Origin of the sequence: Sutcliffiella horikoshii, from assembly GCF_020524325.1 — a bacterium.
Lineage (GTDB): Bacteria > Bacillota > Bacilli > Bacillales > Bacillaceae_I > Sutcliffiella_A > Sutcliffiella_A horikoshii_D.
The window spans coordinates 173,015-230,685 of the sequence record NZ_JAIVKY010000007.1; the positions used below are offsets into that span (position 1 = coordinate 173,015).

At 45.0% G+C, this 57,671-nt stretch carries 55 protein-coding genes (2 of these 55 running past the window's edge); 47 read left to right on the forward strand and 8 right to left on the reverse strand.

Going from position 1 to position 57,671, the window contains the following annotated elements:
* On the reverse strand, positions 1 to 448 hold the 5' portion of the coding sequence (locus LC091_RS09805) for an RsfA family transcriptional regulator (RefSeq protein WP_226681843.1). 320 nt of this gene lie to the left of the window's left edge; the window shows 448 of its 768 coding nt (coding positions 1-448); its start codon is at positions 446 to 448; its stop codon lies off the left edge, out of view.
* A gap of 233 nt (positions 449 to 681) precedes the next feature.
* On the opposite strand from LC091_RS09805, the gene LC091_RS09810 reads away from it, so the two are divergent.
* The 4 genes from LC091_RS09810 (at position 682) to LC091_RS09825 (ending at position 4,480) form a co-directional block, all read left to right on the forward strand.
* Positions 682 to 906: a DUF1450 domain-containing protein gene (locus LC091_RS09810; protein WP_010197511.1), complete on the forward strand. Its 225-nt coding sequence runs from the start codon at positions 682 to 684 to the stop codon at positions 904 to 906.
* A 333-nt stretch (positions 907 to 1,239) separates the two neighbouring features.
* Positions 1,240 to 2,538 (forward strand): HD domain-containing protein, encoded by a 1,299-nt coding sequence (locus LC091_RS09815; RefSeq protein WP_226681844.1) that lies wholly within the window; start codon positions 1,240 to 1,242, stop codon positions 2,536 to 2,538.
* Between the two features lie 30 nt (positions 2,539 to 2,568).
* Entirely contained in the window at positions 2,569 to 3,075 is a 507-nt protein-coding gene (locus tag LC091_RS09820) for a YwgA family protein (protein ID WP_226681845.1), read from the forward strand.
* A gap of 124 nt (positions 3,076 to 3,199) precedes the next feature.
* On the forward strand, positions 3,200 to 4,480 hold the full coding sequence (locus LC091_RS09825) for a DUF2254 domain-containing protein (RefSeq protein ID WP_226681846.1): 1,281 nt from the start codon (positions 3,200 to 3,202) through the stop codon (positions 4,478 to 4,480).
* Between the two features lie 43 nt (positions 4,481 to 4,523).
* On the opposite strand, the gene LC091_RS09830 is transcribed toward LC091_RS09825, so the two are convergent.
* Complete coding sequence (locus LC091_RS09830) at positions 4,524 to 4,709, reverse strand: 2-hydroxymuconate tautomerase (protein ID WP_010197504.1); 186 nt, start codon at positions 4,707 to 4,709, stop codon at positions 4,524 to 4,526.
* A gap of 123 nt (positions 4,710 to 4,832) precedes the next feature.
* Between LC091_RS09830 and LC091_RS09835 the strand changes: the two genes are divergently transcribed.
* Positions 4,833 to 5,348 carry a YwhD family protein gene (locus tag LC091_RS09835; RefSeq protein ID WP_226681847.1) on the forward strand — a complete coding sequence of 172 codons (516 nt, stop codon included), beginning with the start codon at positions 4,833 to 4,835 and terminating at the stop codon, positions 5,346 to 5,348.
* A 345-nt stretch (positions 5,349 to 5,693) separates the two neighbouring features.
* Here LC091_RS09835 and LC091_RS09840 read toward each other — a convergent pair whose 3' ends face one another.
* Complete coding sequence (locus tag LC091_RS09840; RefSeq protein ID WP_226681848.1) at positions 5,694 to 7,763, reverse strand: transglycosylase domain-containing protein; 2,070 nt, start codon at positions 7,761 to 7,763, stop codon at positions 5,694 to 5,696.
* Between the two features lie 334 nt (positions 7,764 to 8,097).
* Here LC091_RS09840 and speE point away from each other — a divergent pair, with 334 nt between their 5' ends.
* From speE to LC091_RS09865, 5 genes are all read left to right on the forward strand, one after another.
* The gene (speE, locus tag LC091_RS09845; protein ID WP_223493724.1) at positions 8,098 to 8,925 is read left to right on the forward strand and encodes a spermidine synthase; all 828 of its coding nucleotides are present in this window, start codon (positions 8,098 to 8,100) and stop codon (positions 8,923 to 8,925) included.
* A 374-nt stretch (positions 8,926 to 9,299) separates the two neighbouring features.
* Positions 9,300 to 10,172 carry an agmatinase gene (gene speB / locus LC091_RS09850; protein WP_226681849.1) on the forward strand — a complete coding sequence of 291 codons (873 nt, stop codon included), beginning with the start codon at positions 9,300 to 9,302 and terminating at the stop codon, positions 10,170 to 10,172.
* 486 nt (positions 10,173 to 10,658) lie between these two features.
* Complete coding sequence (locus LC091_RS09855) at positions 10,659 to 11,114, forward strand: DUF1934 domain-containing protein (protein ID WP_187442490.1); 456 nt, start codon at positions 10,659 to 10,661, stop codon at positions 11,112 to 11,114.
* Entirely contained in the window at positions 11,111 to 12,778 is a 1,668-nt protein-coding gene (gene argS / locus LC091_RS09860) for an arginine--tRNA ligase (RefSeq protein ID WP_226681850.1), read from the forward strand. The genes LC091_RS09855 and argS overlap by 4 nt, the downstream gene beginning before the upstream one ends.
* A gap of 93 nt (positions 12,779 to 12,871) precedes the next feature.
* Positions 12,872 to 13,048 carry a XapX domain-containing protein gene (locus tag LC091_RS09865; RefSeq protein ID WP_148987182.1) on the forward strand — a complete coding sequence of 59 codons (177 nt, stop codon included), beginning with the start codon at positions 12,872 to 12,874 and terminating at the stop codon, positions 13,046 to 13,048.
* A 98-nt stretch (positions 13,049 to 13,146) separates the two neighbouring features.
* On the opposite strand, the gene uvsE is transcribed toward LC091_RS09865, so the two are convergent.
* Both uvsE and cls read right to left on the reverse strand, forming a co-directional pair.
* On the reverse strand, positions 13,147 to 14,100 hold the full coding sequence (gene uvsE, locus LC091_RS09870) for a UV DNA damage repair endonuclease UvsE (protein ID WP_226681851.1): 954 nt from the start codon (positions 14,098 to 14,100) through the stop codon (positions 13,147 to 13,149).
* 49 nt (positions 14,101 to 14,149) lie between these two features.
* A complete protein-coding gene (cls, locus tag LC091_RS09875; protein WP_226681852.1) occupies positions 14,150 to 15,355 on the reverse strand; it encodes a cardiolipin synthase in 1,206 nt (401 codons plus the stop codon).
* Positions 15,356 to 15,622: 267 nt separating this feature from the next.
* Here cls and LC091_RS09880 point away from each other — a divergent pair, with 267 nt between their 5' ends.
* The 9 genes from LC091_RS09880 (at position 15,623) to LC091_RS09920 (ending at position 29,617) form a co-directional block, all read left to right on the forward strand.
* Positions 15,623 to 17,740: a heterodisulfide reductase-related iron-sulfur binding cluster gene (locus tag LC091_RS09880; RefSeq protein WP_226681853.1), complete on the forward strand. Its 2,118-nt coding sequence runs from the start codon at positions 15,623 to 15,625 to the stop codon at positions 17,738 to 17,740.
* 312 nt (positions 17,741 to 18,052) lie between these two features.
* Positions 18,053 to 19,231, forward strand: a complete 1,179-nt coding sequence (locus LC091_RS09885) for an acetyl-CoA C-acetyltransferase (protein WP_226681854.1) — start codon at positions 18,053 to 18,055, stop codon at positions 19,229 to 19,231.
* 31 nt (positions 19,232 to 19,262) lie between these two features.
* Positions 19,263 to 20,117, forward strand: a complete 855-nt coding sequence (locus LC091_RS09890) for a 3-hydroxybutyryl-CoA dehydrogenase (protein WP_226681855.1) — start codon at positions 19,263 to 19,265, stop codon at positions 20,115 to 20,117.
* Positions 20,118 to 20,168: 51 nt separating this feature from the next.
* Positions 20,169 to 21,305, forward strand: a complete 1,137-nt coding sequence (locus tag LC091_RS09895; protein ID WP_226681856.1) for an acyl-CoA dehydrogenase — start codon at positions 20,169 to 20,171, stop codon at positions 21,303 to 21,305.
* 414 nt (positions 21,306 to 21,719) lie between these two features.
* Positions 21,720 to 22,859: an acyl-CoA dehydrogenase gene (locus LC091_RS09900; protein WP_226681857.1), complete on the forward strand. Its 1,140-nt coding sequence runs from the start codon at positions 21,720 to 21,722 to the stop codon at positions 22,857 to 22,859.
* Positions 22,860 to 22,878: 19 nt separating this feature from the next.
* On the forward strand, positions 22,879 to 23,535 hold the full coding sequence (locus LC091_RS09905; RefSeq protein WP_226682387.1) for a TetR/AcrR family transcriptional regulator: 657 nt from the start codon (positions 22,879 to 22,881) through the stop codon (positions 23,533 to 23,535).
* Positions 23,513 to 26,776 (forward strand): fused isobutyryl-CoA mutase/GTPase IcmF, encoded by a 3,264-nt coding sequence (gene icmF / locus LC091_RS09910; RefSeq protein ID WP_226681858.1) that lies wholly within the window; start codon positions 23,513 to 23,515, stop codon positions 26,774 to 26,776. The genes LC091_RS09905 and icmF overlap by 23 nt, the downstream gene beginning before the upstream one ends.
* Before the next feature lie 263 nt (positions 26,777 to 27,039).
* Positions 27,040 to 27,609, forward strand: coding sequence for a DNA-directed RNA polymerase subunit delta (gene rpoE, locus LC091_RS09915; protein WP_319003663.1), 570 nt, complete (start codon positions 27,040 to 27,042; stop codon positions 27,607 to 27,609).
* A gap of 394 nt (positions 27,610 to 28,003) precedes the next feature.
* A complete protein-coding gene (locus tag LC091_RS09920) occupies positions 28,004 to 29,617 on the forward strand; it encodes a CTP synthase (RefSeq protein WP_226681859.1) in 1,614 nt (537 codons plus the stop codon).
* 56 nt (positions 29,618 to 29,673) lie between these two features.
* Here the strand turns inward: LC091_RS09920 and LC091_RS09925 are convergent, their stop codons facing one another.
* Both LC091_RS09925 and LC091_RS09930 read right to left on the reverse strand, forming a co-directional pair.
* A complete protein-coding gene (locus LC091_RS09925; protein WP_226681860.1) occupies positions 29,674 to 29,946 on the reverse strand; it encodes a toxin-antitoxin system YwqK family antitoxin in 273 nt (90 codons plus the stop codon).
* A 267-nt stretch (positions 29,947 to 30,213) separates the two neighbouring features.
* Positions 30,214 to 30,765 (reverse strand): DUF2529 domain-containing protein, encoded by a 552-nt coding sequence (locus LC091_RS09930; RefSeq protein ID WP_226681861.1) that lies wholly within the window; start codon positions 30,763 to 30,765, stop codon positions 30,214 to 30,216.
* 350 nt (positions 30,766 to 31,115) lie between these two features.
* Between LC091_RS09930 and LC091_RS09935 the strand changes: the two genes are divergently transcribed.
* From LC091_RS09935 to prmC, 11 genes are all read left to right on the forward strand, one after another.
* A complete protein-coding gene (locus LC091_RS09935; protein ID WP_010197444.1) occupies positions 31,116 to 31,490 on the forward strand; it encodes a response regulator in 375 nt (124 codons plus the stop codon).
* A gap of 330 nt (positions 31,491 to 31,820) precedes the next feature.
* Positions 31,821 to 32,678 (forward strand): class II fructose-bisphosphate aldolase, encoded by an 858-nt coding sequence (locus tag LC091_RS09940; RefSeq protein WP_064099593.1) that lies wholly within the window; start codon positions 31,821 to 31,823, stop codon positions 32,676 to 32,678.
* A gap of 296 nt (positions 32,679 to 32,974) precedes the next feature.
* The gene (fsa, locus tag LC091_RS09945; protein ID WP_226681862.1) at positions 32,975 to 33,619 is read left to right on the forward strand and encodes a fructose-6-phosphate aldolase; all 645 of its coding nucleotides are present in this window, start codon (positions 32,975 to 32,977) and stop codon (positions 33,617 to 33,619) included.
* Between the two features lie 400 nt (positions 33,620 to 34,019).
* Positions 34,020 to 35,312, forward strand: a complete 1,293-nt coding sequence (locus LC091_RS09950; RefSeq protein ID WP_226681863.1) for a UDP-N-acetylglucosamine 1-carboxyvinyltransferase — start codon at positions 34,020 to 34,022, stop codon at positions 35,310 to 35,312.
* A 188-nt stretch (positions 35,313 to 35,500) separates the two neighbouring features.
* Positions 35,501 to 36,469: a class II fructose-bisphosphatase gene (gene glpX, locus LC091_RS09955; RefSeq protein WP_226681864.1), complete on the forward strand. Its 969-nt coding sequence runs from the start codon at positions 35,501 to 35,503 to the stop codon at positions 36,467 to 36,469.
* A gap of 657 nt (positions 36,470 to 37,126) precedes the next feature.
* Entirely contained in the window at positions 37,127 to 38,398 is a 1,272-nt protein-coding gene (gene rho, locus LC091_RS09960) for a transcription termination factor Rho (protein ID WP_226681865.1), read from the forward strand.
* Positions 38,399 to 38,849: 451 nt separating this feature from the next.
* Complete coding sequence (locus tag LC091_RS09965) at positions 38,850 to 39,095, forward strand: type B 50S ribosomal protein L31 (protein ID WP_010200435.1); 246 nt, start codon at positions 38,850 to 38,852, stop codon at positions 39,093 to 39,095.
* Between the two features lie 138 nt (positions 39,096 to 39,233).
* Positions 39,234 to 39,839 carry a thymidine kinase gene (locus LC091_RS09970; protein ID WP_226681866.1) on the forward strand — a complete coding sequence of 202 codons (606 nt, stop codon included), beginning with the start codon at positions 39,234 to 39,236 and terminating at the stop codon, positions 39,837 to 39,839.
* Between the two features lie 68 nt (positions 39,840 to 39,907).
* Positions 39,908 to 40,345 carry a hypothetical protein gene (locus LC091_RS09975; RefSeq protein WP_226681867.1) on the forward strand — a complete coding sequence of 146 codons (438 nt, stop codon included), beginning with the start codon at positions 39,908 to 39,910 and terminating at the stop codon, positions 40,343 to 40,345.
* 166 nt (positions 40,346 to 40,511) lie between these two features.
* Positions 40,512 to 41,582 carry a peptide chain release factor 1 gene (prfA, locus tag LC091_RS09980; protein WP_404819677.1) on the forward strand — a complete coding sequence of 357 codons (1,071 nt, stop codon included), beginning with the start codon at positions 40,512 to 40,514 and terminating at the stop codon, positions 41,580 to 41,582.
* An 8-nt stretch (positions 41,583 to 41,590) separates the two neighbouring features.
* Positions 41,591 to 42,460, forward strand: a complete 870-nt coding sequence (gene prmC / locus LC091_RS09985; RefSeq protein WP_226682389.1) for a peptide chain release factor N(5)-glutamine methyltransferase — start codon at positions 41,591 to 41,593, stop codon at positions 42,458 to 42,460.
* Positions 42,461 to 42,554: 94 nt separating this feature from the next.
* Here the strand turns inward: prmC and LC091_RS09990 are convergent, their stop codons facing one another.
* Complete coding sequence (locus tag LC091_RS09990; protein ID WP_226681869.1) at positions 42,555 to 42,866, reverse strand: hypothetical protein; 312 nt, start codon at positions 42,864 to 42,866, stop codon at positions 42,555 to 42,557.
* Between the two features lie 361 nt (positions 42,867 to 43,227).
* On the opposite strand from LC091_RS09990, the gene spoIIR reads away from it, so the two are divergent.
* From spoIIR to LC091_RS10075, 17 genes are all read left to right on the forward strand, one after another.
* Positions 43,228 to 43,932 carry a stage II sporulation protein R gene (gene spoIIR / locus LC091_RS09995; RefSeq protein ID WP_226681870.1) on the forward strand — a complete coding sequence of 235 codons (705 nt, stop codon included), beginning with the start codon at positions 43,228 to 43,230 and terminating at the stop codon, positions 43,930 to 43,932.
* Positions 43,933 to 43,997: 65 nt separating this feature from the next.
* Positions 43,998 to 44,453 (forward strand): GNAT family N-acetyltransferase, encoded by a 456-nt coding sequence (locus tag LC091_RS10000; protein WP_226681871.1) that lies wholly within the window; start codon positions 43,998 to 44,000, stop codon positions 44,451 to 44,453.
* A gap of 257 nt (positions 44,454 to 44,710) precedes the next feature.
* Entirely contained in the window at positions 44,711 to 45,766 is a 1,056-nt protein-coding gene (locus tag LC091_RS10005) for an L-threonylcarbamoyladenylate synthase (protein WP_226681872.1), read from the forward strand.
* A gap of 97 nt (positions 45,767 to 45,863) precedes the next feature.
* Positions 45,864 to 46,418, forward strand: a complete 555-nt coding sequence (locus LC091_RS10010; RefSeq protein ID WP_226681873.1) for a manganese efflux pump MntP — start codon at positions 45,864 to 45,866, stop codon at positions 46,416 to 46,418.
* A gap of 176 nt (positions 46,419 to 46,594) precedes the next feature.
* On the forward strand, positions 46,595 to 47,023 hold the full coding sequence (locus tag LC091_RS10015) for a low molecular weight protein arginine phosphatase (protein ID WP_226681874.1): 429 nt from the start codon (positions 46,595 to 46,597) through the stop codon (positions 47,021 to 47,023).
* A 66-nt stretch (positions 47,024 to 47,089) separates the two neighbouring features.
* The gene (locus LC091_RS10020) at positions 47,090 to 48,379 is read left to right on the forward strand and encodes a methyl-accepting chemotaxis protein (protein ID WP_226681875.1); all 1,290 of its coding nucleotides are present in this window, start codon (positions 47,090 to 47,092) and stop codon (positions 48,377 to 48,379) included.
* A gap of 159 nt (positions 48,380 to 48,538) precedes the next feature.
* Complete coding sequence (rpiB, locus tag LC091_RS10025) at positions 48,539 to 48,976, forward strand: ribose 5-phosphate isomerase B (protein WP_226681876.1); 438 nt, start codon at positions 48,539 to 48,541, stop codon at positions 48,974 to 48,976.
* Positions 48,977 to 49,009: 33 nt separating this feature from the next.
* Positions 49,010 to 49,573, forward strand: coding sequence for a TIGR01440 family protein (locus tag LC091_RS10030; protein ID WP_226681877.1), 564 nt, complete (start codon positions 49,010 to 49,012; stop codon positions 49,571 to 49,573).
* Positions 49,574 to 49,818: 245 nt separating this feature from the next.
* A complete protein-coding gene (locus LC091_RS10035; protein ID WP_226681878.1) occupies positions 49,819 to 51,060 on the forward strand; it encodes a serine hydroxymethyltransferase in 1,242 nt (413 codons plus the stop codon).
* A 161-nt stretch (positions 51,061 to 51,221) separates the two neighbouring features.
* Entirely contained in the window at positions 51,222 to 51,851 is a 630-nt protein-coding gene (gene upp / locus LC091_RS10040) for a uracil phosphoribosyltransferase (RefSeq protein WP_226681879.1), read from the forward strand.
* 237 nt (positions 51,852 to 52,088) lie between these two features.
* Positions 52,089 to 54,401, forward strand: coding sequence for a S8 family serine peptidase (locus tag LC091_RS10045; RefSeq protein ID WP_226681880.1), 2,313 nt, complete (start codon positions 52,089 to 52,091; stop codon positions 54,399 to 54,401).
* Positions 54,402 to 54,860: 459 nt separating this feature from the next.
* Complete coding sequence (locus tag LC091_RS10050; protein ID WP_226681881.1) at positions 54,861 to 55,082, forward strand: AtpZ/AtpI family protein; 222 nt, start codon at positions 54,861 to 54,863, stop codon at positions 55,080 to 55,082.
* Positions 55,083 to 55,084: 2 nt separating this feature from the next.
* Positions 55,085 to 55,471 carry an ATP synthase subunit I gene (locus LC091_RS10055; RefSeq protein WP_226681882.1) on the forward strand — a complete coding sequence of 129 codons (387 nt, stop codon included), beginning with the start codon at positions 55,085 to 55,087 and terminating at the stop codon, positions 55,469 to 55,471.
* Positions 55,472 to 55,473: 2 nt separating this feature from the next.
* On the forward strand, positions 55,474 to 56,226 hold the full coding sequence (atpB, locus tag LC091_RS10060; RefSeq protein ID WP_060664616.1) for a F0F1 ATP synthase subunit A: 753 nt from the start codon (positions 55,474 to 55,476) through the stop codon (positions 56,224 to 56,226).
* A 58-nt stretch (positions 56,227 to 56,284) separates the two neighbouring features.
* Positions 56,285 to 56,497: a F0F1 ATP synthase subunit C gene (gene atpE / locus LC091_RS10065; protein ID WP_088019733.1), complete on the forward strand. Its 213-nt coding sequence runs from the start codon at positions 56,285 to 56,287 to the stop codon at positions 56,495 to 56,497.
* A gap of 134 nt (positions 56,498 to 56,631) precedes the next feature.
* Positions 56,632 to 57,177 (forward strand): F0F1 ATP synthase subunit B, encoded by a 546-nt coding sequence (atpF, locus tag LC091_RS10070; RefSeq protein WP_187441956.1) that lies wholly within the window; start codon positions 56,632 to 56,634, stop codon positions 57,175 to 57,177.
* On the forward strand, positions 57,174 to 57,671 hold the 5' portion of the coding sequence (locus tag LC091_RS10075; RefSeq protein ID WP_226681883.1) for a F0F1 ATP synthase subunit delta. It continues 45 nt past the right edge of the window; only the first 498 of its 543 coding nucleotides appear in the window; it begins with the start codon at positions 57,174 to 57,176; the stop codon falls past the right edge of the window. Before atpF ends, LC091_RS10075 begins: the two co-directional genes overlap by 4 nt.

Consider the following 57,671-nt stretch of genomic DNA (forward strand, 5'->3'; position numbering starts at 1 on the left):
CCATTCCCATGCTGCCACTTCCATAGCCTGCAAAAGATGGTTGTGCTTTCAGTTCGGCAGCTCTTCTTTCCACTCTTGTTTGTGGAGCGGTAAAAGATTGCTTTTCTTCCAGAGCTTCCATTGGTCTTTCCTCCATCTGCTCCAACACAAACGGCAACTCTTCATTCACCACAGTCTCAGGCGGCGTGTACAATAGCTTCTTCGTAGGCTGCCCTAGTGCACGCTGACGTTGTTTTCGTTGCTTTTTCGCAAGCTGTAGCGCCTTTTCATAGTCATGTCTCACGACCGCGTTCCAGCGGAATCCACATGCAGCAGACGTACGGTTCAGCTTGTCGCCGACCTCTTCAAATGCATTCAACTGGGTGCTTCCTTCACGGACATGGCGCAGAACGGTTTCTGCTAGCAATAAATCATTCTCTTCGGACCAAGCATCTTGACGATCTTTCATATATAATCCAACTCCCTTATTTAATCATCGTTCTGTCTATATTTTTGACGGAGAAAAAAATATTTATACATATTCATAGAAAAAATTACTAGATTGTTATCTGTCAGTATTTCGCCCAGAATCTCCTAGAAATGAACTTGCATTGTCCATGGATTCCCTGTAAAATACCTTTTAGTTAACGAACGATAAAGTGACTCCAATCACTTTTTTATAAGAAAGGGCTGTGTAAAACCATGGCAAATGAGTTTCGCATTTGTGATGACTGCGACGCAACCAACGTGAAAACTCTCATTCCGAAACTAAAAAAAGTGGACGAGGGAGCATGTGTGGAAGTGGGCTGTCAATCCTATTGCGGGCCGGGAAGAAAGAAGTCGTTTGCATTCGTAAACAACCGTCCTGTCTCCGCCCCAACAGAAGATGAACTAATTGAAAAAATAGAGAAAAAGCTAAAGAAATAAAAATCGCCTCTGTATCCTGCATAGGTGATTTTTTATTCGCTTTTCTAGAAAAAAAGACTAATTGGCAACGAAGTAGGGTAAACCCTTAAGGGAGTTGAGTTTCCCCTGGTTGTCGAAGTGCAGGGTGTTCGACTCCGGAGGGAGATAGCGATAGACTTGAGACCCCACAGGCGAAGCCGAGGAGGCTCAAGCACCGCCCCTCGGAAAGCGAACACCCGGAACGAAGACTACCAGGAGTTATATTATTCACCCAATATCCATCCTTTTCTTGTAAAATATTTGCGATATAATAGAGTTAGATAATATTATGCCGAAAATAAAGAGGTCAACGAAATGAGTTATGCAACCGAAAAACTGAGTGAAGAAAAGGTATTTAAGGATCCTGTACACCGTTACGTCCATGTGCGCGACAGGGTTGTTTGGGATTTAATTGGGACTAGGGAATTTCAGCGTTTGCGCCGAATTCGCCAGCTAGGTACCACCTATTTGACGTTCCATGGAGCGGAGCATAGCCGACTTAACCATTCATTGGGAGTATACGAGATTGTCCGACGCATCATTGATGACGGATTTGATGGAAGACAAGACTGGAATCCGGATGATCGCTTGTTATGCCTTTGTGCTGCCTTGCTGCACGATTTGGGACATGGTCCATTTTCGCATTCCTTTGAAAAGGTGTTCCACTTAGATCATGAAGATTTTACCCAAGCCATCATTCTAGGCGACACAGAAGTTAACGCGGTGCTACGAAAAGTCCATAAGAATTTTCCAAAAGATGTAGCCGAAGTCATCGCGAAAACATATAAAAATAAATTAGTGGTTAGCATGATTTCTAGTCAGATAGATGCTGACAGAATGGACTACTTGCAGCGTGACGCTTATTTTACCGGAGTCAGTTACGGGCATTTCGATATGGAGCGAATCCTGCGCGTCATGCGCCCTCGAGAAGATCAGGTTGTCATTAAATCGAGCGGGATGCATGCGGTGGAAGATTATATTATGAGCCGCTACCAAATGTATTGGCAGGTTTATTTTCACCCTGTAACGAGAAGTGCAGAAGTTATTTTGACGAAGATTTTGCACCGTGCAAAACAATTACACCAAGAATATTACACATTTAAATATCATCCTGTTCATTTTTACTCACTATTTGAGGAAGAAATTTCAGTTGAGGATTACATAAAGCTTGATGAAGCAGTGATTATGTATTACTTCCAATCCTGGCAGGAAGAAGAAGATTCGATATTAAGTGACTTATGTCGACGATTTATGAACAGGAATTTGTTTAAATACGTCGAATTTAATCCTAATAAGCAAATGATGGACTTGATGGAATTGACAAGTCTCTTTAAGAAAGCGGGCATCGACCCTGCATACTATCTAGTGGTGGACTCCTCGTCCGACCTGCCGTACGACTTTTACCGTCCGGGAGAAGAAGAGGAGCGCCTTCCGATTCACCTGCTTATGCCAAACGGGGATGTGCGTGAGCTTTCAAGGGAATCTGAAATTGTGGATGCCATTTCCGGCAAAAGAAGAACCGATCACAAGCTTTATTTTCCACAAGACATGCTAGAAGATTTATCGACGAAAAAATCGGCAAAGAAAAAAATCAGAGAGATACTAGGGATATAGGCAACGGATAAGGTTAGGAGATGAAAGGGTTTGTTGACAGATCACGCAAAATTAATGAAGGTGTTTGCATCTGCAGGTGAAGTCATCGGGAGAAAGAAGCTGCAGAAAATGGTGTATATTGCGAAAAAGCTAAATTACCCATTTTACGAAAAGTACAATTTTCATTTTTACGGACCATATTCCGAAGAAGTGACATTGAGAGTGGAAGAACTCTGCAATCTCGGCTTTTTAAGCGAGCTAAAAGAGAACAAAGGGGGCTACTCCCAATATCGGTATACTCTGACGGAAAACGGGGAAGAATTCTTGACGCACTACGACTTGGAAATGCCGCACCTGAACGAGTGCATGACCAAGATGAACGAACAGAGCTCCCGCTTTTTAGAGCTTGTTTCCACGGTGCTGTTCTTTGAGAACCTGCCAAAAGAAGAGGTCCAGGAAAAAGTCTTTACACTGAAAAGCAAGCAGCGCTATACAGAGGAAGAAGTGAACGAAGCCTACGACTATATCGGAAGCCTTCGTGCATGCATCAAACAATAAATCATAGAAGCCCAAGAGGATGGTTGGATCCTTTTGGGTTTTTTGCTTTCTGAAGGCTTACCTCCACCCAAAAACGGGAATGCTACCTTATAAAAAGCCGATAAAAAAGAGGAGCAACATACATATGGAAAAGTGGACCTTACGAGCAAGAAAGGAAATCTGGTTTGTGCCGAGCCTATACGCATTGGCAAGTATTATACTTACAGCGATTGTCATTTCAATAGATACCGTTTTTGCCGATTCTGTACAAAACAATCTTCCCAAGATATTTTTCACAAACGTGGACTTAAGCACCACCATCCTAAGTTCCATTGCGACCGCCATTCTCACCATGACCACCATTTCCTTTTCCACCATCATGGTCGTCTTGACCACCTATTCCAGCCAGTTTTCTCCTAGGACGCTTCAAGATTTTATGACAGAAAAGACAACGCTGCGAGTGCTTGGTGTGTTTGTCGGGTCCTTTATTTATACGGTGTTGTCCTTACTGTTCATGAAAGATTGGCTAGATGAACAGCGGGTGTTAGCCTCAGGTGTTGGTGTCATTCTCGCGGTGATTTGTGTAGGATATTTTGTCTTTTTCATTCACCATGTAGCACGCTCCATTCAGGTCAGCAAACTTATTGAACGTCTCATGAAAGAGGGCCTTGCTACGGTAAAAAAGAAAAAGCTACTCTATAAAGCGGAAAAAATTCTTTTCGAAAAAATGGATATTCCCTTATCAACTCAGGATAAAGTGGAACTTACTCCAAAGGCAACAGGCTATGTTCAAGTAATTGATGCAGAAGGGTTGGCAGCCAAGGCGAAAGAACATGGCTTTCATATTGTTTTTAATAAACGCATCGGTGACTTTGTAACCGAACGAAGCGTGATAGCCATCGTTTATTTTACAAAAGAAAAACCAGAAGACGTGGACCTAACCGCATTTATTGAAGTGGGGGAGGAACGTACGCCGCTGCAAGACGGGGAGTTTGCTTTGCAAAAACTCGCGGAAGTCGCCCTGCGTGCAATATCTCCGGGCATCAACGATCCCAATACTGCCAACAACTGTATTCGGTACATGAGCAGGTTGTTGATGGAATTCGGAGAAGTCGATTCGGACGCTATTACCTACCTAGATGAAGAGAAAGAGAAGCGGGTAACAATTCCGCAACGGACATTTGAGGAGATATTATACACAGGATTCTTTCAGATTCGAATTTATGGGGAACGGGATATTTCGGTTGTACTAACAATATTGGAGTGTTTGTTGCTCATCGCCGAGGGTAGTAATCAGGAAATCAAGGACAAGATCAACGATATGTGGGAGTTTTTGGTGGACAGCATCAAGGAAGAATACTTTGAGCCCCTTGATATAAAAATGGTGGAAGAAAAGAAGAGGAAGTTAAGCGAATTACTAAATTAAATAGGGATTCGGCAGCCTGTCCTTTCCGAATCCCTCTGAACAATTATTGATCGCTTAATCGCTTACCGCCAACTGCATAGTGGCCTTTTGTCATCTCTTCAATAAACACAACGATTTTCTCTTCCGGGGCACCTGTTGTTTCGCTGACAGCAGCTGTCACTTTTTCCACCAATGCTTTTTTCTGTTCTTCATTTCGACCTTCAAGCATTTTCACGGTTACATAAGGCATTTTTCATTCGCTCCTTTGATTGTTTTTAACTCTCCCGTAAATTATTGTATAATGAAAAGAAAAGCGCAAGCGGCAGGATCGGATTTGCCGCCGCAGCTAGACAAATGGCAAGGGGGCTAGAAAATGGATCAGGAAAAAAAGAAGAAACCAATTGGCTTTAATATTATAAAAAATGACCCGACAGACGGGCACGGTGGGTTCGGAATCGGGGCGCTCAGCCTTGATAATGTGTCACCTGTATTTGTTGATGTGGAGGGTGGAGAAGCGTTCGTTGATATCGGCGCGATGCATGCCCGCAGTACGGTAGAGCGTGGGATTAAGTTTCTTCCCAACAAAGAAGATGTACCGAACGGAAAACCTTTCTGGCTTGTGTGGGTAACAATTGACCGCAAACAGGAAGGTCCGTACTATGCCGGAGTGACAGCATGTGAAATGACGGTAGACAGAGAAATTCGCCGCGGATACAAGTCCTTGCCGGAGCATGTTAATAAAATGGATAAATCCATGAAACGCCATATCATGGTGGAGCACATGGATGACCGTTCTAAAGCTATTTTGCAAAACTATCTCGAGGCTCACGACAGCGGAATGTGGGAACGAGCAACTGATGATCTCAAAAAACAATTAGCAACAAACTAGTTTGTCAAGAGGTTATCAAAAATAAAGATGTGACATTTTTTTGAATGTTCGACTCTACCCACTTGAGTTATTACGACAAAAAAAGTAAAATTAAACTCACATGTGTAGAACACATGGAAAGCTAGGACACCTAAAACCCCCGGGAGACATCCCGGGGGTTTTAACTTTTTTAGGATACTATTATAATAATCTCACTAAACTCCCTTATGATTTCCGTTCCAGGTGTTCGCTTTCCTAGGGGCGGTGCTTGAGCCTCCTCACTTCGTTGAGGGGTCTCAAGCTACCGCTATCTCCCTCAGGAGTCTCACACCTTGCACTACAATCATAAGGGGGAATTTTATAACACTACATCCAAGGAACAAATCGTTTCCACCATTTTTTGTTTTCTTCTTTTGGCTTGTCTTCAGGAATTGTTTCTTCCTCTTTTACATCCTCTAAATGCGCCATGCAGTATTCAGTTGGTTCAGTTCCTTTTATATAATAGCTTAGTCTGGAAACCGGACAGTCGCTTGTGGCAAGAAGTCCGCTCTCCGGATTGACCTGCACACCGACAACTCCTTCCGTTGGCGCAAATGCCATCACCGATTTATTATCAAGCGCGCGCTCCATAAATCCTGCCCATAAATTTTTTGCATAATGCTTCTCCGCCCAGAGCGTAATCGATTGATCGCGGTCATAGCCTGTCCAGACAGCACTCACTAGCTGCGGAGTGTAACCAATCATCCAACTGTCCGTTTCGGTGGATCCTGACTTTCCGGCATAAGGCCTTGTCAGTTTGTCGAGAATCGCATTTCCTGTTACGGCCATATAGCCGTTCAACGCCGGATCAAACATTCCCGTCATCATATGATTTAGGATAAATGTTACATCAGGATCCAACAGTTGCTTTGTTTCTTTTTCCCGCTCAAAGAGGATTTCTCCCTTGTAATTCACTACTTTCTCAATAAAAACAGGCTTCACTTCTTTACCGCCATTTGCAAATACACTGTAGGCATTGGCCATGTCAATCACTCGAACAGGGGACGTACCAAGTGCAAGAGAAGGGACATCTTTAATTTGTGAATGAATGCCAAGTTTTTTTGCCTGTTTGGTCAATTCTTCTTCACCAAGCAGCAGATGTGTTTTTACCGCATATACATTATCGGATAATGGCAGGGCTTGCATCATCGTCAACACATCATTTGCATAGTAGTTGTTAAAGTTGTGCGGCGTGTAGGTGGAACGCCCGTTATCCACTTGGAAGGTCGTCACTTCACTCCGGAAACCGGTGGACGGCGTGAATCCCTGCTCAAGCGCACGGTAATACAACAGTGGCTTGAAGGTTGAACCTGGCTGCCTTTCTGCCTGCGTCACCCGGTTATACGGGCTCTCTTCGTAATCTCTTCCACCGACAAGCGCGAGCACTCTTCCTGTTTTCGGTTCCATTGAGACGAAGCCGACCTGCATTTCAGAGGCTGGGTCGAACGTTTTCTCTACTTCCTCTTCCGCAATTGCCTGGAGAGTAGGGTCCAAAGTGGTATAAATGTGAAGTCCGCCCATTTCTAATTCTTTTTGCAGACCCAAAACATTTCTAATCTCCGCACGGACAGCATCTTGGAAATATGGCGCCATGAACTCTTTCGGAAGATGCTCACGGTTCCCGTAAGTCAGCGGTTGTGCAAGCGCGTCTTCCACTTCTTTTTTCGTAAGGGAGCCGTTTTCCACCATTGAATAAAGCACAATCTCTTGCCTTTGGCGTGCCCGGTCACTATCTGCATACGGCGAGAAGACGCTAGGACCTTTGGGAATGCCCGCAAGCATGCTGGCTTCCGCTAATGTCAGGTCTTTCGCAGGCTTGTTAAAATAATAATAGGACGCCGACTCAATTCCATAAGCGCCATGACCATAATAAATTGTATTTAAATAGCCTTCGAGAATCTCTTCCTTGGAGTAATTCGCCTCAATCCTGATAGTATATAAGGCTTCATCCCACTTTCGCTTCCACGTCTTATCGTGAACTAGAAAAAGATTACGCGCGTACTGCTGGGAAATGGTACTTGCTCCTTGCACTTTTGCCCGGGCCTTGATGTCGGCAAGGATGGCACCGCCGATTCGCTTCGGATCAAACCCGTGATGAGTGAAAAAACGCCTATCCTCCACCGCCACCGTCGCATCAATTAAATAAGGGGAGATGTCCTCGAGCCCGACCCAGTACCGCTTCTCACCACTATGAGCTTCTCCAATAATCGCTCCGTCCTTGCTGTAAATAATTGACGACTGCGTGACAGAAAGGGGAGGAGCACCCTTGGACTTTGCATAAATCCAAACTCCGCCAACTAAAAGAAAGAAAGAGATTGATAGGATGATTCCAATAAAAAACATCGCACGAATATATTTAATAACCTGCTGAAACCGGTCGTTTGTAATTAATTCCACTTGTATCGTTCCCCCTTTCACCTTGCTACAAAAGTTCCTATATATAAAAACAGTTTTTACTCCTAGTATGAAATTCTTTGAACCTTTTTAAACATTTGCAGAAAAATAAATTTTTTACTTGAATTTTTGCTAGATTCATCTATACTTTTTTCTTGGTGATTAGAAAAGTGAAAGTGGTTGTTCGTTGGCCACTGAAACAAGAAATCCCGAGAAATCAATGTTTCATTTTTCATCGATAGGGAACGATAAAAACGAGCATTTAACGATAGAAACTAACGCTTATGGTCGCAAGATAGATAGAACAATTTATTTTTGGAAGGGAATGTTGTACAAAATGGAATTATGGTACACAGAATATCAAACAAAAAACTTCGGAATCACAGCGAAAATCAAACGCACTTTACATACAGAGCAGACGGAATTCCAAAAGCTAGATATGGTAGAAACAGAAGAGTTCGGCAACATGCTTATTTTGGACGGAATGGTTATGACAACACAAAAGGACGAGTTCGTATATCACGAAATGGTGGCACACGTGCCATTGTTCACACACCCGAACCCTGAAAATGTGTTGGTAGTAGGCGGAGGAGACGGCGGGGTTATCCGCGAAGTCCTGAAGCACCCAAGCGTGAAAAAAGCGACACTTGTTGAAATCGACGGAAAAGTAATCGAGTACTCTAAAAAGTACCTTCCTGAAATTGCAGGAGAACTTGAAAACGAACGTGTAGAAGTGAAAGTCGGCGACGGCTTCATGCACATTGCAGAAAGCGAAAACGTATATGATGTCATCATGGTAGACTCCACGGAGCCTGTTGGACCAGCTGTAAACCTGTTCACTAAAGGTTTCTACGCAGGAATTTCCAAAGCATTAAAAGAAGACGGCGTATTCGTAGCGCAAACGGACAACCCATGGTTCACACCAGAGTTAATCACAAATGTACAACGCGACGTACGTGAAATCTTCCCGATTACACGCCTTTACATTGCAAACATCCCAACATACCCAAGCGGCATGTGGACATTCACAATCGGATCCAAAAAACATGACCCACTGGAAGTAAGCGAAGACCGCTTCCACGAAATCGACACAAAATACTACACAAAAGAACTGCACAAAGCAGCATTCGCCCTACCTAAATTCGTAGCAGATTTAGTGAAGTAATAAGGTAGAGTGATAAAGGGGTGAAGAGGGGTCTGACCCTCAGCCCGATACAGCGTTGAAGTTATAAAGAACTAAAGAGGGGTCTGACCCTCAGCGCGTTAAAGCGCTAAGGGTCAGACCCCTTTAAAAAAATGAATGACATTACGAGGGACGAAAATGAGATACTTCATATTTTTATCTGTCTCTCCTGTTGATTGAAGTGCAGGGTGTGAGACTCCTACGGGAGGAAGGGACAGGGGAGACCCCCAAGCGTTGTGAGGAGGCTCCCGGACCGCCCGTGGAAAGCGAACACCCGGAACGGAAATCGACAGGAAGTTGATTAGTACACATCATTTTCATGAAACCATTCCCTCACTCCAAGGAGGAAACCACCCATGCGTTTTGATGAAGCATATTCAGGCAACGTATTTATTAAAAGCCACCCAAGCTTTGAAGATAGCCAAGCAGTAATTTACGGCATGCCGATGGACTGGACAGTGAGCTACCGACCGGGATCCCGTTTTGGCCCATCCCGTATTCGTGAAGTATCCATCGGACTAGAAGAGTACAGCCCGTACCTAGACCGCGAACTGGAAGAAGTAAAATACTTTGATGCAGGCGACATCCCATTGCCTTTCGGTAACCCGCAAAAAAGCATCGAAATGATTGAAGAATACATCGACGGTCTTTTAGAAAAAGACAAGTTCCCACTTGGAATGGGAGGGGAGCACCTTGTATCATGGCCTGTCATCAAGGCAATGTACAAAAAGTATCCGGACCTTGCCATCATCCACATGGACGCACACACAGACCTGCGTGACGACTACGAAGGGGAGCCGCTTTCCCACTCCACACCTATCAAGAAAGCAGCAAACCTTATCGGCCCTACGAATGTATACTCATTCGGAATCCGTTCCGGCATGAAGGAAGAGTTCCAATGGGCGAAGGAAGTCGGCATGCACATCTCTAAATTCGAGGTGCTTGAACCGCTAAAAGAAATCCTTCCGACACTTGCTGGCCGTCCTGTATACGTAACCATCGACATCGACGTTCTTGACCCTGCACATGCACCAGGTACAGGTACAGTGGATTGCGGCGGCATCACATCCCGTGAATTGCTAGCATCCATTCATGCGATTGCTGGTTCCGATGTAAACGTGGTTGGAGCGGATTTGGTTGAGGTTGCGCCAATCTATGACACATCCGAACAGACTACCAACACCGCGAGCAAGCTGATCCGTGAAATGATTTTAGGTTGGGTAAAATAAACGTTTGAAATTCAGCTCTGTTTTCTAAGTGCTTGCTGCTTAAGGGACAGGGCTTTTTTTATAAAAAAGGATTCTATATGCCCGAAGGCTAAGGAAACTCGTGTGAAAGGTCGAATAGAACGCTTCTATATGCCCGAAGGCTAAAGAAACTCGTGTGAAAGGTCAAATAGAACGCTTCTATATGCCCGAAGGCCAAGGAAACTCGTGTGAAAGGTCGAATAGAACGCTTCTATATGCCCGAAAGCCAAGGATACCCATGCAAACTGTCTAATAGACCGACTCTATTCACCCGAACCCTAACCAACATCAATCCAAATGTCCAACAGAACTCCCAATCGCCACCAAACCACCTCAAAAACCACCAATTTCTCCTAACCTCCCGACATCCTCTATTGAACTCCACACCCTACTTGTTTTATACTATGAAGGTTATAGAAAAATCGACGCGAACCAATAAGCGTTAAAGATAAAAGGATGTGGGGCCAGATGGCAGACAATCAAAATCACTTAAAGATGCCGATAAAGGTGACGTTCCAGTCGGAAATAATTAATGCGGATAATGACAGAGAGTTTGTTGTGTTTGGAGCAGATGGTCAATACTACATAAAAGGTGAATCAGAATACATCGTCTTCTCAGAGGAATTAGAAGGCAAGGAGAAGGTCGATTGTTTTTATAAAATTACGGACAAAGAAGTGCGTCTGAAGCGTTCAGGTGACATCAATATGCTGCAATCTTTCCGTGCCGGTGAAACGACAGATGGTAGCTACCAGGGCGGTGGAGCAAGGTTTCAGTTTGAAACGGAAACCGAAAAAGTGGTCATGATGAAGGATCCAGATAAGAAACGAGGCTGTTTGCAGCTTGACTATAAATTGAAGGTTCAAGATCAAATAACCGGTCAATACTTGATAACAATCAACTACGAGGAGGAACAGGCAAGATGAATATAGTAGAACAAGTACAAGAACGCCTGAAGGAAGAGATTAAAGCTTCCGTTCTTAAAGCAGGCTTGGCGACAGAGGAGCAAATTCCAGCTGTTGTCTTAGAAACACCAAAGGACAAAGCAAACGGGGACTATTCTACAAACATGGCGATGCAGCTAGCACGTGTAGCGAAAAAAGCACCTCGCATGATTGCAGAAGAAATCGTGAAAAATTTTGATCAGTCGAAAGCATCCATCGAAAAGATCGATATCGCTGGTCCTGGATTCATTAACTTTTACATGGACAATGCGTACCTGACAGACTTAATCCCGACAATTCTAAAAGCAGGGTCGGATTACGGACGTTCGAACGTTGGTAAAGGTGAAAAAATTAATGTCGAGTTTGTTTCCGCAAACCCTACAGGTGACCTTCACTTAGGACATGCTCGTGGTGCGGCAGTGGGGGATTCCCTATGTAACGTGCTAGATAAGACAGGCTATGAGGTAACACGTGAATACTACATCAATGATGCAGGTAACCAAATCAACAACTTGGCACTTTCCGTTGAGGCACGCTATTTCCAAGCGCTTGGCCAAGACAAAGAAATGCCAGAAGACGGGTACCATGGCAAAGACATCATCGGAATTGGACAAGCAATCGCAGATGAGTTCGGCGACCGTTTCGTCAACGAATCAGAAGAAGACCGCCGCAGCTTTTTCCGTGAATACGGTTTAAAATACGAAATGAAAAAATTACAACAAGATCTAGAAGAGTTCCGTGTCCGCTTTGACGTTTGGTACTCCGAGACTTCCCTGTACAACAACGGAAAAATCGACGAGGCGTTGTCAACCCTTCGTGAACAGGGCCACATTTACGAAGAAGAGGGAGCAACTTGGTTCCGCTCCACAGAATTTGGCGATGACAAAAACCGTGTACTCATCAAAAATGACGGCTCTTACACATATCTGACACCAGATATCGCGTACCACCAAGACAAACTGAAACGCGGTCATGACAAGCTGATCAACATCTGGGGAGCAGACCACCACGGTTATATCCCTCGTATGAAAGCTGCCATTGAAGCGCTTGGTTACGGAGACGCACTAGAAGTGGAAATCATCCAACTTGTCCACCTTTTCCAAAACGGCGAAAAGATGAAAATGAGCAAGCGTACAGGTAAAGCAGTGACGATGCGCGACTTGATGGAAGAAGTGGGCTTGGATGCCGTACGTTACTTCTTCGCTATGCGTTCAGGTGATACGCATCTAGATTTCGATATGGATCTGGCAGTATCCCAGTCCAACGAAAACCCGGTGTTCTATGCACAATACGCACACGCTCGTATTTGCAGCATGCTTCGCCAAGGAGAAGAGCAAGGCCTTAGCCTAGAAGGAAACTTCGCGCTTGAGCACATCTCCTCTGAGAAAGAAATCGACCTTTTGAAAGTGCTTGGAGAATATCCACTTGCGGTAGCGGAAGCGGCAGAAAAACGCATTCCACACCGTATCACGAACTACACATTTGAACTGGCATCTGCGCTGCACAGTTTCTACAATGCGGAAAAAGTGCTAGATGCAGAAAACCATGAAAAATCTAGAGCACGTCTTGGATTGATGAAAGCTGTTCAAATAACGTTGCAAGATGCTTTGAAACTAATCGGAGTTTCAGCGCCAGAGAAAATGTAATACGAAAAAGCTCTCTACTAGAATTAAGAGTAGAGAGCTTTCTTTTGGCTAAAATAAACAACATAAGATAAAACAACAAGGGAGTTTTCCACGATGAAAGAAAGCTTATTAGCACTAGCAACAGGCATGGTTGTAGGGTTCCTCTTCGCCCTGTTTCGCCTGCCAATCCCAGCACCACCCGTATTCTCCGGCATCGTAGGAATCGTCGGGATCTACCTCGGCTACCGCCTATTTACCTGGATCGCACCCATCTTCCAATCAAGCAACTAACATGTCACCAACGACAATTTAAAATCACAAAAGAGGGGTCTGATCCTTCACCGCTTTAGAGCGGTGAGGGTCAGACCCCTCTTTACTTCTTTATCTCTTCACCACTCCACCGCACCGCCGCTAATCCGTTTCACACCTCGAATTTTCGCGATATCCTCACACAGTTGCAGTGCCGCTTCGTCTTTCCGTTTCGCTTCAACCATAAAGTCAACATCTTGTCCAAGTCCAACGACCGCTTTTAAAAACTCCATTATAAACTGCAGGTCCACAAAGTCCGCATGGTGGCGCAATTTCTTTTCCGAAATAGGGGAGGAGATATGTATCTTTGGGATGATTCCGATATCCTTCCATGTCGCATACACCCGTGGTAGTAACTCTTCCCAGGACACAGAACTTGGATTGGCAAACTCATGATGGTAATCAAACGCAAGAGGAATCCCGAGTTCCTCGCACAACACCAATGTTTCCTCTGTTGTGTATGTCTTATCATCATTCTCCAATGTCATCCTGGCTCGGACCTCATCCGGCAAATGCTTCAAATTCTCACGGAACCGCTCCACGGCAAGCTCCTTGTTCCCATAAGCACCACCAACATGAATGTTGATCGTTCCCTGATCCTCAAGCCCCATCGCCTTCAACATGTCATAATGGTAAACCATATCAATTACCGCATTCTCTGTAATATGCGCTTTATCACTCGTAAATAAAGTAAACTGATTAGGATGAAAGCTCGAACGCATGCCATACCGTTTTACCAAATCGCCAATCTCCTTAAACTCATCACCAAACTCCTTAACAAAGTCCCACTTTACATCAGGATGGGTGGCAAGCGGAACGATAGAGGAGGAGAAGCGGAATACTTTGATTTCGTGAGCGATGCAAAAGTAAATCGTCCGGAGCGTGTTCAGTAAATTCTCACGAGTCACAGAGAGTAATTTTTCTCGTCCTTCCTCAGCAGTCATCTTCTTATATCGTGTATAGGTCAGGGCCCTGGCAGGGGAGGCCTCCCAGAGTGTCCAAGATTGCGATACAAATCCAAAGCGAATTCTCATACAAACAGACTCCTTTTCAAAGCTTTCCAGCAGTCTCTACATTCATGATTTACAACAATGGCGCAATGACCTTGGAAAGCTTTTCTTTTCCCTTGTCGAATAACGTTCGGTTTCGGATAAACTCAAGCGTCAACTTTTCCGAATTATGAATGTCCTTGTGAATTTCCTGAACCGTCTTGTGCACAAATTCCTTATCAAAAATTAAACAATTAATCTCGTTGTTCAAGAAGAGGCTGCGCTTATCAAAATTGGCGGTTCCGACATCACAAGTGTGATCATCAATTACCATGACTTTTGCATGATAAAAACCTAGATAGAATCGATAAACTTCTGCACCTGCTTGAATGATTGTTGCAAAGTATGGGAAAGCAGCATCCATCACAAGCGCATGATCGGCCTTCGCTGGGACAAGCACGGTAACCTTCACACCTCGATTTAAAGCGGAAAGCAGTTCATCTAGCAAAGGCTCACTCGGAATAAAATAAGGAGTGCAAATGATGATGGACTTCTCTGCTTTTTGAATCAGCTTTAAAAATGTATCCGTCAAATGTCCACCATTCGTAGGTACCAGCTTGTGCGTGATAGGGCCTTTCACCAACTCCGGATAATACATTTCGCCCCACTCACCAGGTGGAAAATCACCGGCTTGCTCCCAGTTCTGAATAAACTGTGACTGAAGGTCCTGCACGCCTTCACCTTCAAGCTTGAGATGATAATCCCGCCAAACGCCAAACTCCGGATCTTGTCCTAAATATTCTTTTCCAATATTAAATCCTCCAACATAGCCTATTTTCCCGTCAATCACGGTGATTTTTCGGTGATTTCGCTGATTAATGCTGAAAAAAAAGAAGGGGAATGCAGGCTTATGATAAACTTCCACTTTAATGCCGTGCTGCTCGAGTTCTTTGATGGTCTCTTTTTTTACATCAAAGGATCCAAAGTAATCAAGAAGGAGACGAACTTCTAATCCCTGATCTGCCTTATCCTTTAATATGTTTAGAAATTCCTTGCTCGCATGATCGTCACGTACCATGTAAAAGAGGGAGTGAATGTGGCTGGTGGCGTGGCGCATATCGTGAAACAAATCTTTGTAAAGCAAGTTTCCGTCCGCATAAAGCTGAATATCACTCTGCCTTTTCGGGAACTTCAACCTTTTGCATTCTTTTAAATGCTTTTTTCTTCCAAAGTGTAAATCCACTGCCAACCAAGCAAAAATAAGTCCAATCGCCCCAATAATGTATAATGCAATTTCCATCCTTTTCCCTCCCGAAAACGCGTCCATTTAGTTTTTACGTATCTAATCGTTCTTATCCTATAACTAATTACCCATACCCTCTTTTATATAAAAATAAAGCATATATTTATAACTAAATATGTTGACTGAATGCTCATTCAGTTATAAGATATAGTTAAATTACTAAAGTTCTGAAAATTATATTCTTTCCAAACATTGAGGCTCTTTCGTTAGAAAAAACACGTAAACGGCCGACAGGAAAAAGGGGACACGAAAGGAGTGGGAGATGTGAGTAACGGTTTGTTAATTGCCAATTGGATTTTAACGATAATTGTAACCGCTTACGCATTATCGCTATTTGTTTACTTGATCAGAACAAGAATTCAGTTCATTAAACTAGGGAAAAAAGTTGAATTCGACAACAAAGTGAAAGAACGATTAGACAAAGTTTGGGTCAATGTTTTTGGCCAGAAAAAATTATTGAAGGATAAGAAAAGTGGAATAATCCACGTCATGTTCTTCTATGGATTTCTTATGGTTCAGCTTGGGGCGCTGGACTTAATTATCAAAGGGCTTGCACCAAACGCGCATTTGCCGCTTGGACCATTATATCCAGCCTTTACGTTTTTCCAAGAGCTAGTAACACTAATGATTTTAGTTGCGGTTGTTTGGGCTTTCTACCGCCGCTATGTAGAGAAGTTAGTTCGTTTAAAAAGAGGCTTCAAATCTGGTCTTGTTCTATTATTCATCGGCGGATTGATGCTTTCTGTATTATTTTCAAACGGGATGGGGCTTATCTGGCATGATCATGATTTAACATGGAGCGAGCCGGTGGCATCACTATTCGCACTCATGTTCAGTTGGATCAATGAAACGGCAGCCATCGCATTATTTTATGTCGGCTGGTGGATTCACCTCTTATTCTTATTAACATTCTTGGTGTACGTACCGCAATCCAAACACGCGCATTTAATTGCTGGACCTGCGAATGTATTTTTCCATCGTACAACCAACCCAGGAAAGCTTGAAAAAATTGATTTTGAAGACGAGACGCAAGAAACATTCGGTGTCGGGAAAGTGGAAGACTTCACCCAATACCAATTAATCGATATGTACGCCTGTGTCGAGTGTGGACGCTGTACCAACATGTGTCCGGCAACTGGAACAGGAAAAATGCTTTCACCGATGGATTTGATCATTAAAATCCGTGACCACTTAACAGACAAGGGAGCGGCCATCACGTCCAAATCCCCTTGGGTACCGACGTACGCGTTCAATAACACCCATGGAAATCAGCTTGCCATGATGGGGGCTGCCGGAAAAGGTGCACAAGAAAGCGCGGCAACGATTGAATATAGCCCGAGCCTGATCGGCGATGTCATTACAGAAGAAGAGATTTGGGCATGTACAACCTGTCGTAACTGTGAGGACCAATGTCCGGTAATGAACGAGCATGTGGATAAAATTATCGACCTTCGCCGTTACCTAGTTCTTACAGAAGGAAAAATGGATGCCGATGCGCAACGTGCAATGACCAACATCGAGCGCCAAGGAAATCCTTGGGGTCTTAACCGTAAAGAGCGCGAAAACTGGCGCGATGCAGCACCAGAAGTTAGCATTCCAACGGTAAAAGAAATGAAGAAGGCAGGAGAAGAGTTTGAGTATCTGTTCTGGGTAGGATCCATGGGATCTTTCGATAATCGCTCCCAGAAAATCGCCATCTCTTTTGCAAAATTAATGAACGAAGCTGGCGTGAAATTCGCGATTCTTGGCAACAAGGAGAAAAACTCTGGAGATACGCCGCGCCGTTTAGGAAACGAATTTCTTTTCCAAGAGCTTGCAACAAGCAATATTGCGGAATTCGAGAAAAACGAAGTCAAGAAAATCGTCACCATCGACCCGCATGCTTATAATATTTTCAAAAACGAGTACCCTGATTTCGGCTTAGAAGCGGAAGTCTATCACCATACAGAAGTATTGGCAGAGCTTGTGAAAGAAGGCAAACTGACTCCAGTACACGAGGTAAAAGAGACGATCACGTATCACGATTCTTGCTACCTCGGAAGATACAACGAAGTTTACGAGCCGCCTCGTGACATCCTAAAAGCCATTCCAGGCGTCAAAGTGGTCGAAATGAACCGCAGCCGCGAAACAGGAATGTGCTGTGGAGCCGGCGGAGGACTCATGTGGATGGAAGAAGACACAGGCACACGCGTCAACGTCGCCCGTACTGAACAAGCACTAGAAGTCGCACCAAGCGTCATCAGCTCCGGCTGTCCTTACTGCCTGACGATGCTATCTGACGGCACGAAAGCGAAGGAAGTAGAAGAAAACGTCGGCACCTATGACGTAGCAGAACTCTTAGAACGCTCCGTTATCGGCGAAAAACAAGAATTAGTATCTTAATAGAATAATAGAATCACGTCTCAAGGTGTACGTAGTTTACTGCGTGCACCATATGCTTTTCACCAAAACTGAGCGACCGTTCAGTTTTTAAAACACAACAATTGTAAGCGGTAACAAAGCATTTAGAGATTCTCCCCTTATTGATTGGAGTGAAGGGGGTGAGACTCCTACGGGAGGAAGGGACAGGGAAGACCCCGCAATGAAGTGAGGAGGCTTCCGGACCGCCCGTGGAAAGCGAACCCCCGAAACGGAAATCAATACGGGAGTTAACCCAACAATATATTTTTTTCACATAAAAAGGAGGAAATACAAATGGGAAAAACAGTAATCGTTAGTGGAGTCCGCACACCAATCGGCCGTTTCGCAGGAGGCCTAAGTACACTATCCGCCTCAGACCTTGGAGCAGTAGCCATCAAAGAAGCACTAAATCGAGCAAACCTATCAGGCGACCAAGTAGGAGAAGTCATCATGGGTACAGTCCTACAAGGCGGCCAAGGTCAACTTCCATCCCGCCAAGCCTCCCAAAAAGCAGGCCTGCCATGGGAAGTACGCACCGAAACCATTAACAAAGTATGCGCATCCGGCATGCGCAGCGTCACACTCGGCGACATCCTCATCCGCTCCGGTGAAGAAGAAGTCATCGTAGCAGGCGGAATGGAATCCATGAGCAACGCACCATACATGCTGCCAAAGGCAAGATGGGGCCTTCGCATGGGAGACAGCACCGTGCAAGACTTGATGGTCCATGACGGCCTAACTTGTACGTTTACAGGTGTGCACATGGGCACTTACGGAAACAGTGTCGCAAAAGAAATGGAAATCACCCGTGAAGACCAAGATGCATGGGCATTCAGAAGTCACCAACGCGCGATCGAAGCAACAGAAAAAGGTACATTTGATGCAGAAATCGTCCCAGTTTCCGTTCCGCAGCGAAAAGGCGACCCGATTATCGTGAGCAAGGATGAGTCACCACGAAAAGATACGTCTCTTGAGAAACTTGCGAGCTTGCGACCGGCATTTGACCATGACGGGACTATCACGGCAGGGAACGCACCAGGCGTGAATGACGGAGCAAGTGCGCTTGTGTTGATGAGTGAAGACCGTGCAGAAAAAGAAGGGAAAGAAGTGCTGGCAACCATCCTTGGGCACGCATCCATCGCAGTGGAAGCAAAGGATTTCCCGAAAACTCCAGGACTTGTCATCACAGAACTTTTACAGAAAACAGGCACAAAGCTTGAAGAAATTGATCTTTTTGAAATAAATGAAGCATTCGCTGCAGTTGCGCTGGCATCGGCAAACCTTGCTGGACTTGATTTGGAAAAAGTGAATGTAAACGGCGGGGCAGTTGCGTTAGGACATCCAATCGGGGCAAGTGGCGCACGTATCATCGTATCGTTAATTCATGAGTTGAAGCGCCGCGGCGGCGGGCTTGGCATTGCTTCTATCTGCTCAGGTGGCGGACAGGGCGATGCAATTTTGATCCAAGTATAAGTGACAGAAACTTTTTAGGAGGTATCAGAACATGACAATTCAAAAAGTAATGGTGATCGGCGCAGGACAAATGGGTTCAGGTATCGCGCAGGTTTGTGCAATGGCAGGCTATGACGTATATATGAACGACTTGAAACAAGAATTTTTAGATCGCGGGCTTATGGGTATTACGAAAAACTTGAGCAGATCCGTGGAAAAAGGCCGCATGACAGAGGACAAGAAATCTGCTGTACTGGGTCGCTTGCAAACGACCACAACACTTGAAGACGCTAAACACGTCGACATCGTCATTGAAGCGGCAGTGGAAAACATGGACATCAAAAAGAAAATATTCGCAGAGCTTGATCAACACGCTCCGGCTCACACCATTTTAGCGACCAATACATCTTCGCTTCCTATTACAGAAATCGCGGCAGCAACAGGGAGACCTGAAAAGGTAATCGGGATGCACTTTATGAATCCTGTGCCTGTTATGAAACTTGTAGAAATCATTCGCGGCTTGCAAACGGCAGACGAAGTGTACGGTGCGATTGAAGATATGACGAAAAAGCTTTCCAAAGTGCCGGTGGAAGTGAACGACTTCCCAGGATTCGTATCTAACCGCGTGTTGATGCCAATGATCAACGAAGCAATTTTCACGGTATACGAGGGCGTTGCAACGCCGGAAGCGATCGATGAAGTCATGAAGCTTGGCATGAACCATCCAATGGGGCCGTTGACACTTGCAGATTTTATCGGACTTGATACATGCCTGTACATTATGGAAACGTTGCATGAAGGCTTTGGCGATGATAAATATCGTCCATGTCCGTTGCTTAGAAAATATGTAAAAGCAGGCTGGCTGGGACGCAAAACGGGACGCGGATTTTATACGTACGAGACATAAGAGGCGCATGAGGGGAATTTTTTCTAGACAGCAGGAGAGGGGTAGAATGGCATGAATTTACGTTTTACAGAAGAGCAGGAAATGGTCCGGAAAATGGTGCGTGATTTCGCAGAAACGGAAATTGCACCTTTTGTGGAAAAAATGGAAGAGGGCGAGTTCCCTCGTGAGATCTTGCGGAAAATGGCCGACCTTGGCCTGATGGGGATGACCATTCCGGAAGAGTATGGTGGAGCGGGAATGGACTTTCCTTCCTACATCATCGCGATTAATGAACTTTCCCGCGTGAGCGCGACAGTCGGGGTAATCCTGTCTGTACACACCTCCGTGGGGACCAATCCAATTCTTTATTTTGGCACAGAAGAGCAGAAACAGAAATATGTGACGAAGCTTGCGTCTGGCGAGTATCTTGGCGCATTCTGTTTGACGGAGCCAAGTGCGGGATCTGATGCAGGAAGCTTGAAAACGCGTGCCGTGAAACAAGGTGACCACTATGTGCTGAACGGTGCGAAGGTGTTCATCACAAACGGCGGGGAAGCAGACACATACATCGTCTTTGCATCCACCAATCCGGAGCTAGGAGCGAAGGGAGTTTCCGCATTCATCGTGGAAAAAGATACTCCTGGATTTGTGATTGGAAAAGATGAGCACAAAATGGGCTTGCACGGCTCGAAAACCGTCCAGCTGACGTTTGAAGACGCGAAGGTTCCTGCAGAGAACTTACTTGGAGTTGAGGGGGAAGGCTTTAAAATTGCAATGGCGAACCTTGATGTCGGCCGAATCGGCATCGCGGCGCAGTCCTTAGGTATTGCAGAAGCGGCAGTGCAAGCGGCAACAGCCTATGCAAAAGAGCGCGTCCAATTCGGCAAGCCAATCGCGGCACAACAGGGTGTTTCTTTTAAACTAGCAGACATGGCGACCGCAGTGGAAGGTGCAAGATTATTGACGTATCGCGCGGCAAACCTTCGTGCTTTAGGCAAACCTTGCGGAAAAGAAGCGTCCATGGCGAAGCTTTTTGCATCTCAAACGGCGATGAACGTGGCAATTGAGGCGGTTCAGGTGTTCGGCGGCTACGGCTATACGAAGGACTATCCGGTCGAGCGCTACTTCCGTGACGCGAAGGTTTGTGAGATTTACGAGGGGACGAGTGAGATTCAGAGATTGGTGATCGGAAAGCATTTGATGAACTAGGGGACGGCGTTTGCGAGTGTTGGTCAATGATTGTTGCTTTTTCACAATCTGTTCGCGGACAAATGTCCAAAGATTTTCGAAAGTTGTCCAAAGTTTTTGAGAAGTTGACCGAAGTTTCAACGAAAGTGTCCAAACCAATTTTTAAAATGACCGAACACCCCAACCAAGTTGTCCAAAGGTGTTCCTCAATTGTCCTAACCACCAGGGAAAGAGCGTAAAAAGTGTCCGAAAACACTTCTAAAATGACCGAACGTATTTCGAGGGCACTGAAAAGAGCAAAAAAACGATAAAAGTTGTGAAACTTTTAATAAAACCGGAACAAAACGCCGCGCCAGCGCCTGGTTCCCGCCAAAAGCGAAGCCCGGACCCTTAGTGTGGCATCCAAAAAATCTAACTCATCGGGGGATGAAAAATATGAACTTTCAACTATCAGAAGAGCATGAAATGATTCGCAAAATGGTACGGGATTTTGCCAAGAATGAAGTGGAACCTACTGCAGCGGAGCGTGACGAGGAAGAGCGCTTTGATATGGATATTTTCAAAAAGATGGCGGACCTTGGCTTAACGGGTATTCCTTTTCCAGAAGAGTACGGCGGGATCGGCAGTGATTACTTGGCGTATTGCATCGCGGTCGAGGAATTGTCACGTGTATGTGCATCCACTGGGGTAACTCTTTCTGCGCACACATCCTTAGCGAGCTGGCCGATCTACAAATACGGAACAGAAGAGCAAAAGCAAAAGTACCTTGTGCCACTTGCGCAAGGAACAAGCATTGGCGGTTACGGTCTGACAGAACCAGGTTCCGGATCTGATGCGGGCGGCATGCGTACGACGGCGAAATTAGACGGGGACCATTACGTCCTAAACGGTTCTAAAATTTTTATCACAAACGGTGGAATTGCGGACATCTATGTGGTTTTCGCGGTGACAGATCCGTCCAGCAAGCATAAGGGCACGAGCGCGTTTATCGTGGAGGCGGACTTCCCTGGATTCAGTGTTGGGAAAAAAGAGAAGAAATTAGGCATTCGTTCTTCACCAACAACGGAAATCATTTTTGAAGACTGCCGTGTACCGGTAGAAAACATGTTAGGTGCAGAGGGTGAAGGCTTTAAAGTGGCGATGACGACACTTGATGGCGGGCGTAACGGAATTGCAGCACAGGCTGTTGGGATTGCGCAAGGTGCACTTGACGCGGCTGTTGCTTATGCAAAAGAGCGCGTTCAGTTCGGGAAGCCTATCGCGGCGCAGCAGGGTGTTTCTTTTAAACTGGCAGATATGGCGACTACGGTGGAAGCTTCAAGACTATTAACGTACCAGGCTGCTTGGAGAGAGTCCGAAGGCTTGAGCTATGGCTTGGAGTCTGCGATGTCCAAACTTTTGGCTGGTGACACGGCGATGAAGGTGACAACAGAAGCGGTTCAAGTGTTCGGCGGTTATGGTTACACGAAGGATTATCCGGTGGAGCGCTATATGAGGGATGCGAAAATTACGCAAATCTATGAAGGAACACAAGAAATTCAACGTCTCGTAATCTCCAGAATGCTTACTAAGTAAGTAGGTGACGGACAGGATGATGAAAAAACGTCAAGTACATGCATCCGTAAAAGACGAGCGGCTGATCGAAAAGCGCCGCGATCAGATGATTAAAGGGGCGGTGAGCCTTTTTAAAGAAAAGGGCTTCCACCGCACAACAACAAGGGAAATTGCCAAAGAGGCCGGTTTCAGCATCGGCACACTTTATGAATATATCAGAACAAAGGAAGATGTCCTTTACCTCGTCTGTGACCGGATTTATGACCAGGTCGGCGAGCGGCTTCAGGAGGAACTCGACATGAAGCGGGGGAATCTGGAGAGCTTGAAGTCCGCGATAAGATACTACTTCCGGGTGATGGATGAAATGCAGGATGAGGTTCTTGTCATGTATCAGGAGGCAAAGTCTTTATCAAAAGATGCGCTTCCTTACGTGTTGAACAAGGAAATCGCGATGGTGGCTATGTTCGAACAGGTGGTCCGAAACTGCATGACAGCGGAGGGCATCTCCATGAAAGAACAGCAGATTCAATTGATGGCACATAACATTTTTGTGCAAGGTCAGATGTGGGGATTCCGGCGCTGGGTGCTGCACGGGCACTTTGAGCTGGATGCCTATATCGAGGGCCAGATTGAACTTTTAGTGCACGGACTTACAAAGGGGGAGAATGTGAAAAATGGAAGTTTATCGTCCAACTAACCATATTCGTTTTGTAACAGCTTCAAGTCTATTTGACGGGCACGACGCCTCGATCAACATCATGCGCCGCATCATTCAGGCGAGCGGTGCCGAGGTCATTCACCTTGGCCACAACCGTTCCGTTGAGGAAATTGTGAACGCAGCGATCCAGGAGGATGTCCAGGGGATCGCGATTTCCTCCTATCAAGGCGGACATGTCGAATATTTTAAATATATGTATGACTTGCTGAAGGAGAATGGTGCCTCACACATCCGCATTTACGGCGGTGGCGGCGGGGTCATCATTCCTAGTGAAATAAAAGAATTGCATGCATACGGGATCGCTCGTATTTTTTCGCCTGAAGATGGTCGTGAACACGGGTTGCAAGGCATGATCAACTCGATGCTCAAGGAATGTGACTTTGTGACGGTCAAATCCCTTGGCGACGAGGTGGAACGTCTAGATGCCGACAACCATCAGGCAATCGCCAAACTGATTACTCTGTCCGAACTACAGGTGACTTCCGATGAAGAGGTGGCGGCAACGGCTCAAACGGCCTTGGCTAAGGTAAAAGAAAAGCAGAAAACCGTGCCGGTCCTTGGGATCACGGGGACAGGTGGGGCTGGGAAGAGTTCTCTAACGGATGAACTAATCCGGCGGTTTATAAACGAAGTACCGGATAAAAAGGTAGCAATACTTTCAATAGACCCGACGAAGCAGAAGACAGGTGGGGCATTGCTTGGGGACAGAATTCGCATGAACGCGATTTTCAACCCGCGTGTGTATATGCGTTCGCTTGCAACTCGCGGATCCCGTTCCGAGCTTTCCTTGGCGATCCAAGATGCGATTGCTGTAACGAAGGCTGCTGGTTTTGATTTGATTATCGTTGAGACGAGTGGGATCGGGCAGGGAGATGCTGGAATCACAGAAATTTGTGATATTTCCATGTATGTGATGACAAGCGAGTTCGGGGCACCGTCTCAATTGGAAAAAATCGATATGATTGATTATGCTGATTTGATTGTTATAAACAAGTATGAACGCAAAGGCTCTGAGGATGCGAAGCGCCAGGTGCAAAAGCAGTATCAGCGTAGCCGTCTTTTATGGGATAAGGATCTGGATGAAATGCCGGTTTACGGCACGATTGCGAGCCAGTTCAACGACCTCGGGACAAACACGCTTTTTGCAGCGTTGCTTGAGTTGATGAATGAGAAGACAGGTTCTACTTATGCTAGTAGCCTGCCGACTTCCAAGGATGTAGAGAAGCAGAATGTGATCATTCCGAATGACCGCCGTTATTATTTGCGCGAGATCAGTGAGACTGTCCGCAATTATCATAAGATGGCTGCTGAGCAGGTCGAGTTGGCACGGAAATTGTTCCAGTTGGATGGGGCGATGGAGGCAGCTGGTGCGTCTGGCGGAGGTTCTTCAAGCGAGGAGCTCGTGGCGGCACTTGCCGAGCTTCGCCGTGAATACGAGGAAAAACTGACTAGTGACTCCCGTAAAATTTTAGCAGGCTGGGAAGAGAAGAAGGAGAAATACTCCGGTGACCAGTTTGTCACAAAGATTCGCGACAAGGAAATCATCACAAAGCTAACGACGAAAACCTTGTCGGGCTTGAAAATTCCAAAAGTGGTCCTGCCCAAGTATGTGGACTATGGGGAGATTTTGAAGTGGGTGTATCGTGAGAACGTGCCTGGTGAATTCCCTTATACGGCAGGTGTGTTCCCGTTCAAGCGCGAGGGTGAAGATCCGAAGCGCCAGTTCGCTGGGGAAGGGACGCCTGAGCGCACAAACCGCCGCTTCCACTATTTGAGTAAGGATGACGATGCAAAGCGCTTGAGTACGGCATTTGACTCGGTTACTTTGTACGGGGAAGATCCGGCTGAACGTCCGGACATTTATGGAAAAGTCGGGAACAGCGGCGTGAGCATCTGTACCCTTGATGACATGAAAAAGCTGTATGCAGGCTTTGACCTGTGTGCGCCAAGTACGTCTGTTTCCATGACGATCAACGGTCCGGCACCTGTTATTTTGGCGATGTTCATGAATACGGCAATTGATCAGCAGGTGCAAAAGCGTGAAGAAGAGCTTGGCCGTGTGTTAACGGTAGAAGAGTTTGCTGAAGTGCGTGCTATTACGATGCAAACTGTTCGTGGAACGGTGCAGGCAGATATTTTAAAAGAAGATCAAGGGCAGAATACGTGCATTTTCTCAACAGAGTTTGCTTTGAGAGTGATGGGGGATATCCAGCAATACTTCATCGATAAAAAAGTGCGTAATTACTACTCGGTTTCAATTTCCGGATACCATATTGCCGAAGCTGGCGCGAATCCGATTACACAATTAGCGTTCACACTGGCTAATGGCTTTACTTATGTTGAGTACTACTTAAGCCGCGGTATGAAAATAGATGATTTTGCTCCGAACTTGTCGTTCTTCTTCAGTAACGGACTGGATGCAGAGTACACGGTGATCGGCCGTGTGGCACGCCGAATTTGGGCAACGGTCATGAAAAATAAATATGGAGCCAATGAGCGCAGTCAAAAGCTGAAGTATCATATTCAGACGTCCGGCCGTTCCTTGCACGCACAGGAAATCGACTTTAACGATATCCGTACGACGCTGCAAGCTTTGATGGCACTCCAGGACAACTGTAACTCATTGCATACGAATGCCTATGATGAGGCGATTACGACTCCGACAGAAGAATCTGTGCGTCGTGCGATGGCAATCCAGATGATCATCACAAAAGAGCATGGCTTGGCGAAAAATGAGAATCCATTGCAGGGAGCGTTTGTGGTGGAGGAGCTGACAGACCTTGTGGAAGAAATGGTCTTGCAGGAGTTTGAACGCTTAAACGACCGCGGTGGCGTGCTTGGTGCGATGGAAACGCAGTATCAGCGCGGGAAAATCCAGGATGAGTCCATGTATTATGAAATGAAAAAACATACAGGTGAGCTTCCGATCATCGGAGTGAACACGTATAAAAATCCGAATCCACCTTCTGAAGATGATTTGAATGACATCGAGCTCGCTCGTTCGACGGAAGAGGAAAAGCAAACGCAGATTCGCAATCTTTCAGCGTTCCAAGAGCGGAATGCCTCGGAAGTGGAAGAGGCGTTAGGCAGGTTGAAGCAAGTGGCAATCAGCGGCGGCAACATCTTCGAAGAATTAATGGAAACCGTCCGTGTCGCAAGCCTCGGTCAAATCACCACAGCCCTCTACGAAGTCGGCGGCCAATTCAGACGGAATATGTAAACAAGAATCCGTGGGGACCCCGGCGAACCGGGGTTTCTTGGCTAACTATATAGAGTTCGACACGGAGAGGGAAATACCTTTGGGGGTCTGACCCCCTTTTTTTAATTTTTTAGTTTTTTTCTCCTTTTCACCCGTTTTTCATTTTTTTGAGGGAAAGATTTATTTTATGCTGGATTAAACATTGGTATTTTGTTTATAATGAGTGGTATGGATTTTTCTAGGAATTGCTATGAATATTGTCTTTTTACATATATAGAAAGGATGTGCAGACATTGGCATTAAACCATTTAACGGCAGAAGAAGTGCAAGAGATGTCATTGATTGAAATCGCTACTGCTTTATTTAACGAACAAAAGCAGTCTGTGACTTTTGGCGAATTAATTACGGAGATCAAGAAAATCACCGGTTTTACAGATGAAGACCTTAAAGGCAAGTTGTCTCAGTTCTATACGGACTTGAACATTGACGGCCGTTTCATTTGTATTGGAGAAAACCAATGGGGACTTCGTGCATGGTATCCTTATGATCAAATAGAAGAAGAAACAACTCCTCAGGTTAAGACTAAGGCTAAGAAGAAGAAGAAGGCTGTTGACGAGGACGATATCGACGCTGACGAATTCGATGAGTTGGACGAAGAAGAATTAGAATTCGACGACCTGGATGATTATGAAGAGGATGAAGTTGAAGAGGAAGACTTTGACGATGCCGATGATGATGCAGACGAAGATGATGACGAAGAGTTTGAGGAAGACTTGATTGAAGACGACGAGTACGAACTCGAAGACGATGAAGAAGACGAAGAATTGGACGAGGAAGAGGAAGAAGACCTCTAATCGGCACTACTAAACACTCCCTGGAACGATAAACAGGGAGTGTTTTTTATTTTGGTGAAAACCAAAAAAAGTGAAAATTCGTACGTTAATTCAATCCTTGACTTTTCCCCCTGTACTAGGTAGAATCTTTTTTGGGCTCCTTAAAAAAGGACACGTATAATTTGTTGAACATATACACGCTCCCCTTGCTGCAAATGCTGGCAAGTGGGGCGTTTTTTATTTTATTAGTGAATAGACATTCATATGCTGAACCTGAGAAATTGGGGGCAGCTTCATTTTTTAGTAAATGAATTTCGTGTTTTTGACTAATGATAAAAATGTTAAATGCCTCTTAAAAAGCATATTCGTTACTTATTATTATTTTCAAATAAACTTATTTCGAGGGGGAGACAGCATGACAAAGTATATTTTCGTTACAGGTGGCGTAGTTTCGTCTTTAGGTAAAGGGATTACAGCTGCATCTTTAGGGAGATTGTTAAAAAATCGCGGATTAAATGTAACAATTCAAAAGTTTGATCCATATATCAATGTGGACCCGGGTACGATGAGTCCTTATCAACATGGTGAGGTATTCGTAACAGGTGACGGTGCGGAAACGGATTTGGACTTAGGTCACTATGAGCGTTTCATCGACATCAACCTGAACAAATATTCCAACGTGACAACAGGGAAAATCTACTCTACTGTTCTTAAAAAAGAGCGCCGTGGCGACTACTTGGGTGGAACGGTACAGGTTATCCCGCACATCACAAACGAAATTAAAGAGCGTGTTTTCCGTGCTGGCCGTGAGACAAATGCAGACGTAGTCATCACAGAAATCGGCGGAACAGTAGGGGATATCGAGTCCCTTCCATACCTTGAGGCGATCCGTCAAATCAAGAGTGATATCGGTCGCGACAACGTGATGTACATCCACTGTACGTTAGTTCCTTACATCCGCGTGGCAGGCGAACTAAAAACAAAGCCAACACAGCATAGTGTAAAAGAACTTCGCGGTCTTGGGATTCAACCTAACATCATCGTGCTGCGTTCTGAAATGCCGATCTCCCAAGATATGAAAGACAAGATTGCCTTGTTCTGTGATATCGACGAGAAGGCAGTTATCGAATCCATCGATGCTGACACGCTTTACGAAGTGCCACTAGCTTATCAAGCGCAAAACATGGACAACATCGTCGTAGATCACCTGAAGCTTGAGACAAAAGGCGAGGCGGACATGACAGAATGGACGGCACTTGTAAACAAGGTGAAAAACCTTTCCAAGAAAACGACAATTGCCCTTGTCGGAAAATATGTGGAGCTTCAAGATGCCTACCTTTCTGTTGCGGAAGCATTGCGTCATGCTGGATACGAGTACGATGCAGATGTAAAAATTAACTGGATCAACTCCGAAGAAGTAACAGCCGAAAACGTGGACGAGCTACTGCAAAGTGCAGACGGAATCCTTGTGCCTGGCGGATTCGGTGATCGCGGAGTAGAAGGGAAAATCGAAGCGATTCGCTATGCACGTGAGAAGAAGGTACCATTCTTTGGTATCTGCCTTGGCATGCAGCTTGCTTCTGTTGAGTTCGCACGTAACGTTCTTGGATTTGAAGGAGCGCACTCTGCTGAACTTAACCCAGAAACGCCATACCCAATCATCGACCTTTTACCAGAGCAAAAAGACATCGAGGACCTTGGTGGAACATTGCGTCTTGGACTATACCCTTGTAAGCTGAACGACGATTCCTTGGCACAAAAAGCTTACGCAGACGAAGTGGTCTACGAGCGCCACCGTCACCGTTATGAATTCAACAACCAATATCGTCAACAGATGGAAGACCACGGATTCATCTTCTCCGGTACAAGCCCTGACGGCCGCCTGGTAGAAGTTATTGAGATCAAAGACCACCCTTGGTTCCTTGCATCACAATTCCACCCAGAATTCACTTCCAGACCAAACCGCCCACAACCGTTATTCCGCGACTTTGTGGCAGCATCTTTGAAAAATGCTGAGGTAATGGCTTAATTTTATAGACATACAAAAAGCTCAGAGTTTATGATTCGCTCTGAGCTTTTTACATGTTATTTATCTCGATTAGTGGTTTTGTATTTTTCGCCTTTGCTATCATAGGTGATCCATTCCCCAACAGGTTCACCATTTTCGAAATAACCGGACCTCTTGATGGTCCCATCGGTGCGATACCATTCCCAGTAACCACCGGGTTGGTCACCTGACATTTTTCCCTTAGACCACATGGTCTTGCCGTTTGCATGGTACTTTATCGTGTATCCGTCAATTACTTCTAGCGGTTTCTCTTTTACGCCCCTTTTTATATCACAATTTTCGTTTTTCATCCTGAACCTCCTACTTCGCTTTTAGATGCCTATCCGTCCAAACAGTGTTCACCTAATAAATTTTGAGTTCAATGAAAATGAGTGAAACCCTCTATATTTACTTAAGAATAACTGAACTTGACTTTTACTCTAGCCTGAACGACGCCAAAATAGGAGGAAATCCTAGAAATCTGTCATCGTTAAGGTAGAACGGTGCCAAAACAGCGGGAGAAACAAGAAATCTGTCATCGTACAAGACATATTACCCCAAATAAATAATGTGTTCTTCTACTCCTGCTCTTCCAAAATCTCTTTCAGTGTAAAAGCTAACCCATGATAAACATACAAAGCGACCATGCTGGAAGGAAAACCGAAACGTTCCCCGTCATCACCGGGAATCAATGGTTTCTTTAACTTTAAGTCGATGTGTACATCAGATAAGGACTCAAGTGTTTCTGCCCCCTCAGCTGATCCCTCAGGCAAAGGTTCCACTTCCGTAGAAATCCCCACAATTTCGATTCCAAGTTCCTTCAATGCCTTCGCCGTACCAATCGCTTCTTCATCTGTAGAAAAGCGGGACACAATCAATGCCCGATCGGTATCGGTTAAATCGTGATAGCTGTCCAGGTCAGATAAAAGTGTAGCGCTCATAAGCGGCTCCGCTCCAGAAGTGGCCTCCGCCTCCACTGCTTTCATCTCCTTCACACCATGCACATAAATTCGTCCGTCCCCGACAGCAGCCTGCGCCAATAGCCTTGCCGCATCCTCAAAAGCAAACTCCTCACTCGATCCAATCCTATTAAACACACCCTGCAACTGAGTCGTAAAAATCTTCAACATCCCAAATCACACTCCTATAAAATAAATTATTCAACAAAACCCCAACCCTCATTCCACCAAAACTCAAGTATAATAAAAAGCAGTATGACATAAGTAGCAAAAATCCTAGGGGGGTCTGACCCCTTTTCGTTCGTGTTATTCCTACATAATCCGACATTCGCCCATTTGTGGCTAGAGCCTACTACCTCAAGGGAGAAAGTCCTGCTGGGGTCTGACCCCTTATCAAATATTTTTTTATTTCCTACCTTCCTCAAAAAATTTCCCGGTCGAAAAAGGAGGAAATAAGACTATTATAGTAGAATTAGGTGGGTGGATGGAAACGGATTGATTATTTTTAGAGATGGGGTGTAATGGTGGGTCAAAAATTACTGATTGTGGATGACCAGTATGGGATACGGATTTTGTTGAATGAAGTATTCCAAAAAGAGGGCTATCAGACGTTTCAGGCAGCAAACGGGTACCAAGCATTAGATATCGTAGAAAAGCATTCACCGGACTTAGTATTGTTAGACATGAAGATCCCCGGTATGGACGGAATTGAGATTTTAAAGAGGCTAAAAGCAATTAATTCTGATATCCAGGTAATCATTATGACAGCTTACGGTGAATTGGATATGATCCAGGAATCGAAAGACCTTGGAGCAATCACGCACTTTGCCAAACCATTCGATATTGATGAAATAAGGGATGCTGTCCGTAAAAACATGCCGCGCCAATCGGTGTAAAACGTCAATTTTAAAACTGAATATTAAAACATTTTATGTGTTATCGCTTACATTGAAAAACGGCATACTTCAGTAGTTGCCGTTTTTCTACATAGTTGATATGCTAAGTACTGGATAAAAATCATCCGTCAAGTTTTTGCACTTTTTTACCTAATATACATAACTGGTTTCCCGATTGGTCAAGCTAGTTTTGATATGGGTGAAATTTTTTACAAAAGGTGTGCACGAACCGCGAACCCCTTCACTGAAAGGACGAGCCCTAGTGTTTACCGCCATGTAAGAACGGGAAAAACTTTTCGGAGTGAATATAATACGAAGGAGGATGTTATTATGCCTTTAGTTTCCATGACAGAAATGCTGAAAAAAGCAAATGCAGAAGGCTATGCAGTAGGTCAGTTCAACCTGAACAACCTAGAGTTCACACAAGCAATTCTACAAGCAGCACAAGAGGAGAATTCACCAGTTATCCTTGGTGTTTCTGAAGGTGCGGCTCGTTATATGGGTGGCTTCAAAACAATCGTAGCATTAGTAAAAGCGTTAATGGAAGAGTACGGTGTTACTGTACCTGTAGCGATTCACTTAGACCACGGTTCAAGCTATGAGTCTTGTGCAAAAGCGATCCACGCTGGATTTACTTCTGTAATGATCGATGCTTCTCACCATCCATTCGAGGAGAACATTGAAACAACTTCTAAAGTTGTAGAATTAGCACACTTCCACGGAGTTTCTGTTGAGGCAGAGCTTGGTGTAGTAGGTGGACAAGAAGACGACGTTATCGCTGATGGCGTAATTTATGCTGATCCACAAGAGTGTGAAGAGCTTGTAAAACGCACAGGTATTGATTGCCTAGCTCCGGCTTTAGGTTCCGTACACGGTCCTTACAAAGGCGAACCGAACCTTGGCTTCAAAGAGATGGAAGATATCAACAACCGTGCTGGCGTTCCTCTAGTATTACACGGTGGAACTGGAATTCCTACGCATGACATCCAAAAAGCAATCTCTTTTGGAACAGCGAAAATCAATGTTAACACAGAAAACCAAATTGCATCTGCAAAAGCAGTTCGTGAAACACTTGCTGCTAAAACAGAAGAGTACGATCCTCGTAAATACCTAGGACCTGCTCGTGACGCAATCAAAGATACAGTTAAAGGCAAAATGCGCGAATTTGGATCTTCCAACAAAGCGTAAATAATAGTTTCCCCTGTTGACTGAAGAGCAAGGTGTGAGACTCCTGAGGGAGATAACGGTAGGTTGAGACCCCGCAGGCATAGCCGAGGAGGCTCAAGCACCGTCCCTAGGAAAGCGAACACCTGGAACGAAGGAAACAGGGAGTTTACTAATACCTTATTTTTAATAAAACAAGACAACAACACCATTCAACCAACAACAAGGCAACGATATGCAAAACCGCCACACCCGGCGGTTTTGTTTCATTTGCAAATGAAAGCGCAAACATAAATTTTCAAAACAAGGGAGAGAATGGCATGAAATTTTTCATCGACACTGCAAACCTGGAAGAAATTAAAGAAGCCCATGCACTGGGATTACTTGCAGGAGTTACAACAAACCCAAGCCTTGTGGCAAAAGAAAACATTACATTCGAAGACCGCCTACGTGAAATCACCTCATTTGTAGAAGGATCTGTCAGTGCGGAAGTTATTGCACTTAACGCAGAAGGCATGATCGAAGAGGGGAAAGCACTCGCGGCCATTGCGCCAAACATTACCGTAAAAGTGCCGATGACTCCAGATGGCTTGAAAGCAGTAAAAGCATTCAGTGACCTCAACATCAAAACAAATGTCACACTTATTTTCAACGCCAACCAAGCACTGATGGCAGCGAGAGCAGGTGCTACATACGTTTCTCCTTTCCTTGGACGTCTTGATGATATTGGTCAAAACGGTATGGACCTAGTCGCGACCATTGCAGACATTTTCGCCGTTCATGATATCCCAACTGAAATCATCGCAGCATCCATCCGCCATCCGATGCACATCACAGAAGCTGCGCTAAAAGGAGCACACATTGCTACCGTTCCTTACAAAGTGCTCATGCAACTTTTCCACCACCCACTAACAGACCAAGGAATCGAAAAATTCCTAGCTGATTGGAATAACCGCAAGCAATAACCTAGTTGTTCGCAGTGAAAGGCGCACAGACTCCTGCGGGAGGAAGGGACAAGGGAGACCCCTGAAGCGTTGTGAGGAGGCTCCCGGACCGCCCGCGGCAAGGCGAAGTGCCTGGAACGGAGAACAACGGTGCAATAATATATGCCAACATTTACCCCTGCTGAAAAAATAAGCAGGGGGTTTTTGTTAATTTCAGCTATTTTTCGACAAAATCATTGTGTCGAATATAGGCGGATGGTATCAAATATTACGATTTGATAAAGTTTCATGCATTTTCATATATGAAAAGAAAGTTTTCGTGTAAACTAATAGCTAACGAAAATTTTTATGATTGGTAATAATTGTGTATAATAGACAATAGCACTTTTGGAAACCAACCTCGCCTTGAAGGGAGAACTATATGGAAAAGTTAAAAATCCTTGGTGGTAACAAGTTAAATGGAACCGTACGCGTTAGTGGAGCGAAAAATAGTGCGGTGGCTTTGATCCCTGCAACCATTCTAGCGGACTCGCCCGTCACGATTGAAGGGTTACCGCAAATATCAGATGTAGAGATCTTGAGCAGCCTGCTTGAGGAAATTGGCGGCAGCGTATCGCTTGAGGGTGAAGACCTAACCGTTGATCCTTCTAAAATGATCGCAATGCCTCTACCAAGCGGAAAAGTGAAAAAGCTTCGCGCATCCTATTACTTAATGGGAGCGATGCTTGGACGTTTCAAAAAAGCAGTAGTTGGATTGCCTGGTGGCTGTCATTTGGGCCCAAGACCAATTGATCAGCACATCAAAGGCTTTGAAGCGCTTGGAGCAGAAGTAACAAATGAGCAAGGCGCTATCTACCTGCGAGCAGAAGAGCTAAGAGGGGCGCGCATTTACCTTGATGTGGTAAGTGTCGGCGCAACGATCAACATCATGCTTGCGGCAGTGAAAGCAAAAGGCAGAACAATCATCGAAAACGCGGCAAAAGAGCCGGAAATTATTGATGTAGCGACCCTTTTAAGCAGCATGGGAGCAAAAATAAAGGGTGCGGGTACAGATGTCATCCGTATTGATGGAGTGGAGAGCCTTCACGGGTGCAAACACACCATCATTCCTGACCGAATCGAAGCAGGTACATACATGATCATGGCTGCTGCAACAGGCGGCGAAATGATCATTGACAATGTTATCCCAACCCACTTGGAGCCACTTATCGCGAAGCTTCGTGAAATGGGCGTACGCATCGATATCAACAATGACCAAGATCAAGTACTTGTCGTACCTGGCGAAAAACTGAAAGCCGTCGACGTGAAAACCCTTGTTCATCCAGGGTTCCCGACTGACCTTCAGCAGCCTATGACGACCCTTTTAACGAAGGCGGAAGGTACGAGCATCGTAACAGACACCATCTACTCAGCCCGCTTCAAGCACGTCGATGAACTGCGTCGCATGAACGGACAGATTAAAGTAGAAGGCCGTTCAGCTATTATCAACGGTCCGGTTCAACTGCAAGGTGCCAAGGTAAAAGCAAGCGACCTCCGTGCAGGAGCAGCTCTTGTCATCGCTGGCCTGCTGGCTGACGGCTTGACAGAAGTTACAGGTCTTGAGCACATCGACCGCGGCTACAGTCATCTGGAAGAAAAACTAGAAGGACTTGGTGCTACTATTTGGCGCGAGAAGCTGACAGAAGAAGAAATCGAACAAATGCAAAACTCATAAATAAAAAAGAAGGAATCCGCTGAGAAAATAGCGGGTTCCTTCTTTTTTGTAGATACCGCTTTCAAAAACCGACAAATGTGATATACTATTAACGAAAAGTATAGCACAATGCCGCAGGTTGCACAGATAGCCTAATGGCCTACCATAAAAAATAACTAGATTCATAGAATGCAAAGGGAGTGGAAGGAATGGAAAGAAGTTTATCCATGGAATTGATTCGAGTAACAGAGGCGGCGGCTTTATCTTCAGCGCGCTGGATGGGACGCGGAGATAAAGACAGCGCGGACGGAGCGGCTACTTCCGCCATGCGTGATGTGTTTGATACGGTTCCGATGAAAGGGACTGTTGTCATCGGAGAAGGAGAAATGGACGAAGCACCTATGCTTTATATCGGCGAAAAGCTTGGAACAGGCTACGGACCTCGCGTGGACGTTGCGGTTGATCCACTTGAAGGAACAAGCATCGTAGCATCTGGAGGCTGGAACGCACTGGCGGTACTTGCCATTGCCGACCACGGAAATCTGCTCCATGCGCCTGATATGTATATGGATAAAATAGCAGTCGGTCCCGCAGCAGTAGGGAAAATTGACATAAATGCGTCTGTCACAGACAACCTGAGAGCCGTGGCAGAAGCCAAAAATAAAGATATCGAAGACGTTGTGGCGGTTATTTTGAACAGACCTCGTCATGAAAAGATTATTGCAGAGCTGCGTGAAGCTGGTGCCCGTATCAAGTTAATTGATGACGGAGACGTTGCCGCAGCCATCAACACAGCCTTTGACCACACGGGTGTAGACATCCTGTTCGGTTCCGGTGGTGCACCAGAAGGCGTAATTGCTGCAGTGGCACTGAAATGCCTTGGAGGCGAGATCCAAGGGAAACTCCTTCCGCAAAATGAAGAAGAACTAATCCGCTGCCGCAAAATGGGTATCGAAGACATCGACGCAGTACTAAGAATGGAAGACCTTGTTCGCGGAGATGACGCCATCTTCGCCGCAACAGGCGTAACCGACGGCGAGTTGCTGCGAGGCGTGCAATTCAAAGGCACCAACGCCACCACCCACTCCGTCGTCATGCGTGCAAAATCCGGCACCGTCCGCTTCATCGACGGCCAACACAACATCAAGAAAAAACCAAACCTAGTATTCAAGCCTTAATTGAATACTAGGAAATATAGTAGCCCACCCAGTTGATTGAAGTGCAAGGTGAGAGACTCCAGCGGGGGGGAAAGGTAGCTTGAGACCCCACAGGCGAAGCCGAGGAGGCTCAAGCACCTTCCCGCGGAAAGCGAACACCTGGAACGCAAATCAACAGGGAGTCCAAGCTAAACCATAAATAAAACCGTAAATGGAATCTCCCCATTTACGGTTTTCCTATATACCAACGTCAAAAAAAACAAACACCTTCCGAATATTGTAATAGACAACAAGTCCCATTCGACACAAATAGGGGAAATACAAGAATATTCCCCAGAAAATAAATGAAATACTCAAAGCTTGTCTACAGAAAATAGTTGCTTAAAAGACCATTTTGTGGGTAAAATAAACAATACTACGAGTATTTATGCAAAATCTACCTTATATCTTCCTAGCGATTCTTCTACAATTTCTTCATAAGGAGAGTTTATCCCACAAACACGAGGGAAACGTCCTCACTTCCATTTCATTATCCTTAAAAAGTGCAGCGACTATTAAAATATTTCCCATCCTTCGAACTTAATTCGGCTTGAATCAGTGTTGGAAGACAAACAAACATTTATCCTTGGATCATAATCGTACTAAACAATTAAATGAATAGAGTGGTGTTTTCTTTTTATGGATTTAACTATTTCTCACTTAGAAACTTTAAAATTAAAAGAACTATATGAATTTGCCCGTCAGCATAAAGTATCTTACTACAGCAAACTGACGAAAAAAGAACTTATTTTTGCTATTTTAAAAGCTCAGGCTGAAAAAGACGGTCTATTGTTTATGGAAGGGGTACTAGAGGTCATTCAATCGGAAGGCTTTGGTTTCCTGCGTCCGATCAACTATTCTCCAAGCTCAGAAGATATCTATATTTCCGCATCCCAAATCCGTCGTTTTGATTTAAGAAACGGGGACAAGGTTTCCGGTAAAGTGCGCCCTCCAAAAGAGAATGAGCGTTATTATGGACTACTTCACGTGGAAGCAGTCAATGGTGATGACCCGGAATCTGCAAAAGAGCGTGTCCATTTCCCGGCATTGACTCCTTTATATCCAGACCGTCAAATTGTGCTAGAAACAAAGCCAAAAGGCCTTTCTACGCGCATCATGGACTTAATTGCTCCGGTAGGTTTTGGACAGCGTGGTCTAATCGTTGCTCCACCTAAGGCTGGTAAAACGATGCTGATCAAGGAAATTGCGAACAGCATCACAACGAACCATCCTGAAGCTGAGCTTATCGTCCTATTAATCGACGAGCGACCAGAGGAAGTAACAGACATCGAGCGTTCCGTTGCTGGAGACGTTGTAAGCTCCACGTTTGACGAAGTGCCTGAAAACCACATTAAAGTTGCAGAACTAGTTCTAGAGCGTGCCCTGCGCCTTGTAGAGCACAAACGTGACGTTATCATCTTGATGGACAGCATCACACGTCTGGCGCGTGCTTACAACCTCGTTATCCCGCCAAGTGGACGTACACTTTCCGGTGGTATCGACCCGGCGGCATTCCACCGTCCAAAACGTTTCTTCGGTGCTGCACGTAACATTGAAGAGGGTGGAAGCTTGACTATTCTTGCGACTGCACTAGTCGATACAGGTTCCCGTATGGATGATGTTATCTATGAGGAATTCAAAGGTACAGGTAACATGGAGCTTCACCTTGACCGTCAACTTGCAGAACGTCGCATCTTCCCGGCTATCGACATCCGTCGTTCCGGTACGCGTAAAGAAGAATTACTTATCCCGAAAGACCACCTGGACAAGCTATGGGCGATCCGTAAAACGATGTCAGATTCTCCAGACTTTGCAGAGAAACTATTGCGCAGACTTCGCCAATCCAAAACAAATCAAGAATTCTTTGAAATCCTCGAAGAAGACCAAAAAGCAGGAACGGCAAAACGCTAATAAAATAAAACTCAAACGTACCCTTGCCATTATGGGGTGCGTTTTTATATAATGTTTTCGAATTAAAGGTAAAAGTTTAATTGGTGGCAAGGGATGAAGACACTTGGAGTTGAGAAAAACCCTTAAGAGTGTCTTCATAAGGTGAATGAAGACATTTTCAGTCAAAAATATAGTTCCAAAGTGTCTTCATGAGTTGGATGAAGACACTTTCAGCCCAAAATGTGACTTTTAATTGTCTTCATCTGCATTTTTCATCCACTTCTCTATTCGGAAGAAATTCCCTATGCAACACTTAAATATAACTCCAAAAGTAATCTTGCAAAACGTGTCATTAGTTGATATAATTTCATCAGTGTGTTTTTAAGATAAGTGATGGCGGCTAAACATGGCTGGTATCATTTGAATGATAACTCTGTTTCGAAAGACTCAGGGCGAAAAGGAGATGACAAGAATGAAAGCTGGAATTCATCCGGATTACCGTAAAGTTGTATTCATGGACATCAACACTAGTTTCAAATTCATCACAGGTTCTACGATGAAAACAAACGAAACTATTGAATGGGAAGACGGTACTACTTACCCTCTAATCAAAGTTGAGATCTCTTCTGATTCTCACCCATTCTACACTGGACGTCAGAAGCATGCTGCTGCTGATGGACGTGTTGAGCGTTTCAACAAAAAATACGGCCTTAAGTAATAAAGTAAAACAGGCAGGTTATCCTATATCTTGCCTGTTTTTTTACTTCCATTTACATAAACTAGTGCTTAGAATTCGTTTTTTTACGACCGCTAAGCACTTTTTATACGTAAAATTATCAAAAAGGAGAGGCCGTATATGTATGTAATGAAGCATTCCGGTTGGGTGGAAGCGATCTGTGGCAGCATGTTTTCAGGCAAGTCTGAAGAGCTGATTCGCCGCATGAGACGTTCCCAATTTGCCAAACAGGAAATTCAAGTATTTAAGCCAGCCATCGATAATCGTTATAGTGATGAATCGGTTGTATCTCACAACGGGACATCCATTATCGCACTGCCTATTCCGAGTTCTCAAGCAATCCTTGATAAGGTGCAACCTGAGACGGAAGTTGTCGGCATCGATGAAGTGCAATTTTTCGATGATCAGATCGTAGAAGTGGTGCAGGAGTTGGCGAACAGAGGCTATTGTGTGATTGTAGCTGGACTGGATCAGGACTTCCGTGGAGAGCCGTTCGGGAAAATGCCGGAGCTATTGGCGATCGCAGAATCCGTCACAAAGCTGCAAGCGGTATGTGCTGTCTGTGGATCCCCTGCAAGTCGAACGCAACGTTTGATCAATGGAGAACCGGCTTGCTACGATGACCCAATAATTTTAGTGGGCGCTTCGGAATCATACGAACCTCGCTGTCGTCATCATCATGAAGTTCCTCACAAAGTATCTGTACTGCAAGAATTGAAAAAATAAATATTTCCTAAATTTAGTCCGTAAATTAAAAAAGAAAGAGGATACGCTAAGAAACAGGAGGTGTTTGCATGAAACATGCAGTCCTGTTATTGGTGATATGCTCTTTTTTTATTAGTGGATGTAGTGGCGAACAACGCTTCGGGGCAAACGAGGATTTTGACGGAGAACGCTTGATTGGTGTCAAAAACGATGAACAAGACGGTTTCTATAAACGAGACCTCGACACAGAAGACTACAACACCAATCAAAATCCGAACTTCCTTGATCTCTCGGAAAACCGGCCTGACTACGGAGACGACGAAAGTAAATTCGCTGAAGTGATTGAGCTGAATAGCGACCTCAAACCGGGTCCCGTCTACATTACTGGTGACACAGCCAGAGTCACTGCTTATGCTCCAAGCGGCATTTCAAAAAAAGAAAAGAAGCGTGTGCAAAGAGAGCTCAAAGAAAAATTCCTTGAGGTCACTCCCCGCTATCACGTGAAACTGACCATTAAAGAAAGATAAGCTCAGCTCGTTCTGATTTTTCGGGACGGGTTTTCTTTTTGGGGCAGTGGCAGGATTTCCATCATGTTGATTTTGACGCACCACCTAACCTATACTATAATTAGAATGTTGTAGATATAAAAATAATTGCAGATTTTTCTGTATACATTTATAGAGGTGAATGCACGTGTTTGATCGTTTGCAGGCAGTAGAAATGCGTTACGAGAAATTGACGGAGCTATTGAGTGATCCGGAAGTCATCAGCGATACGAAAAAGCTGCGCGAGTACTCCAAGGAGCAGTCTGATATTCAGGAGACTGTCGAGGCTTACCGTGAATACAAGGCTGTCAAAGAACAGTTGGATGATGCAAAAGCGATGCTTGAGGATAAATTGGATGCCGATATGCGCGAGATGGTAAAAGAAGAGATCTCTGAGCTTGAAGAGCAACAGGAAAGCTTGGCAGATCGCCTACATATTCTTCTTTTACCGAAGGACCCGAACGACGACAAGAACGTAATCATGGAAATCCGCGGAGCTGCGGGTGGAGATGAAGCGGCGCTGTTTGCAGGCGATCTATACCGCATGTACAGCCGATATGCCGAGGCTCAAGGCTGGAAAACAGAAGTGATGGAAGCTGCGTCCACAGGCGTTGGCGGATACAAGGAAATTATTTTCATGATTACAGGGAAGGGTGCATACTCCAAGCTGAAATTTGAAAATGGTGCCCACCGCGTGCAACGTGTTCCTGAGACGGAATCAGGCGGACGCATCCATACTTCCACAGCGACGGTAGCGGTATTGCCTGAAGCGGAAGAGGTAGAAATCGAGATTCATGACAAGGATATCCGTGTGGATACATTCGCATCTAGTGGTCCGGGTGGACAATCCGTTAACACCACGATGTCCGCGGTACGATTGACGCATATCCCGACCAACACGGTTGTTTCCTGTCAGGATGAGAAGTCACAGATTAAAAATAAAGAAAAAGCGATGAAAGTTCTTCGTGCCCGCGTGTACGATAAGTTCCAACGTGAAGTACAAGCTGAATATGATGCGAACCGTAAGCAGGCGGTAGGTACAGGTGACCGCTCCGAGCGTATTCGTACGTACAACTTCCCGCAAAATCGTGTAACCGACCACCGCATCGGCCTAACCATTCAAAAACTTGACCAAATCCTTCAAGGAAAGCTTCAAGAAGTTATTGATGCTTTAATCATGGAAGATCAAGCGCTAAGAATGGAACAGATGGAAAAATGATGAAGGCCATGAAGGTGTACGAAGCCCTGAACTGGGCTTCTTCTTTTTTAAAAAAGAATGATCGCGACGAAAATGCGGGAGAATTGTTGTTGCGACACCATATGAAACTGGATCGGGCTCAGCTTTTTAGTAGAATGCAAGAAATGATGCCGATGGAGACGCAAAGTTCTTTCATCTTCAACGTTCATAAACATGTTGCCGGAATCCCGGTGCAGTACTTGATGGGGAAAGAAGAATTCTACGGCCGCAGCTTTTTTGTCAGTGAAGAGGTGTTAATTCCAAGACCTGAAACGGAAGAGTTGGTCGTTGGGGTGTTGGACCGCGTGAAAAACCATTTTGCCGGGCGTTTAGGTTCTGCTGATGAAAAATTGAGCGTCGTGGACGTGGGAACAGGCAGCGGTGCAATTGCGATTACACTTGCTTTGGAAAATAGCTTACTAAATGTGCATGCAACGGATATTGCAGGTGAATCGCTGGAAGTTGCAATGGACAATGCAGAAGCATTAGGAGCGGAAGTAGCGTTTCTACAAGGTGACTTACTGCTACCATTCATTGAGCAAGATATCAAAGTCGATGTGGTTGTCTCCAATCCTCCTTATATTCCTCAGAAGGAGTATGAAGGGTTGTCAACGGTGGTGAAAGATTTTGAACCGTATCGTGCATTGGTTGGTGGTGTTTCCGGTTTGGAGTTTTATGAGCGGTTTATGGACGAGCTTCCAAAAGTGCTGAAGGAACGGGCCATTGTGGCGTTTGAAGTAGGCATGGGACAAGGAGAAGCCGTAAAAGTGTTGCTGGAAAAGACATTTCCTCAAAGTACGGTGGAGGTTGTATTGGACATCAACGGCAAAGATCGCATGGTTTTTGCACTGATTGGGTGATGTTTTCTTTTAAATAGGAGGAGGGAGCTGCACCTTGCTTCTGTTTGGTGGGTAGGGCAAGGTGGTACTGTTTTTCAGAGTATGGAAGTTGATTTTAAGCTTCCATTATTGCTCCGTCTTCCTGTTGAGGTCTGGCAAGTGTCAGGCCTCTATTTGTTTTTTCTTCCACAAATTTCACAAATGCTTGACGGATTTCTTCTATCTTTTCCGCGGTGCACAAATTAATTAATTGAGACAGATTCGAATCATAAGAAATGGTGCGATGGTAATGGTGGTAAAATGCTTTACCGCTCATCCATCGGCCGCCTACCAAAATTTCAAACACGATAGGAATGCTGATGTGATTGAATGCACTCTGCATTTCACCAATGCGGAATGCCTCAATATTGCAAGTGAACGATCTCATAAAGCCTATCTCCCTTTCATAAAAATTACGCAACTTAAAGTAACGCGTCCTGTACATATACCCGTCTCAAACAGACCTCAAACCCGTAAACTAGCAAACTACCAAAAGTGAGCATATCGGGTTCGGAGGGGTTTCGCCGTGGAGAGCGAAAAACCTTTAGGGGTCTGACCCCATATTTTTCGACAAATCAACGCAAACACTCCACGCACACGGGCTTTCGACAGGAGGGGGGATTCTCCTGCTGGGGTCTGACCCCTTTTTTAAATTTTAATTTTCTTTTCTCTCTCAATTTTTTTGCATTTTAGTAGTTTAGGATTTTTATTTTTTGCCTAGACTGGTTGCTAGAGGGGAGCTGGGGGAAATGTTGAAGAAAAATATAATTACTTTATATATAGTGTTACTTTTTGTGGGGGCTTATCTTTCGCTTTTGGGAGAGCAGGCGACGGCTGGTGCGAATGTGAAAAATGGTGCGATGGTAATTCCGGATGAGGCAATCAGGCTTCGAATTCTAGCAAATAGCGATAGTGAACAGGATCAGGAGCTAAAGCGAAAGATTCGTGATCGTGTAAATGAAGAAATCACAGTATGGGTAGAAGGATTGACTTCCATGGAGAATGCCCGCGAAGTGATTACTGGAAACATGGATCAAATCGAAGAAATCGTAGAAGAGGTAATGGCAGAAGAGGGTGTTGTTCAATCGTATAACGTGGATTTCGGCAGAGTGGATTTCCCGACAAAAATGTACGGCAAATTCATTTACCCTGCGGGAGATTATGAAGCAATCCTTATCACCCTTGGAGAAGGTACTGGAGCGAACTGGTGGTGCGTATTGTTCCCGCCATTATGTTTCTTGGATTTTTCAAACGGAGAAGCAACGGCAAGTCCTTTTGAGCAAGCGGAAGAGAAAACAGCCGAAGAGACAGCTGCAGTTACTGCATCAACTGCGAAGACGGATACAAAAGAGGACACACAGGACTTTCTGGTGGATGAAGAGCCAGAAGAAGTGGAAGTGGAATTCTTTCTAGTAGAGATCCTATCATCCCTATGGAATAAAATTACGGCTTAAGGTTCTACTTTTTCATCTCTCTTAATAGAGTAGTATTAGAAAACTACTAGATGAGGTGAAAAAAAATGAAAGTATTGCGGTCAGCAACACAGGACGATCTTTGGGCATTGCAAGTATTTTTAAGAAGAGCAAATATCAGTATCGTGGATCTAGAAGATAAAATAGAGGATTTTATCATTCTTGAAGAAGAGAATGAGGGAATTTGCGGAACCATCGGAATAGAAGAGTACGGAAATGCGGGGCTTTTGCGCTCGCTTGTAATTGGTCCGTCCGTCAAACAGTTTCAGTTATTGCAAATGTTTGAACATACACAGCAGCATGCACGAAAAAAAGGATTAGAGCAGCTCTACCTAGTTACCAACAAAAATAACTTCATCGAATTTTTTGAACTGCTCAACTTTTATCCACAACCTATCCACACCGCACCGCAAACCATGCTCGCATCCGACTTCTTCCAAGAAATCACCCAACAAGAAGGCTGCACACTGATGGTGTGTGAGTTAAGGGGTCAGACCCCTTAGCAGTAAGGTAACGCATTAACGCGGAGCGGGTCAGACCCCTTATTAACAAGGTAACGCATCACCGCGGTGATGTTCAGACCCCTTTTTGGTTCTTTTTTGTGTTAAATCCACATTACCCACAGAGTTATCCACGGTTTGGTGAGGCTTTATCCACAGTTTGTGGATAAGGCTTGTGTTATTTGTGGAAGTTATTTATACTTTCAGGAGAAATGCTTACATATTCACATGTTAATAGATTTTAGAATGAGGGATTGTAAATGAATACGAAATTATGGGCTGTGGATAAGGGAGATCCAATTAAATATAGTTATCCACAGATTATGGAAGCAGCCAGCTTACTTAAAGAAAATGAAGTAGTGGCTTTTCCGACGGAGACGGTTTATGGTCTTGGCGCCAATGCCTTGTCAGATCAGGCTGTATTGAAGATTTTTGAAGCGAAGGGACGTCCCAGTGACAACCCTCTTATTGTGCATATATCGAAGATGGAACAACTAACAGAGCTTGTGGATAACGTTAATGTACCGGAGTCTGCACATCAACTAATGAATGCTTTTTGGCCTGGTCCGCTTACACTTGTCCTTCCAAAGAAAGAAGGAGTGTCGCAATATGTGACGGCAGGACTTGAAACGCTTGCTATCCGTATGCCTGATCATGCGGTGGCGCGTGCGCTTATAGAGACTTCGGGGTTGCCACTGGCCGCTCCGAGCGCCAATTTATCAGGTAAGCCAAGTCCGACAACGGCGCAACATGTGGAGGAAGATTTAATCCACAGGATTGCCGGAATTGTGGATGGCGGGGCAACAGGTGTTGGCCTTGAGTCTACAGTTGTGGATTGCACGACAGAGACACCGATGATTCTAAGGCCGGGCGGTGTGACGAAGGAAGAACTGGAAAGAGTTGTGGGTAATGTGGACGTAGACCCTGCTTTATTTTCCCAAGAAGAACTGCATAAACCTAAATCGCCAGGGATGAAATACACCCATTATGCGCCAATTGCACCCGTATATCTGGTGGAGGGAAGTGCAAGTTTCATGGAGCAAACGATCAAGGAAGCTCGACTTAAAGGCCGGAAGGTAGGGGTTCTGGCAACAGAAGAAACCATCGGCCAAATTCAAACCACAGAGATCATCGCTATTTCCTGTGGCACTCAAAAAGACCTTGCAACAGTAGCAAGCCAGTTATATGATGGCCTTCGCGCTTTCAATGCGACCGAGGTGGACGTCATTTTCAGCGAAACCTTCCCGAGAACGGGAGTGGGTGCGGCGATTATGAACCGACTCGAGAAAGCCGCTGGACATAAGTTTATTAAATAATCAAAGGACCTCTAACGCAAGGGGTTCTTTTTTGTTCTTCTATTCCCGAGGGCTTGTGCATATCTTGAAGTAGACAAGTCCTAAGGGGAGGCAGAGCATGGGGATTACGTTTGGGGAATTTATGACGCTATTATTGATGGCCATTGCGCTTGGGATGGATGCTTTTTCGGTTGGGCTTGGGATGGGCATGATCAAGCTGAGATTGCGCCAGATCTTTTACATAGGAGTTACGATTGGAGTTTTTCATATTTTTATGCCGCTCGGTGGTATGGCGGTCGGCAAGCTACTGTCACAGGAATTCGGGTCGATTGCGACGCTCATTGGTGGGCTGCTCCTTGTGTTCCTTGGCTTGCAGATGATGTTTTCTTCTTTTAAAAAGGAGGACGGGCCGATGATTTCACCGGTCGGTGCGGGGTTATTCGTTTTTGCGCTGAGTGTGAGTTTGGATAGTTTTTCGGTGGGCCTTAGCCTTGGGATATACGGGGCAAGAACATTGTTAACCATCTTGCTGTTTGGTGCGGTTAGCATGCTGTTAACGTGGATGGGTCTTATTTTCGGGAGGAAATTGCAGGGGTGGCTCGGGTCTTATAGTGAGGCACTTGGAGGCAGTATTTTACTGGGGTTCGGCATTAAACTATTGTTTTTTGTGTGAAAAGAAAAGGCCTCCATGGGTCTTTTTTTATTTTATCCTCTTTAAAAGTCTTTCGTTATGCCGACATAACTAGAGAGAGGGTCTTTATGACTAGTTTTGAATGGAGTACACCAAGTTATGATGACTATTTCTGCCTTCTTTTCGTTTATAATAAAAAGAAAAAGGAGGAGTCAGGAATGAATGTATTATTTGTGTGTACGGGGAATACGTGTCGAAGTCCAATGGCTGCCGCAATCTTGGCAGGCCGTGATATAAAGGATGTCGAGGTGAAGTCTGCTGGTGTATTTGCGATGCCGGGCAGTGAAGCTTCAAGCCAGGCGCAAGCGGTCTTAAAGGAAAAGGGACTGCCGGTTGAGCATCAATCTTCCCAGGTGTCAGACGAGTTGATTGAGTGGGCGGACTATATTTTCACCATGACGGCACAGCATAAAATGTTGCTGGAAAACAGCTACCCGGAAAGCTTGGGGAAAACCTATACCTTAAAGGGGTTTGCAGAGCAGAGTGGGGAAGTAATGGATCCGTACGGTGGCTCAGTGGAGACGTATCGCGCGACATTCGAAGAGCTTCAAAACGTCATAGAGTCCATAGTGGAAAAAATAAAATAGCACTCATGCAGGCTGGCATAAAGAAGCGAGATTTCTGTGCGGACCATGCATGGAGGAGGAAGTACGATGGGGGAAAACGGGAAATATAAGTTTGGCTTACGCTACAAGCTCGTGTTGTTTACCACGATTTTAGCGGTCATCACGTATACGGTCAGTGGCTTTTTCATCTATTTTTTAGTAGATTATGTGGAAGGATTTATGGGGGCTGGCCTCTTTACCATCCTTACATTGGTTCTTGGGATTGTATGGTCTGGGATTCTTGCTTTTTTTGCAGCAAAATATATCACCAAACCGTTGCATCAGCTGGAAGAGGTTGCACAAAAGGCGGCAAATGGGGACTTGTCGGAGGATGTACCGGTTTCCAATTCGCGCGATGAGATCAGTGCGGTCGGGGATGCGTTCAACCTCATGTTATATAACCTGCGCGACATGGTAAAAACCATTAACGAAACGTTTGAGAAAACGAATGAAAAAGTGGAAGAAATAAGCGAGGTGTCCATGCAGGCTTCTGAACAGGCAGAAAACATCTCTTATACGATTGAAGAGATTGCCAGAGGTGCAGAGAGTTCCGCTGCTTCCATTCAAGATACGGCAGAATCGGTAGAAGAAGTCATTAAAATTGCCGATGAGGTCCACTTAAAAGCAACGTCCTCGCAGCAGCTTTCAGAAGAAATGGTGAAGGATCTGGATGAAAGCAAGGAAGTTATTCATTCTTTAGTTTCTGGAATTCAGAAGCTGGCTAACGAAAACCAGACGTCCTTAAAAACGGTGGAACGACTTGAAAAGAATGCAAAAGAAGTAGAAAATATCATCTCACTTGTTGGTGATATTGCCGGTCAGACGAATCTTTTAGCTCTAAATGCATCGATTGAAGCGGCGCGGGCCGGAGAGCATGGACGCGGATTTGCGGTCGTGGCCGAAGAGGTTCGTTCCTTGGCAGATGAAAGCGCCAAAGCGGTGCAAGGAATCTCTGAACTAATCAAAAACATTCAAGAAGAAGTGAAAAACGTTGTTACGCAAATCACTGGTCAGGTGAAGGCTGCGAATGTGGAAGCGGAAAAAGGTACTGCGACAAACACGGTCATTGCGGAAATGACCAACTCCGTATTGGAAGTTGCAGCGTCCGTTAAGCAAATCGCAAGCCTTGTGGACCGCCAGATGGACAGCATCCAAACGACGGCGCGTCAATCTCAAGAGGTGGCGGCAATTGCCGAAGAAACCTCTGCGGGAGCGGAAGAAGTAACGGCGACCACGCAAGAACAGGCAAGCATGATCGCTGATGTCGAGAAGATATCCCAGGAGCTTGCTGGTCAGGCGAGCAACTTGAAGCGCATGATTTCGAGGTTTAAGGTGTAATAAGGTTTTTGGGGTAAAAATTAGCTTGGGCACTTAGTTGCCCAAGCTTTTTTACATATTGGAGCTAAGTAAGGAAGTCGTGAACAACCTAATGGATTTTTTCGCAATAGACGGGTAAGATGTAAATAGGAAAAAATCATTCGAACAGGGGATGAAATTATGAGAGTAGCAATTGCATCAGATCACGGTGGCATCAACATTCGTGAGGAAATTAAAGGATTAATGAAAGAGTTGAATATAGAGTTTGAAGACTTCGGGTGTGAATGTGAAACGTCTGTCGATTACCCGGATTATGCACAACCTGTAGCGACAAAGGTTGCAGCGGGCGAGTTTGACCGCGGAATTTTAATTTGCGGGACAGGAATTGGCATGTCCATTGCAGCCAATAAAGTGAAGGGCATTCGTTGTGCACTTGTGCATGATATGTTCAGTGCGAAGGCGACGCGCGAACACAATGACAGCAATGTGTTGGCAATGGGAGAACGTGTAATCGGCCCTGGACTTGCCCGTGAAATTGCAAAGATTTGGCTGACCACTGAGTTTGAAGGCGGACGCCATGAGAACCGCGTAAATAAGATTCATCAGCTGGAGAAGTAAGAGCTGGTTTGAGGAAGGCGGGGGAAGAGTATAATGATGCAAAATGACTGGAAAGAACAGTTGCAACAGGTGCTGAACGACCTGCAGGACCAGGCCGAATTGAAAAAAGGACAGCTTCTAGTTGTAGGCTGCAGCACAAGTGAAGTGATTGGGGAAAAGATAGGAACAGCAGGAACGGAAGGTGTGGCAGAAACACTTTTTGCCGTTTTGAAAGAGTTCCGTGAGCGGACAGGAGTGGAGCTTGCTTTTCAATGCTGTGAACATTTGAACCGAGCGCTGGTTGTTGAGCGGGAAACGGCTTTGAGGCGGGGGTTAGATGAAGTAATGGTTATACCTGTCCGACAAGCAGGCGGTGCAATGGCATCACACGCTTTTCACCACATGGAAGATGCGGTCATGGTCGAACACATCAAAGCCGACGCGGGCATCGATATCGGAGACACGCTAATTGGGATGCACCTCAAACACGTCGCAGTCCCAGTCCGCAGCGCCGTCAAATCCGTCGGCAACGCCCACATCACCATCGCCCGCACACGCCCTAAACTCATCGGCGGCGCAAGAGCAACCTACGAAATCCCCACTAAAGAAACAAGATAAAAAACGCGGGTCCGGCCCCTTCGACATGGATGATGAAAATCCTGCGGGGGTCTGACCCCTTTTCGTTCTTTTTTTCTCAACCTTTTTTCTCATTTCACGAAAGTTTTTTGAGGTAAGCGCTATCAATCTTCCTTTTCTGTTTCTATCTATTGTCCATCGTGATAAAATGGAGGAGGTAAAGGTTGAAAAGCCGAATGAAGTTGTTTTTAAAATTTGATGTTCATACTTAAAGGGGGATTCCGAAAGTGAAATTAGCACAACAGGATCAGCAATTGTTTCAATCCATCCAGGATGAGTTAGCAAGACAACGCACGAAAATTGAGTTGATTGCTTCTGAGAACTTTGTGAGTGAAGCGGTTATGGAGGCTCAAGGATCTGTACTGACGAATAAATACGCAGAAGGGTATCCAGGTCGTCGCTATTACGGTGGTTGTGAACACGTAGATGTAGCGGAGAACATTGCCCGTGACCGTGCGAAGGAAATTTTCGGAGCCGAGCATGTAAATGTTCAACCACACTCTGGTGCCCAAGCGAATATGGCAGTTTATTTTACCATTCTAGAACAGGGCGACACGGTCCTTGGGATGAACCTTTCCCATGGCGGCCATTTAACGCACGGCAGTCCGGTTAACTTTAGTGGTATTCAATATAATTTTGTGGAGTACGGAGTGGACAAAGACTCTCATACTATCAATTATGAAGACGTTGCTGAAAAAGCAAGACTGCACAAGCCAAAGTTGATTGTTGCAGGTGCAAGTGCTTATCCGCGCGCCATTGATTTCGCGAAGTTCCGTGAAATCGCTGACGAAGTGGGAGCTTACTTGATGGTCGATATGGCGCATATTGCCGGCCTTGTTGCTGCTGGACTTCACCAAAATCCGGTACCTTATGCGGATTTCGTTACGACAACAACCCATAAAACATTGCGTGGACCTCGCGGTGGGATGATCCTTTGCAAGGAAGAATGGGCGAAGAAAATCGATAAGTCCATTTTCCCTGGCCTTCAAGGCGGTCCGTTAATGCATGTTATCGCAGCTAAAGCGGTTGCGTTTGGAGAAGCATTGCAACCGTACTTTAAAGACTACGCACAAAAAATCATCGACAATGCACACCGTTTGGCAGAAGCGTTGAAAAACGAAGGTCTTTCTCTTGTTTCAGACGGAACGGACAACCACCTTTTACTTGTGGACGTACGCTCTCTTTCCATCACAGGAAAAATTGCGGAGAAAGTGTTGGATGAAGTGGGCATCACAGTGAACAAAAACACGATTCCTTTCGATCCGGAAAGCCCATTTGTAACGAGTGGAATCCGTATCGGTACGGCAGCTGTCACAAGCCGTGGCTTCTCATTGGAAGATATGGATGAAATTGCGTCTATCATTGCCTTCACGTTGAAGAATCATGAAGACGAGGCGAAACTTGAAGAAGCAAAAGCTCGTGTGGAAGCAGTTTCTGGAAAATATGAATTGTATCCTTCTTTAGGATAAAGGTGTACGGGGGAGAGGTCTGAGGTTAGACCTCTCTTTTTTGTGGAAAATAACTTGAATCAATCCCGCTTTTTCTGTAGAATCAATGGAAGTGTGATTTGAGAGCCGGATAAGACTATTTTAAAAACGCCGGCTAGACATGATAAAAGGAGAGATTTCGAATGGCAAAAGTGTACGTATTTGATCACCCGTTAATTCAGCACAAACTTACATACATCCGCGACAAAAATACAGGTACGAAAGAGTTTCGTGAACTAGTTGATGAAGTGGCAAGTTTAATGGCATTCGAGATTACCCGCGACCTTCCGCTTGAAGAAGTGGACGTGGAAACACCAGTTTCAGTTTCAAAATCAAACGTTCTAGCAGGGAAAAAGCTAGGTATCGTTCCAATCCTACGTGCTGGTCTTGGCATGGTAGAAGGAATGCTGAAATTGATTCCTGCGGCAAAAGTTGGACATGTCGGCTTATACCGCGATCCAGAAACGCTTCAACCTGTTGAATATTATGTGAAATTACCATCCGATGTGGAAGAGCGTGAGTTGATTGTTGTAGATCCAATGCTTGCAACAGGCGGATCTGCAATCGAAGCAATTCACTCCCTGAAAAAACGTGGCGCGAAAAACATCAAATTCATGTGCTTAATCGCTGCCCCTGAAGGTGTGGAATTACTTAAAGAAGCGCACCCAGACGTAGATATCTACATCGCAGCACTTGATGAAAAACTTAACGAAAAAGGCTACATCGTCCCAGGTTTAGGTGACGCTGGCGACAGACTATACGGAACGAAATAAGTGACTGGCTGTTTGGAGATGGATGTGATCTCTAAGCAGCCTTTTTACTGTTATTTAGTGGGAATATATGGATTCTCGATAATTTGACAGGTTTTTTTGTATACATCTCCGGTTTATTTGACTATTTCCCCTGTTTATTTGACTAATTGAGCCGCTTATTTGACTAATTCACCTCAACTCTCCACCTATGCATAATCCCTCACCAATAACAAATGCTACATATCAGAGGTGAAGGACGTGAAATCAAGGAAATTATTATTTTGTATCGTACTTACTGTGCTGCTACTGACATCAACACTAGTGCAACCGCTAAAAAATACAACAGCCGCCATGAACACTCGCACAAGCGACACATTACATACAACCAACGAAACTCAAACACCCAAATACCCAAAACGGCCGCCACTTCCGGTAAGCAAAGGTAACGAACTGGAGGAACAGACGGTTATATTAATCGTGGAGGAGAACAGCCAAAACGCCATTCAAAACTTAATCCAACAACAATATCCTAATTTGAAAATAAAACGGACATACACGGCCGTATTTAAAGGATTTGCCGTCCACGGACCGCTCAAAGATCTGGAAAAGCTCCAAAAGGAAAAAGGAATTTTAGAAGTTTCTCCTGTCACCAACTACACCCCAAATCTTGACGAAAGTGTGCCATTTATCGGCGGCGGAGAGAAGATGCAACGTCTCTATGACAAAGATGGAGAACGTCTCACCGGAAAAGGCGTGAAGGTCGGAATCATCGACACTGGAATAGATTACACCCACCCAGACCTCCGGGACAATTATGCAGGTGGCTATGATTTTGTGGATGAGGATAAAGATCCGATGGAAACAAAGCGGTCGCAAGGAATGCCAACTCTGCACGGAACACATGTCGCCGGGATCGTCGGGGCGAACGGGCATCTACATGGAGTGGCGCCAGAAGCGGAACTAATTGCGTATCGGGTCCTTGGTCCAGGCGGGCACGGTTCAAGTGAGCACGTCATCGCCGCTATCGAAATGGCCATTCATGACAAAGTGGACGTGCTGAATTTATCGCTTGGAAACACCATTAATGGGCCGGATTGGCCTACAAGCCTTGCGCTCAATAAAGCGGTAGAACATGGTGTCGTTGCAGTCACTTCAAGTGGCAACTCCGGTCCAAACCTTTGGACGGTCGGATCCCCCGGGACCTCGTCTGAGGCAATCTCGGTCGGTGCTTCCACACCGCCGCTTCACATTCCACATCTGTCTCCTATTTTTTCAAAAAGAGAGATAGAAATGCTTCCGCTGCAGGGATCTCTGCCATGGGACTTTCCAACCAAGCCGATGGGTATGGTGTATGCAGGACTTGGGGAAGAAGAAGATTGGGAAGACAAGAAGATAGAGGGAAAAATAGTGCTCCTCGAACGCGGCAAGATTCCTTTTTCGGAAAAAGCACATCATGCAAAGATGCGCGGTGCGGCTGGTGTAGTCATCTACAATAACCTCGAGGGCAATTTTACAGGTACATTAGAAGTGGAGATGGACATCCCGGTTGTTTCCATTTCTAAAGAGGACGGCCAATTTTTAAAAAAGCATTTGAAAAGAAATTTCTCCATGGTGAAGACGAAATTCAAATGGCATAAGGACGACATTGCTAGCTTCAGCTCTCGCGGGCCGGTGACACATACGTGGGAGATCAAGCCGGATGTGGTTGCACCAGGTGTGGCGATTGACAGTACAATTCCTAACGGTTACCTCGCCCTTCAAGGGACAAGCATGGCCGCACCGCATGTGGCAGGGGCAAGTGCACTCATCATCCAGGCCCATCCCGATTGGACGCCAGCTCAGGTGAAGGCAGCACTGATGAATACGACAAAACCTCTCGTAAAAGAAGACGGCACAGGTTATTCCGTTCTAGAACAAGGAGCAGGACGCATTCAGCTGGAAGAAGCCATCAAGACGAACAGCCTTGTGTATCCCGGTTCCCTTAACTTCGGAATGCTGGAAAAGAAAGATACCCGTACGCAAAAAGAAATTCTGATTACGATTGAAAACGTCTCTGATAAAGAGGTCACTTACTCCATAGAAGCACCTAAACAACAAAAAGGTGTCCAATGGAAGACGCCAATCACCTTCACGCTAAAACCAAAAGAAAAACGCGAAACCAATATCACGCTCGACATCACCCCGACCCAGCAGAAGGCAGGGATGCACGAGGGAGAGGTCATTGTCAACGCGGACAGCCAGAAGATTCGTCTACCTTACCTCTATATAATAGAAGAACCGGATTACCCTCGGATCATGGGCTTCCAGTTTGGTTATGGAGATAAGGAAGGGGAGTACCAATACGAGGTGTATTTGCCGGAAGGTGCCGAGGAGCTGGGCATAGCCCTTTACGAAGCAGACACTCTCCACTTCATCGACTATCTTGACTGGGAACGGGACCTGCCGCGCGGGTTATTTAAAAATCAAATCCCAGCAGATCGGGTGAAAGTGAAGGGACTGGTCAAAGCAGTTGTCTTTGCGAAGAAGCTGGACAAGGAAGACACGGTGGTAGCGGATCTCTACTTTGAGTAAGAAGGGCCTAAGCGAACAGACACTAAGACCGAATGAGCCGCCGTGCCTGTCCCCTCAACCCCCCAAGGGACATTTTTGTCGAACCCTGTCAAGCAACACAACCTGAAACTACCGAATAGTCACATAATGTTCACAATCGACAAACTTAACCTATATGTCATCTGTGATAAAATAATGTTATACAACAGCCGAATGAGGAAACCTGTTCATCATTTGGCTGTTTTTTTCTGGAAAAATACATAGCAAAAAAGCTGGTTCAAAGAGAAATCTTACCAACGAAAAGAATGTCGATTTTTCCTTAGAACACATTGACATTGATAAAGTGCTATTGTATGCTTACAAAGGGTATAAAATGATAGGGTTTTCATAGGTTTTTAAAAACCAATTTTATACATATTTAGCATCGATTTATCAGCAAGACCTCAAGTTTTTTACCGCATGTAAAACGGGGTGTTTTCTATGGAAGATAAACGCCGCCCATTCCAAGCAATGGCTTTGATGTCCGGAATCCTTTCCTACTTAGTTGGTCCCACCTTAGTTGGATTATTTGCAGGGAGATGGCTGGATGGAAAAATTGGTACTGAACCATTGTTCCTTATTATTGGACTTCTTTTAGGACTAGCAGCAGGTGTGATGGCAGTATTATACTTGGTCCAAAAATTCTTCTCAGGAGAGTCATAAATATGCCTGAATCAACCGAACAGTTTATGAGGCATATGAAGTATTTCTTATTTTTTCTTGCCTTTTTTGTATTAGGATGGGGATTCACCTCCCATCAAGAATGGTTCCTGGGCTTAATCCTTGGGACAGTGATAAGCATGTACAGCCACTGGTTACTGCATAAGAAAGTGAAGAAGTTCACGGAAGCGGTTGCCGAAGGGCGAAAAGCTGTCACATTAGGTTCTTTTTCAAGAATGGCCGCCGCAATACTCGGTGTGGTCATCGCTATGAGATATCCAGAAACTCTGAATCTCTACGGCGTTATCATAGGGATTATGACATCCTATATTGTCATTATCATAGATTCATTTGTAACACTCTTTAAAGCAGTGGGGAAGAGAGGTGAGTAGTGTTGGGTCACAGTGCTCCTATAGCGACACTTGATTTGTTTGGTTATGACCTTCATTTCAACTTGTCGAATATTATGATGACTATTATAACAGCCTTAATCGTGTTTCTTATCGCAATACTTTGCACAAGAACACTTGCTTTGAGACCTACCGGAGCCCAGAACTTTATGGAATGGTTGGTTGACTTTGCAAAAGGTATCATTAACAGTACCATGGATTGGCAGACAGGAGGCAGATTCCTTTCATTAGCTCTGACCATACTTATGTATGTGTTTGTAGCAAATATGCTAGGGTTGCCATTTGCGATCATCCTTGGTGATGAACACACTTTATGGTGGAAATCGCCGACAGCAGATCCTGTTATTACGCTTAGTCTCGCGGCAATGGTAGTAGCATTGACGCATTATTATGGGATTAAGATGAAAGGCTTTAAGGAATACGGGAAGGACTTCTTCAAACCGATGGCGTTCTTATTCCCACTTAAGATCATTGAAGAATTTGCTAACACATTAACGCTTGGTCTGCGTTTATACGGGAATATCTTTGCAGGGGAAATCTTGCTAGGATTACTTGCGGGACTTGCAGTTAACGGTTATCAAATGGGCTTCATGTCCGGAATTATTGGAACAGTCGTTGCTATCATTCCTATGTTAGCTTGGCAAGCATTCAGTATTTTCGTTGGTACCATCCAAGCATTTATCTTCACCATGTTAACAATGGTTTATATGGCACACAAAGTGAGTCATGACCATTAATTTATAAATTTTTAATAACCAAAAAAAACTTTTTTTAAACATAAGGAGGAAATTATCAATGGGTCTTATAGCAGCAGCAATCGCAATTGGTTTAGCAGCACTTGGAGCAGGTATTGGTAACGGATTAATCGTAAGTCGTACAGTAGAAGGGATCGCTCGTCAACCTGAGCTTAAATCTACTCTTCAAACTACAATGTTCATCGGGGTAGCACTAGTTGAGGCTGTTCCTATCATCGCAGTAGTTATCGCGTTCATGGTTATCGGTGGTTAATTAACTGCCCGAATAATTCTTAGCATCAATAATGGCGAAGTCCGTCTCACACGAGAACCTTCGCCTTTCCTTTAGTATGAACAACTTTTCAAAAAATCTAGCCAAGGTGCCCTTTAGGTGCTTGTGCTTTTCTTATGTATTCCTCGAAGGGAGTGAAAGCATTGTATAGCTTAGATCACTTAGTGCTTGGTGCAGGATCCCTAACTTTAGGAGATGCACTATTCCAGTTAATCACATTTTTAATCTTACTATATTTCCTTAGAAAATTTGCTTGGGATAAGCTTGTTGGAATGATGAAGCAACGTGAAGATCACATTGCAAACGAAATTACAGCAGCAGAACAAAGCAATGTAGAAGCAAAAGGTCTTGTAGAAGAGCAAAAAGCTCTTTTAAAAGAAGCTCGCACGGAAGCTCAGGCTTTAGTGGAAAGCGCGAAAAAGATTGCAGAAGATCAAAAAGCAGATATCGTAAGAGCTGCTCAAGAAGAGTCTGCACGTCTTAAAGAAGCGGCAAGAAAAGAAATCATTCAGGAAAAAGAACAAGCAGTTGTTGCTTTGCGTGAACAGGTTGCTTCCTTGTCCGTATTAATCGCTTCTAAAGTGATTGAAAAAGAACTAAACGAAAAAGATCAGCAAAAGCTTATCGATGATTACGTGAAACAGGTAGGCGAAGTGCGATGAGCAAAAACGGAGTAGCAAAGCGTTATGCATTAGCTCTTTTCGACTTGGCAAAAGAAAACAATCTTTATGCCCAGTTTGATGCAGAGCTTGCAGAAGTAAAAAAGGTGTTTTTGAACAACAAGGAACTTGACATTGTTCTAAGCAACCCGAAAGTACGCAAAGACTCTAAAAAGCAAATCGTCCGTGAGGCATTTGCTTCCGCATCACCATTTATCGTAAACACGTTACAGCTTTTAATAGACCGTCACCGTCAAGGTATCGTAGTGGATATGATTGACGAGTACAAAGCACTTTCTAACGAAGCCCTTAATGTGGCTGACGCAAAAGTGTACTCTGTTCGCGCATTATCTGACGCAGAGCAGGCTCAGCTTTCCGCTGTATTTGCAGCTAAAGTTGGGAAATCTTCTTTAAACATCAGCAATATCGTAGATCCATCATTAATCGGCGGCTTGAAGATTCGTATCGGCAACCGTATTTTCGATGGAAGTGTTAGT

Excerpts from the sequence above, each read along its gene's own strand:
- LC091_RS09885 (WP_226681854.1), top strand. The coding sequence starts at position 18,053 with ATGGGAAAAACAGTAATCGTTAGTGGAGTCCGCACACCAATCGGCCGT.
- LC091_RS09810 (WP_010197511.1), top strand. The coding sequence starts at position 682 with ATGGCAAATGAGTTTCGCATTTGTGATGACTGCGACGCAACCAACGTG.
- LC091_RS09950 (WP_226681863.1), top strand. The coding sequence starts at position 34,020 with ATGGAAAAGTTAAAAATCCTTGGTGGTAACAAGTTAAATGGAACCGTA.
- LC091_RS09865 (WP_148987182.1), top strand. The coding sequence starts at position 12,872 with ATGAAAGAAAGCTTATTAGCACTAGCAACAGGCATGGTTGTAGGGTTC.
- LC091_RS09895 (WP_226681856.1), top strand. The coding sequence starts at position 20,169 with ATGAATTTACGTTTTACAGAAGAGCAGGAAATGGTCCGGAAAATGGTG.
- rpiB (WP_226681876.1), top strand. The coding sequence starts at position 48,539 with ATGAGAGTAGCAATTGCATCAGATCACGGTGGCATCAACATTCGTGAG.
- upp (WP_226681879.1), top strand. The coding sequence starts at position 51,222 with ATGGCAAAAGTGTACGTATTTGATCACCCGTTAATTCAGCACAAACTT.
- LC091_RS09825 (WP_226681846.1), top strand. The coding sequence starts at position 3,200 with ATGGAAAAGTGGACCTTACGAGCAAGAAAGGAAATCTGGTTTGTGCCG.
- prmC (WP_226682389.1), top strand. The coding sequence starts at position 41,591 with ATGAAGGTGTACGAAGCCCTGAACTGGGCTTCTTCTTTTTTAAAAAAG.
- LC091_RS09900 (WP_226681857.1), top strand. The coding sequence starts at position 21,720 with ATGAACTTTCAACTATCAGAAGAGCATGAAATGATTCGCAAAATGGTA.
- glpX (WP_226681864.1), top strand. The coding sequence starts at position 35,501 with ATGGAAAGAAGTTTATCCATGGAATTGATTCGAGTAACAGAGGCGGCG.
- LC091_RS10015 (WP_226681874.1), top strand. The coding sequence starts at position 46,595 with ATGAATGTATTATTTGTGTGTACGGGGAATACGTGTCGAAGTCCAATG.
- atpF (WP_187441956.1), top strand. The coding sequence starts at position 56,632 with ATGTATTCCTCGAAGGGAGTGAAAGCATTGTATAGCTTAGATCACTTA.
- LC091_RS09815 (WP_226681844.1), top strand. The coding sequence starts at position 1,240 with ATGAGTTATGCAACCGAAAAACTGAGTGAAGAAAAGGTATTTAAGGAT.
- LC091_RS10020 (WP_226681875.1), top strand. The coding sequence starts at position 47,090 with ATGGGGGAAAACGGGAAATATAAGTTTGGCTTACGCTACAAGCTCGTG.
- LC091_RS10050 (WP_226681881.1), top strand. The coding sequence starts at position 54,861 with ATGGAAGATAAACGCCGCCCATTCCAAGCAATGGCTTTGATGTCCGGA.
- argS (WP_226681850.1), top strand. The coding sequence starts at position 11,111 with ATGAATATAGTAGAACAAGTACAAGAACGCCTGAAGGAAGAGATTAAA.
- LC091_RS09835 (WP_226681847.1), top strand. The coding sequence starts at position 4,833 with ATGGATCAGGAAAAAAAGAAGAAACCAATTGGCTTTAATATTATAAAA.
- LC091_RS09925 (WP_226681860.1), bottom strand. The coding sequence starts at position 29,946 with ATGAAAAACGAAAATTGTGATATAAAAAGGGGCGTAAAAGAGAAACCG.
- LC091_RS09930 (WP_226681861.1), bottom strand. The coding sequence starts at position 30,765 with ATGTTGAAGATTTTTACGACTCAGTTGCAGGGTGTGTTTAATAGGATT.
- rho (WP_226681865.1), top strand. The coding sequence starts at position 37,127 with ATGGATTTAACTATTTCTCACTTAGAAACTTTAAAATTAAAAGAACTA.
- LC091_RS09975 (WP_226681867.1), top strand. The coding sequence starts at position 39,908 with ATGAAACATGCAGTCCTGTTATTGGTGATATGCTCTTTTTTTATTAGT.
- LC091_RS09890 (WP_226681855.1), top strand. The coding sequence starts at position 19,263 with ATGACAATTCAAAAAGTAATGGTGATCGGCGCAGGACAAATGGGTTCA.
- LC091_RS10055 (WP_226681882.1), top strand. The coding sequence starts at position 55,085 with ATGCCTGAATCAACCGAACAGTTTATGAGGCATATGAAGTATTTCTTA.
- speE (WP_223493724.1), top strand. The coding sequence starts at position 8,098 with ATGGAATTATGGTACACAGAATATCAAACAAAAAACTTCGGAATCACA.
- LC091_RS09935 (WP_010197444.1), top strand. The coding sequence starts at position 31,116 with ATGGTGGGTCAAAAATTACTGATTGTGGATGACCAGTATGGGATACGG.
- speB (WP_226681849.1), top strand. The coding sequence starts at position 9,300 with ATGCGTTTTGATGAAGCATATTCAGGCAACGTATTTATTAAAAGCCAC.
- spoIIR (WP_226681870.1), top strand. The coding sequence starts at position 43,228 with ATGTTGAAGAAAAATATAATTACTTTATATATAGTGTTACTTTTTGTG.
- fsa (WP_226681862.1), top strand. The coding sequence starts at position 32,975 with ATGAAATTTTTCATCGACACTGCAAACCTGGAAGAAATTAAAGAAGCC.
- LC091_RS10000 (WP_226681871.1), top strand. The coding sequence starts at position 43,998 with ATGAAAGTATTGCGGTCAGCAACACAGGACGATCTTTGGGCATTGCAA.
- atpE (WP_088019733.1), top strand. The coding sequence starts at position 56,285 with ATGGGTCTTATAGCAGCAGCAATCGCAATTGGTTTAGCAGCACTTGGA.
- LC091_RS09965 (WP_010200435.1), top strand. The coding sequence starts at position 38,850 with ATGAAAGCTGGAATTCATCCGGATTACCGTAAAGTTGTATTCATGGAC.
- LC091_RS09855 (WP_187442490.1), top strand. The coding sequence starts at position 10,659 with ATGGCAGACAATCAAAATCACTTAAAGATGCCGATAAAGGTGACGTTC.
- LC091_RS09920 (WP_226681859.1), top strand. The coding sequence starts at position 28,004 with ATGACAAAGTATATTTTCGTTACAGGTGGCGTAGTTTCGTCTTTAGGT.
- LC091_RS09940 (WP_064099593.1), top strand. The coding sequence starts at position 31,821 with ATGCCTTTAGTTTCCATGACAGAAATGCTGAAAAAAGCAAATGCAGAA.
- icmF (WP_226681858.1), top strand. The coding sequence starts at position 23,513 with ATGGAAGTTTATCGTCCAACTAACCATATTCGTTTTGTAACAGCTTCA.
- LC091_RS09905 (WP_226682387.1), top strand. The coding sequence starts at position 22,879 with ATGAAAAAACGTCAAGTACATGCATCCGTAAAAGACGAGCGGCTGATC.
- LC091_RS10010 (WP_226681873.1), top strand. The coding sequence starts at position 45,864 with ATGGGGATTACGTTTGGGGAATTTATGACGCTATTATTGATGGCCATT.
- LC091_RS09990 (WP_226681869.1), bottom strand. The coding sequence starts at position 42,866 with ATGAGATCGTTCACTTGCAATATTGAGGCATTCCGCATTGGTGAAATG.
- LC091_RS10005 (WP_226681872.1), top strand. The coding sequence starts at position 44,711 with ATGAATACGAAATTATGGGCTGTGGATAAGGGAGATCCAATTAAATAT.
- uvsE (WP_226681851.1), bottom strand. The coding sequence starts at position 14,100 with ATGAGAATTCGCTTTGGATTTGTATCGCAATCTTGGACACTCTGGGAG.
- LC091_RS09830 (WP_010197504.1), bottom strand. The coding sequence starts at position 4,709 with ATGCCTTATGTAACCGTGAAAATGCTTGAAGGTCGAAATGAAGAACAG.
- LC091_RS09970 (WP_226681866.1), top strand. The coding sequence starts at position 39,234 with ATGTATGTAATGAAGCATTCCGGTTGGGTGGAAGCGATCTGTGGCAGC.
- LC091_RS10030 (WP_226681877.1), top strand. The coding sequence starts at position 49,010 with ATGATGCAAAATGACTGGAAAGAACAGTTGCAACAGGTGCTGAACGAC.
- cls (WP_226681852.1), bottom strand. The coding sequence starts at position 15,355 with ATGGAAATTGCATTATACATTATTGGGGCGATTGGACTTATTTTTGCT.